At 65.5% G+C, this 57,671-nt stretch carries 41 protein-coding genes and 2 pseudogenes (1 of these 43 running past the window's edge); 22 read left to right on the top strand and 21 right to left on the bottom strand.

Features of this window, described 5'->3' with window-relative positions; all coding sequences use genetic code 11:
* The 3 genes from AB0K82_RS34665 to AB0K82_RS34655 form a co-directional block, all read right to left on the bottom strand.
* Positions 1-512 carry the 5' portion of a hypothetical protein gene (locus tag AB0K82_RS34665; RefSeq protein ID WP_364405179.1) on the bottom strand. Its footprint begins 256 nt before the window's first position, so 512 of the gene's 768 nt are visible here — the first part of the coding sequence; its start codon is at positions 510-512; the stop codon falls past the left edge of the window.
* An 81-nt stretch (positions 513-593) separates the two neighbouring features.
* On the bottom strand, positions 594-1,106 hold the full coding sequence (locus AB0K82_RS34660) for a hypothetical protein (RefSeq protein WP_364405177.1): 513 nt from the start codon (positions 1,104-1,106) through the stop codon (positions 594-596).
* A gap of 450 nt (positions 1,107-1,556) precedes the next feature.
* Positions 1,557-3,203 carry a bacterial transcriptional activator domain-containing protein gene (locus AB0K82_RS34655; RefSeq protein WP_364405176.1) on the bottom strand — a complete coding sequence of 549 codons (1,647 nt, stop codon included), beginning with the start codon at positions 3,201-3,203 and terminating at the stop codon, positions 1,557-1,559.
* A 478-nt stretch (positions 3,204-3,681) separates the two neighbouring features.
* Here AB0K82_RS34655 and AB0K82_RS34650 point away from each other — a divergent pair, with 478 nt between their 5' ends.
* From AB0K82_RS34650 to AB0K82_RS34640, 3 genes are all read left to right on the top strand, one after another.
* Positions 3,682-4,629, top strand: coding sequence for a LuxR C-terminal-related transcriptional regulator (locus AB0K82_RS34650; RefSeq protein WP_364405174.1), 948 nt, complete (start codon positions 3,682-3,684; stop codon positions 4,627-4,629).
* Between the two features lie 40 nt (positions 4,630-4,669).
* Positions 4,670-6,469, top strand: a complete 1,800-nt coding sequence (locus AB0K82_RS34645) for a S9 family peptidase (protein WP_364405172.1) — start codon at positions 4,670-4,672, stop codon at positions 6,467-6,469.
* A gap of 310 nt (positions 6,470-6,779) precedes the next feature.
* The gene (locus AB0K82_RS34640) at positions 6,780-8,549 is read left to right on the top strand and encodes a hypothetical protein (RefSeq protein ID WP_364405170.1); all 1,770 of its coding nucleotides are present in this window, start codon (positions 6,780-6,782) and stop codon (positions 8,547-8,549) included.
* A gap of 272 nt (positions 8,550-8,821) precedes the next feature.
* Here the strand turns inward: AB0K82_RS34640 and AB0K82_RS34635 are convergent, their stop codons facing one another.
* The 3 genes from AB0K82_RS34635 to AB0K82_RS34625 all read right to left on the bottom strand — a co-directional run bounded on the left by AB0K82_RS34635 (position 8,822) and on the right by AB0K82_RS34625 (position 10,565).
* Positions 8,822-9,034, bottom strand: coding sequence for a hypothetical protein (locus AB0K82_RS34635; RefSeq protein ID WP_364405168.1), 213 nt, complete (start codon positions 9,032-9,034; stop codon positions 8,822-8,824).
* 444 nt (positions 9,035-9,478) lie between these two features.
* Entirely contained in the window at positions 9,479-9,700 is a 222-nt protein-coding gene (locus AB0K82_RS34630; RefSeq protein WP_364405166.1) for a DUF397 domain-containing protein, read from the bottom strand.
* 16 nt (positions 9,701-9,716) lie between these two features.
* Positions 9,717-10,565 (bottom strand): helix-turn-helix transcriptional regulator, encoded by an 849-nt coding sequence (locus tag AB0K82_RS34625; protein ID WP_364405164.1) that lies wholly within the window; start codon positions 10,563-10,565, stop codon positions 9,717-9,719.
* Between the two features lie 428 nt (positions 10,566-10,993).
* Between AB0K82_RS34625 and AB0K82_RS34620 the strand changes: the two genes are divergently transcribed.
* The 4 genes from AB0K82_RS34620 to AB0K82_RS34605 all read left to right on the top strand — a co-directional run bounded on the left by AB0K82_RS34620 (position 10,994) and on the right by AB0K82_RS34605 (position 12,749).
* Complete coding sequence (locus AB0K82_RS34620; RefSeq protein ID WP_364405163.1) at positions 10,994-11,371, top strand: ATP-binding protein; 378 nt, start codon at positions 10,994-10,996, stop codon at positions 11,369-11,371.
* Between the two features lie 87 nt (positions 11,372-11,458).
* The gene (locus AB0K82_RS34615) at positions 11,459-11,770 is read left to right on the top strand and encodes a hypothetical protein (RefSeq protein ID WP_364405162.1); all 312 of its coding nucleotides are present in this window, start codon (positions 11,459-11,461) and stop codon (positions 11,768-11,770) included.
* 116 nt (positions 11,771-11,886) lie between these two features.
* Positions 11,887-12,507, top strand: a complete 621-nt coding sequence (locus tag AB0K82_RS34610; RefSeq protein WP_364405160.1) for a hypothetical protein — start codon at positions 11,887-11,889, stop codon at positions 12,505-12,507.
* A complete protein-coding gene (locus tag AB0K82_RS34605; protein ID WP_364405158.1) occupies positions 12,504-12,749 on the top strand; it encodes a helix-turn-helix domain-containing protein in 246 nt (81 codons plus the stop codon). Before AB0K82_RS34610 ends, AB0K82_RS34605 begins: the two co-directional genes overlap by 4 nt.
* A gap of 37 nt (positions 12,750-12,786) precedes the next feature.
* On the opposite strand, the gene AB0K82_RS34600 is transcribed toward AB0K82_RS34605, so the two are convergent.
* The 4 genes from AB0K82_RS34600 to AB0K82_RS34585 all read right to left on the bottom strand — a co-directional run bounded on the left by AB0K82_RS34600 (position 12,787) and on the right by AB0K82_RS34585 (position 18,559).
* Positions 12,787-15,648, bottom strand: coding sequence for an ATP-binding protein (locus AB0K82_RS34600; RefSeq protein WP_364405156.1), 2,862 nt, complete (start codon positions 15,646-15,648; stop codon positions 12,787-12,789).
* 4 nt (positions 15,649-15,652) lie between these two features.
* Entirely contained in the window at positions 15,653-16,504 is an 852-nt protein-coding gene (locus tag AB0K82_RS34595; protein WP_364405155.1) for a PHP domain-containing protein, read from the bottom strand.
* A 79-nt stretch (positions 16,505-16,583) separates the two neighbouring features.
* The gene (locus tag AB0K82_RS34590) at positions 16,584-16,856 is read right to left on the bottom strand and encodes a hypothetical protein (RefSeq protein WP_364405153.1); all 273 of its coding nucleotides are present in this window, start codon (positions 16,854-16,856) and stop codon (positions 16,584-16,586) included.
* On the bottom strand, positions 16,853-18,559 hold the full coding sequence (locus tag AB0K82_RS34585) for a zeta toxin family protein (protein WP_364405151.1): 1,707 nt from the start codon (positions 18,557-18,559) through the stop codon (positions 16,853-16,855). The genes AB0K82_RS34590 and AB0K82_RS34585 overlap by 4 nt, the downstream gene beginning before the upstream one ends.
* A gap of 243 nt (positions 18,560-18,802) precedes the next feature.
* Between AB0K82_RS34585 and AB0K82_RS34580 the strand changes: the two genes are divergently transcribed.
* The 4 genes from AB0K82_RS34580 to AB0K82_RS34565 all read left to right on the top strand — a co-directional run bounded on the left by AB0K82_RS34580 (position 18,803) and on the right by AB0K82_RS34565 (position 23,668).
* Entirely contained in the window at positions 18,803-21,064 is a 2,262-nt protein-coding gene (locus AB0K82_RS34580) for a hypothetical protein (RefSeq protein ID WP_364405149.1), read from the top strand.
* 112 nt (positions 21,065-21,176) lie between these two features.
* Positions 21,177-22,790 (top strand): hypothetical protein, encoded by a 1,614-nt coding sequence (locus AB0K82_RS34575; protein WP_364405147.1) that lies wholly within the window; start codon positions 21,177-21,179, stop codon positions 22,788-22,790.
* A complete protein-coding gene (locus tag AB0K82_RS34570; RefSeq protein WP_364405145.1) occupies positions 22,774-23,211 on the top strand; it encodes a hypothetical protein in 438 nt (145 codons plus the stop codon). Before AB0K82_RS34575 ends, AB0K82_RS34570 begins: the two co-directional genes overlap by 17 nt.
* Before the next feature lie 19 nt (positions 23,212-23,230).
* Entirely contained in the window at positions 23,231-23,668 is a 438-nt protein-coding gene (locus AB0K82_RS34565) for a hypothetical protein (RefSeq protein ID WP_364405143.1), read from the top strand.
* Between the two features lie 169 nt (positions 23,669-23,837).
* Here AB0K82_RS34565 and AB0K82_RS34560 read toward each other — a convergent pair whose 3' ends face one another.
* The 7 genes and pseudogenes from AB0K82_RS34560 to AB0K82_RS34530 form a co-directional block, all read right to left on the bottom strand.
* Entirely contained in the window at positions 23,838-24,719 is an 882-nt protein-coding gene (locus AB0K82_RS34560; protein ID WP_364405194.1) for a M48 family metalloprotease, read from the bottom strand.
* Positions 24,720-24,911: 192 nt separating this feature from the next.
* A pseudogene (locus AB0K82_RS34555) lies at positions 24,912-25,019 on the bottom strand (DUF2510 domain-containing protein); the annotation flags it as partial.
* A 70-nt stretch (positions 25,020-25,089) separates the two neighbouring features.
* Positions 25,090-25,752, bottom strand: a complete 663-nt coding sequence (locus AB0K82_RS34550; protein WP_364405141.1) for a hypothetical protein — start codon at positions 25,750-25,752, stop codon at positions 25,090-25,092.
* 86 nt (positions 25,753-25,838) lie between these two features.
* Positions 25,839-26,468 carry a DUF4282 domain-containing protein gene (locus AB0K82_RS34545; protein WP_364405139.1) on the bottom strand — a complete coding sequence of 210 codons (630 nt, stop codon included), beginning with the start codon at positions 26,466-26,468 and terminating at the stop codon, positions 25,839-25,841.
* Positions 26,469-26,941: 473 nt separating this feature from the next.
* The gene (locus AB0K82_RS34540) at positions 26,942-27,541 is read right to left on the bottom strand and encodes a TIGR04222 domain-containing membrane protein (protein WP_364405137.1); all 600 of its coding nucleotides are present in this window, start codon (positions 27,539-27,541) and stop codon (positions 26,942-26,944) included.
* A 122-nt stretch (positions 27,542-27,663) separates the two neighbouring features.
* Positions 27,664-28,389 (bottom strand): hypothetical protein, encoded by a 726-nt coding sequence (locus AB0K82_RS34535; protein ID WP_364405135.1) that lies wholly within the window; start codon positions 28,387-28,389, stop codon positions 27,664-27,666.
* 52 nt (positions 28,390-28,441) lie between these two features.
* Complete coding sequence (locus tag AB0K82_RS34530; RefSeq protein ID WP_364405133.1) at positions 28,442-29,743, bottom strand: hypothetical protein; 1,302 nt, start codon at positions 29,741-29,743, stop codon at positions 28,442-28,444.
* Positions 29,744-30,200: 457 nt separating this feature from the next.
* On the opposite strand from AB0K82_RS34530, the gene AB0K82_RS34525 reads away from it, so the two are divergent.
* Entirely contained in the window at positions 30,201-30,440 is a 240-nt protein-coding gene (locus AB0K82_RS34525; RefSeq protein WP_364405131.1) for a hypothetical protein, read from the top strand.
* Positions 30,441-30,769: 329 nt separating this feature from the next.
* The gene (locus AB0K82_RS34520; RefSeq protein WP_364405129.1) at positions 30,770-30,937 is read left to right on the top strand and encodes a hypothetical protein; all 168 of its coding nucleotides are present in this window, start codon (positions 30,770-30,772) and stop codon (positions 30,935-30,937) included.
* 63 nt (positions 30,938-31,000) lie between these two features.
* On the opposite strand, the gene AB0K82_RS34515 is transcribed toward AB0K82_RS34520, so the two are convergent.
* Entirely contained in the window at positions 31,001-31,378 is a 378-nt protein-coding gene (locus AB0K82_RS34515) for a hypothetical protein (RefSeq protein ID WP_364405127.1), read from the bottom strand.
* Positions 31,379-31,536: 158 nt separating this feature from the next.
* Positions 31,537-32,631 carry an XRE family transcriptional regulator gene (locus tag AB0K82_RS34510; protein ID WP_364405126.1) on the bottom strand — a complete coding sequence of 365 codons (1,095 nt, stop codon included), beginning with the start codon at positions 32,629-32,631 and terminating at the stop codon, positions 31,537-31,539.
* Between the two features lie 78 nt (positions 32,632-32,709).
* Between AB0K82_RS34510 and drmD the strand changes: the two genes are divergently transcribed.
* From drmD to drmC, 5 genes are read left to right on the top strand one after another with little or no spacing between them, the layout of a single operon-like run.
* Positions 32,710-35,919 carry a DISARM system SNF2-like helicase DrmD gene (gene drmD / locus AB0K82_RS34505; protein ID WP_364405125.1) on the top strand — a complete coding sequence of 1,070 codons (3,210 nt, stop codon included), beginning with the start codon at positions 32,710-32,712 and terminating at the stop codon, positions 35,917-35,919.
* Complete coding sequence (locus AB0K82_RS34500; protein WP_364405123.1) at positions 35,916-39,902, top strand: DNA methyltransferase; 3,987 nt, start codon at positions 35,916-35,918, stop codon at positions 39,900-39,902. Before drmD ends, AB0K82_RS34500 begins: the two co-directional genes overlap by 4 nt.
* Positions 39,899-43,579, top strand: coding sequence for a DISARM system helicase DrmA (drmA, locus tag AB0K82_RS34495; RefSeq protein ID WP_364405121.1), 3,681 nt, complete (start codon positions 39,899-39,901; stop codon positions 43,577-43,579). Before AB0K82_RS34500 ends, drmA begins: the two co-directional genes overlap by 4 nt.
* Positions 43,576-45,618, top strand: coding sequence for a DUF1998 domain-containing protein (locus AB0K82_RS34490; protein ID WP_364405119.1), 2,043 nt, complete (start codon positions 43,576-43,578; stop codon positions 45,616-45,618). Before drmA ends, AB0K82_RS34490 begins: the two co-directional genes overlap by 4 nt.
* A complete protein-coding gene (gene drmC, locus AB0K82_RS34485) occupies positions 45,614-46,339 on the top strand; it encodes a DISARM system phospholipase D-like protein DrmC (RefSeq protein ID WP_364405192.1) in 726 nt (241 codons plus the stop codon). Before AB0K82_RS34490 ends, drmC begins: the two co-directional genes overlap by 5 nt.
* Before the next feature lie 69 nt (positions 46,340-46,408).
* Here the strand turns inward: drmC and AB0K82_RS34480 are convergent, their stop codons facing one another.
* Positions 46,409-46,942, bottom strand: a complete 534-nt coding sequence (locus tag AB0K82_RS34480; protein WP_364405117.1) for a hypothetical protein — start codon at positions 46,940-46,942, stop codon at positions 46,409-46,411.
* 439 nt (positions 46,943-47,381) lie between these two features.
* Positions 47,382-47,498 (bottom strand): annotated as a pseudogene (locus AB0K82_RS34475) (DUF6444 domain-containing protein); the annotation flags it as partial.
* A gap of 436 nt (positions 47,499-47,934) precedes the next feature.
* Between AB0K82_RS34475 and AB0K82_RS34470 the strand changes: the two are divergent.
* The 4 genes from AB0K82_RS34470 to AB0K82_RS34455 are packed head-to-tail and all read left to right on the top strand — an operon-like array spanning position 47,935 to position 56,580.
* Positions 47,935-49,542: a PD-(D/E)XK nuclease family protein gene (locus tag AB0K82_RS34470; RefSeq protein ID WP_364405115.1), complete on the top strand. Its 1,608-nt coding sequence runs from the start codon at positions 47,935-47,937 to the stop codon at positions 49,540-49,542.
* An 11-nt stretch (positions 49,543-49,553) separates the two neighbouring features.
* Entirely contained in the window at positions 49,554-50,705 is a 1,152-nt protein-coding gene (locus tag AB0K82_RS34465) for a hypothetical protein (protein WP_364405113.1), read from the top strand.
* The gene (locus AB0K82_RS34460; RefSeq protein WP_364405111.1) at positions 50,702-54,010 is read left to right on the top strand and encodes a hypothetical protein; all 3,309 of its coding nucleotides are present in this window, start codon (positions 50,702-50,704) and stop codon (positions 54,008-54,010) included. The genes AB0K82_RS34465 and AB0K82_RS34460 overlap by 4 nt, the downstream gene beginning before the upstream one ends.
* Entirely contained in the window at positions 54,007-56,580 is a 2,574-nt protein-coding gene (locus tag AB0K82_RS34455) for an RNaseH domain-containing protein (RefSeq protein ID WP_364405109.1), read from the top strand. The genes AB0K82_RS34460 and AB0K82_RS34455 overlap by 4 nt, the downstream gene beginning before the upstream one ends.
* Positions 56,581-57,671 lie beyond the last annotated feature (1,091 nt).

The raw sequence follows: 57,671 nt of genomic DNA, 5'->3' as shown, positions 1-57,671 counted from the left end.
CAACGGCGCAGGTCCCCGGCTCGCACGTAGGCGAAGGAACCGTCGAACTGATCGTTGGTGCTCGTCTGCTCGTTCCCGTCTCCCTCGAAGGGTGTGGTGAAGCAAGCGGGCGAGTCGTGATCGCCACCGCAGTAGCCGCAGTTGTGGTCCTCGGCGTAGGCCGACAGTTCCTCGGCGAACTCGTCACGCCACGTGAGCTGTTCGGGCGTGTAGTCGTCGAAGTAGTCGGCTTCGACGTCTCCGGGACGGAGCGTGAGGTAGCGGAGCAGGCTACGGGCAGCCTGAAGGAGCGTCTCTGCGACGGGAGGTGGGCCGCTCCCGGAGCAGAGGTCACGACCGTGGAAGATCGTCTGGTTCTTGTGAGACAGACGGTAGCGGTAGCGGATCCGGTGATCGTCGGTACGGCCGTCGGCTCCGATCTCGAGGATGTGATCGGCGTCGATGCGCCACACCAGCACCAAGTGCGGCGGCTGGGAGTTTTCGGGCAGCGTCAAGACATGCGTCGTCGACATGGGATCTCCCCCGTGGGATGAAGGTGATGCGTTCCTGGTGTTGCCTGGTGAGCGCGTGCGGCTGACGTGCCGTCGACGCGGTCAGGAGGATCGGTGGGTGCTACGGCACCGCCAGTCCTGTTCGGCCCAGCGGATCGCGCGGACGGCGCGTGCGGCACGCTCGGCAAAGATCTCTGGCCGAGCCGCTTCGTCCCTGATCGCGTCGAAGGACAAACGGGATCCGATCCGCCCGTCAATCGTGAAGATGAAGTCCTCCTGCTCTGGCTGATAGTGCACGTCCACCGATACGCCATCGCTCGTGAGCGTCTCGAAGTACTCCAGACCCTCCGTGAGCGTTTCTTCGATGTCGATCGCGTATGCGACTCCGTGACGTTCGACGTCGTCCATGCATTCGCAGAACGTCACGTCCGGGAATCGATCTCGCACCTCGCGCAGATCGGAGATGTATCCGGAGCATGCAGCACCACGCTTCGCAGAGACGGAGGGCACGAAATATGCCATCCATTCACAGGTCTGTAGGTGTGCTTCGGGCAGCAGATCGGGCGTGTCCACGATTACGAGCAGTTCTCGCTCGGATCGATTCGCTGCGTCCATTTCCCACCCCTTCCCGATCGCGCTTCTTTGTGCTACTCCTATTCGACCACGAAATCTGACGCTTGGGAGCCCCCCAGGGCGGCGTTTTTCAAGATATTCGCAGGTCAGCGGCCTGATCAATATCCCAAAGGCCACCAGCAAGCGCACAACAAGGGGGCCTCACACGCAAGGCGATATAGGAAAAGCAAGATCTCATTCGGAAGAGAGAATTGCGATTGACGCATGGCGCACGTGACACAAACGGCCGAGCCGACCGACCGTCACGCATCTGTTACGGGCATCAGCCCTCATGTCGGGGCGTACGTCCGGGAGGTACGCATCACGCGTTACCTTGGGAGACGCCCGCTTCACCCCACCGGTTCTAGGTCGGCGCCGCCGTCGATAGGCGATCCGGTAGGCGACTCGGGAACCCCGAGCGACGCGACCGTCCAGCCGGGCCACGAGCCGTGGTCATGTCGCCACGTTGGTGTCTACAGTCAGCGATCGGAAGAGTGCGCGCGTTTCCCGCGAAGGCTCTTCGCCGAGGCGCGCGAGTCGCTCCTCCAACGCTTCATACGCGGACCTGACGCTTTCGATCCGGTGCAGCCGATGGTATATCCGCATCATCTTGCGGTCGGCCTCTTCATGACATGGGGCTACCTTGACGGCTCGCTCAAGGATCGTGATCGCCCGTCCGGGATGTGAATCCTCGATCAGCCGCACAAGCTCCATCGACGCATCGATGACCTTACGCCGAAGGTCCTGCAGGTACGGTTCGGCCCATGAGCCGTCGCCGACATGGGCGAACTCGCCACGATACGTTTCGACAGCCTGCTGGAATTGTTCCAGGCGACACCTGTCGTTGTGAGCGGTACGGCCCAGACGGACCGCCGTCTCGAAGTCCCAAAGATCGGTGTCGACCAGGCTGCGGTCGATCCAGTATCGCCCCATTCTCAATTGCACGAATTTCGCATCTGATCCGCCCGCTGCCTCCCGCAGCGCCTTGCGCAGATAGTAGAGTGCGTCGCTAAAACGCTTGCGCGCACAGGAGAGCGACTCCGATGGCCAGAGATCCTCGATGATGAGGTCTGCGCTGACACCCTCAGGATGACAGGCGAGGTAGGTGGCGATCTCCCAGGAGAACCTACGCTCCAGCAAACCGGGAAGCCTTCGTCCCGCCAGGGCGATCGATGCAGGGCCGAGCATCTGAAGTCGCGGCTTGATGCGCTGAGTGCGTCGGGGCGCCTCGCCGTCGAGCGCAGGGAGAGCCGCCGCAGCCGTATCGGGAGTGCCCGTTGAGGGCGGACCGGCATCGGCTCTGCCGTCCGTCCTCGCTTCTGACGTGAGGTACTCCGCCTCATCCTGCGCGGAGTCACGCGGGGCGGTCGCCAGGCGGGCACCGATCAACATCTGGAGTCCAGGGGACGCGGACGATACTCGGCCGTCATCGTCAACGGCCAGGCTTGCCCCGAGAGACCACCAGCCCGCCACCAGCGCGTGAATCCCGTACTGGACGGCTTCGCCGATCAATGCTTGCAGACGAGTCTGCTGGGCGTCGGCATGGGCCACCAGCCACAGCTGCCGCAGGCTTCTGGCGTCCCCGCCGTTCTCTTGCCTACGGACCCGCTCGGAGAGTTCGGCGTGCACCAATGCGATCGCCTCATCCGACGTGGCCACGACCCTGGCCTCGGCGGGCACCGGCCCGACACCGAACAGTTCCGCCGCGCAGCCGGCGGTGATAATCAGCGCGTCTCGTTTCCGATGGGAAAGGGCTGCGATGGCCGCTCGGAGGACACCGGGACCGGCCACCCCGATGATTCCGCCGACCGCGGAGATATCGACGACGATCGGGCCCGCGCACGCCCAGCCCTTGAGTGGCTCGCCGGGATCCGGGAGGAACTGCAGGCACCGAACCGCCTCGCTGCTCGCACAGACAGCGGCGTCCTGGCCCACGCCCCGGCCGGCACTGATCGGTGGCGCCAGCAGCGATGAGGCCAGCAGTGACCGGCGCGCGTCCGAGCGTCGGCGTCCTATGAGACGCAGCGCCTGACGACGGACGGCACGTAGTCCCTGTGCGTGCGGCGATGGCCCCGTCGTTCCGGCGGTCTTCCGGATCATCTGCACCTCCCCGACATGCCTGGGCCGCGCCCAGACCACCCGAAGAACAGAGAAGCGTGCGCCTGAGCAGCGGGGAAGATGCAGTTCTGTGCAGTGAGGGATTCTGCTCATTCGCGCGCCTGAGGCAGCGCTCGACAGGCCGCCGTGAGAGCACCTGGTCAACGGAACGCCGTAGCGGGAGGACCTGCGATGCTGGCGGGTTGCGCGCCAGGTCGGGCGCTCAGCGAGGCACCGGCACAGTGAGATAACGCACCGCAGTTGTATGATGACGGAAAGTTCTTAGTGAGGTGATTACATCGGAAGCTGAGAACCCCAACGGACAGATCGAATCGACATATCACAGCAGGTCAACAAGCGTGCCCACCACCTGCTCGAAGCGGCGATCTGCGAGCGCTGTACCGATATCCCCCACTTGTCAGAAAGCTGAAGCATGACCTCTTCAGAGACAAGTTCCGTCCGTCGGCTCTTCGCAGGACTCGTGGGCGACGACCTGCTGGCCGCATTCGAGAGGTTGGTTACCGCTGACGGTTGTCCGATGTCGCAGACCGATGAGTTCGTCGGACCTCCTGACCTGGTGAAAGGACTGCTCGACTGCGGGATGGCTCATGTCGGATCGGCCAGCCCCGATCCCCCGAACCTCGTGCCCGCGCCTCTCGACCTCGCGCTCCACGGCCTGCTGCGGAAGAGACAGCAACAACTGATGGAGGACTGCGAACGCCTCATGGACGGTCATCGCCGTCTGTCTTCTATCGAGCGGATACGTCCCAAGGCCGAAAGGATCAGCCACCGGCTCGTGGAGGTCGTCGTCGACAGGACGGAGATCACCAGACTGTCGCATGCCCTGGTCAACTCAGCCCGAGACGACTGGATGAGCCTGGAGAACTCCCACCTCGAAACTCCCCTGGATGAGGCCACCGGCTACAGTCCACCGCCGGCCTTCGAGAACAGCGTCCGCTGCCGCGCGATCTACGAAGCCATCGTCATGGATAACCCGATCGGAGCACGCGCAGTCCAGGAGTCGATACGCCACGGCGAAGAGGCCCGGCTCCTCCCTCACATCGGCATGAAGATGAAGCTGGCCGACGCATCGCTGGCGATGCTGCCTTTGACCCCCACCGGGATGGAAGGCGCGATGGTCATCCGCTCGGCCGTCATCGCCGGTGCGCTGCGCGAGTACTTCGAGATGCTGTGGGAACGGGCGATGCCCGTTGGCACGCAGCCGGAATCACGCACCGGCCTGCCGCCCGTCGAGGAACGGGTCCTTCCGCTGCTCGCCCAAGGGCTCACCGACGAGGCGATCGCGCATCGGCTGGAGGTCAGCCTGCCCACTGTCCAACGCCGCCTCGCCAACCTGAAGAAGCGCCTCTCCGTCGACACCCGCATCGCCATCGTCGTGGCCGCCATGCGCCGCGGCTGGATTCAATGACGCGCCGGCCACGTCGGCGCTGCGACCCTCCGGGACTGTGATGCTCGATCTGCTCTCGTTCGTCCCCAAGGCCCGGCTCCAACCGGGCGTCGCCCTATCGCCAGACGCCACCATGGTGGCCTACTCCTACAACCCCGCTCATCAGTTCGGCCTATGGATCGCCCCTGTCAGCGGAGGTGAACCGCGATGCATGGTGGAGTTCCCCGACCAGGCCGTACGGCAGGCCGGGTGGTCGCCCGATGGCAAGTCCCTGGTGTTCACCGCCGACCGCAACGGAGACGAGCAGTACCAGATCTACCGGATTCCGGTCACAGGCGGGCAGCCGGAGAGGCTCACCACGGCCGACGGTCGCCAGCACACGCTCGCGGCCGAGCCGTACGATCCGACCGGTCGCTATCTGATCTACGCCGCTAACGACCGGGATCCGAGCGTGCAAGACCTCATCATCCGCGATCTTCAGGACGGCACCGAGCGCAGACACATCCCCGCCGAAAAGGCGTTCTATAAGCCCGTCGGCACATCGCCGGACGGCCGCTGGGTGCTGGCCGAAAGCTTCAGCGCGAACATCGATTCGGACTGCTACCTGCTCGACCTCCTCACGCCCGGTGCCGAACCCGTACGGGTGACCGACGGCAGCGCTCACTTCGACCCGGTCTGCTGGGCTCCGGATTCGACTGGCTTCTACCTCCTCACCACCGCCTGGGGGGAGTACGTGGCCGGCGCCAGATACTCGCTGCAGGACGGGACGTTGCGGCCGGTAATCAGCGCCGACTGGGATGTCGAGACCCTCCGCGAGGCCGGCGAGACGATGGTCTGGACGCTGAATGAGAACGGCCGTTCCGTACTCCACCTACGCCGAGGACAGGCGCAGCCAACATCGCTGCCCCTGTCGTCAGGCGTGATCCGCGCACTCGACCTTTCGCGCGATGGAACCGTGGCGGCGATCCAGCTTGAGACCGCAACACGCCCGCCCGAAATCGCCGTTCTCGAGCTGGCGAGCGGGGCTCTGACCTACCTCACCGACACCCGGCCACCCGCCCTGTCCGTAATCGAGCCGATCGAACCGCAGACCGTCGCCTTCTCCGCCCGCGACGGCCGCTCAGTACACGGACTCCTGTACCGCCCGCACGGGACAGGCCCCTTCCCCGCCATCATGTGGATCCACGGCGGTCCTGAAAATCAAGAACGCTTCACCTACGAAAGATCCGGCCTCTACCAGTACCTCCTCAACCACGGGGTCGCCGTTTACGGCCCCAACGTGGCGGGGTCCACCGGATACGGCATGACGTCCCGAACGCAGCTGTACCGGGACTGGGGCGGAATCGACCTCCGAGACTTCGAAGACGCCGCCGCCTACCTGGGCTCACTGCCCTGGATCGACCCTGGCCGTCTCGCCGTGGCCGGTGCCTCCTACGGCGGATTCGCCGCGCTGTCCTGCCTTACCCGACTTCCCCACCTGTGGAGCGCCGGGGTGTCCTTCTGCGGGCCGTCCAACCTCGTTACCCTCGCCACCGCCTGCCCACCGACCTGGCGAACCTTCGTCAACACCGTCCTCGGAGACCCCCACGACGAAACCGACGCTGAACGCCTGCGGCGATGCTCACCCATCACCTACGTCGACCAACTCACCGCCCCGTTGCTGGTCATCCAAGGGGCTCGCGATCCCCGTGTCCCCAAGCAGGAATCCGATCAAATCGTCGCCAGACTCCGCAGCCGCGGAGTCGACGTCCGCTACAACGTCTACGACGACGAAGGACACGGCTTCACCAACCGCGACAACGAGATCACCGCATACGCCGACATCGCCGACTTCCTCGTCACCCACCTCAAACGCCGGTAGCAACCGGGACGTTCCTCAGCCGGGGAATTCTCGTCGACCGATGGGGCCATGCCGGCATGGCGAGCAGCAAACTCCGAGCACGCGACCGCCAAGAGCCAATCCAGTTCCCCCACCACCGTCATCCTGGGCACCCAGTAGGGACTGCCGGCGGACAGATCCGCACTGCAGCGGGTCTCCTCGACGCAGGTGAGCTACCGGTCGCCCGGCGACTGCACTCCGGCCTATCCGCACGCCTGCCTGAGGCGCGGGATGCCGCTCCACCCCTTATTCGCTCGACCGGTCTAGCCGTCTCGGAGGATAGTGATGCGCTATGAGTGACCAGGAGGCCCGAGGGCGCCTCGCCCGTCTCATCGTCGACGCGCTCGAGGTCGGCACCGGCAAGAATGAACAGGATGTAATCGGAGACCTGTTCGACTCGTTCGGGCTCGACTTCGCCACGTTGGATCGCCAGTTCCCCCGACACCGGTTCCCTCAACAGAGAACCACCTTGCTTCGGGAAGCGGCTGCTGAACAGCTGGCCGGTGCCGCGCCCACGACGGCTGTCCTGCTCAATGGGGTGGTGCGCTTGGGCGGCAGGTTTGTCTCGATGGTGGAAGAGATCTACCAACGCCTTGCACGGCACACCGCGACGACCACTGGTACCAGCGAGGCGTTCCGACTGCGCCGATCCGACGTCGATGAGAGCCCGCTCACGATCAGTCCAGCCTTCCTGGAGCAGGTGCGGCGCCTCACCTCGACGTTGACGAGGATCGAGATTGGTCGCATCGACGTTACCGCCGTGCAGTCGTTTCTCAGGTGGGACGTCGGGAGGCTTCACGGGAATTGGCCGCCCCGCGACGCGAGTGGGAATCGACTCGCCGATCACATCTTGGCTCTCGGGTGGATCGCACCTGCGGTGGCCGATCAGGACACCAGTTCGGCGATGTGGGCGGAGGCCACCGATGCCGTCATCACGGCAACGCGTGCCGCAGAACGGGTGATCGGCACCGCCGAGTGGTTGGTACGCAGCTACCTCACATCTCTCGACGCGTTCAGCGACGAGAATGGAGTCATCAGGTCGGCCGACGTATTCACCTACGAATCCTCCCACTGGATCACTAACCAGATGGAACGCCAATTCAAAAACGAGGTCAGCCGCTACCACAATTCTGAAACACTGGCTGTTTTGGCATTCCCAAGCCACGTCAACGGCATCGACGAGCCCACTTTCCTCGGTTTGGACAGGCAGCTTGGACCAGTTCACGTTCCGGGCAGTGACAGCGGTGGCACAGGTATGGGGATGCTCGCCGGGTTCGTAGCGCAGTGGCGCGACGGACACTGGAGTCTCCAGTCCCGCGCCGAGTTGGAGCCGAAGCTGTTCGGTGACCCTCAGCACCTCACTCAATGGCTTGACACCCTCACGTCGCAGTGCAATGACGCCGCCGAGTGGCTGGCGACCGAGGTCCTCCACCCGACGATGCCTCTCGACGTGACGACGCTGCTGGAGTCGGTGGAAGAATTCCTCAACCTCCCGTTGTGGCGACAACGGGACCTGCTCTACGAAATCTGGGTACTGTGCGCGACGCTCGATGCCTGCGAGCACGCCGGTTGGCGGGTGCACTTGGCTGGCACGGCCGACACCGACGGGGTCTGGGAGCTGCCCAACAAGGCAACCGACAAACCGGTTGGCCAACTGCAACGGCAGTCGCCGTCGCCGACGTACCTGGACGTGTGGCGCGAGCCGAATCGGACTCCGGTGACAGGTGACGTGACCCCAGACGTCACCGTGGCCACGCCAGCTCCCTACGCTCGCGAGTTGATCGTCGTCGAGGCAAAGGACCGCCGACGAATGCGGGTACACAAGGCGCTATCGGACGCGGAGCGATACGCGGCAGCGTTGTGTCCCGCAGTAACGTGGGTCGTCAATCACTGCGACTACCGGCGCGACACCGATCCGCTGGAGGAACACGGCACGGTATGGTCGCGGATACGCCTCGCCGCGCAATTCCGCCCAGGGAATGTTCCCGCTGCTTTCACAGACACAATCCGGACTGCCGTCACCCCTCCCGATGACCAGGCATCGGGTGCCGATCAAACCTGATCAGGCGTGTCCTGCCGATTAATTGATCGGTTCTGGTTGATGTGTCGGATGCTGGACGTGGTGAGCGGGCGGGCAAAGCCTGAGCGGTGACAGAGCCGTTGTCGCCGGCCCCGGGTCACAGGTCCGGACGCTGGCAGGCCAGCCATCCGCCACACTCAACCCCGACGCCGCTCCGGCTCCCCAGTCGCCGCCGTCCGCAGCCGACCGTTCAGACCAAGCGCAGTGGGCCGCCCCATCAGGCCTGCAAACGGGCGGCCCCACCCACAGAGCCGTCAACCACCACCGACGACCCACCGCGCACTCGACACACTGCGAAGAAGGACGACCTGCTCGCCGCCGACGCCGCCGCGGTCATCGCCACCGACCAGGTGGACGTCATCGAAGCGATCCGCCACCACACCGGCGGGACCGGCGCCGACATCGTCCTCGACCTTGTCATGGGCCCTGGCCAGCAGGATCTTCTGAAGGCCCGCCTGGCGGAACACTGGTCGCTGCGGGCTTCCTGGACCCTCGGCCGACCGCCTTCCCGAGAAGCACGCCGCTCACGATCTTCAGCTATCGGAGCTTCGAGCACACCGTCGACGCCATCGTGGTGAAGCGCATGGCGGCCTTTCTGAACGCCGGTATACGCCTTGGTGCACTGCGGCCCGCCGTCGACAAGGTGTTCCACCCTCGACGACGTCGTCGACGCACACCGTCACCTCGAGGAAGGGCTCCACACTTGGAGGGAGATCGTCGTCACGGTCTAGGAACGGACCAGAAGGAGCCGCCTATGGCTCTTGGTCGTCGACCCGCAGTAGCGAGAACGCACACGGAGCCGACAGTCCCGCTGCGCTGTCATCGGCATAACAGTGCGCCCGACGGGCGGGATCAGCAGGCTGTCTCTGTCATCCAGTGCTGCGGACGGTTTGCGAAGTGGGGTAAGTCCCTCAGGCACCGAGCGAACCGGTCAGGTCCAACTTGCCCTGCTTAATGTCGTCGATGAAGGCCGCCCAGGCAGACGACGTGAACGCCAGTGTCGGCCCGTTCGGATCCTTGGAGTCGCGTACGAGGCGCAAGCTGTCCAGCATCGCCGCCTCGACACAGCCTTCCCCGGCGTCGCTGTACATGCTCTTGCGGAAGACGGCCTGAGGTGTGTTGCGGTCGGTCACGCGGTCTCCCCTGCAATCACTGTCTCGCCAGCCGCGCGAGCAGCGTCAGCGACTCCTCTGGGCTGAGAGCCGTCGCCTGCATCTGCTCGAACGCCAGGGCGTGGGTATGCACCTGCCCTTCGTCTTCAACGTACAGAGCTCCGGTCACATTCTCGACATAAACGACGTTCGGGAAGTACTGCTCGGGGAACTGCAGGATCGAGAAAGATCCGGCGACACCGGGATGGACACCGGCTGCCGCCGGCATCACTTGGAGCATGACGTTCGGCAGCTCCGCCAGTTCGAGGAGCCGCGCGAACTGCGCTCGCATGACCTCGGCGCTGCCGCAGACCCTGTGGAGGACGGCTTCGTCGATGATCGACCAGAACCGCAGAGGCTCATCCCGATCGGTGAGCGCGGCCTGTCGCGCCATTCGCACGGCCACCCTGCGGTCGACCTCCGCGGGCGGCTTGAAGCGCATCAGCGCGGCCTTGATGACATTGCGGGCGTAGTCCTCCGTCTGGAGGAGACCGTGGATCACGCCCATGCTGTAGCAGCTCAGCGCCTCGGCTTCGGCTTCCAGCCCGATGTAGGTGGCGTAGTCGGTGCTCAGTGGCTCCGTGTCCCACCAGTCGCGTTGACGCGCCGTCCTGGCAAACGTGATCAGGGCGTCGCGCCGGCGGCCCGCGACCCCGTACAGGTCGAGGATTCCCTGAACCTCGGGAGCAGCGATACGTCGCATGACGGTTTCGATCCGTGACAGCTTGGTCTTGCTCCAGCCGAGCTGTTCGGCCGCTTCTTCGAGCGTCAGCCCGCTCGCCTCGCGCAGTCGCCGTAGTTCGGCGGCCAGTCGCCGCTCGCGCACTGTGGGTTGCCGTGTGGACACCCGCGTCAGTCTGCCCACCGGTGCAGGCGGCAGCAACCATGTTGCCCACATGCCTGCGATAGATCTTGAAATTGTTTCTTGAAACAGTTGCGGATACCCTCCCGCGCCCTGCACGATGCGTTCAGAGTCAAAGACGGAGAGTGAGGATGACGACCGGCGCGAGTAGTCGAGAGGGATTTCGATCACTCTGGTCAGCCCGTCGGTTGGAGACGACGTACCACCAGGTACCAGCCACTCCCATCCCCACATAAAAGCTCGGTGGGGCGGAGCCCCCGACCCGCCCCACCGGTCACATCTCTGCGGTACCAGCCAACGCCCATGAGGTCAGGGATGGTTTCGGCCGGGGCCGCAGCCGATATGGGAGGAGTGCCCGAATGTTCGTTTCCCCCATCGATGTCCCCCGTGGTCTCGCAGATGAGTCGGATGCCATGCGCTGGCGTCGAACGTTCCCCGGCCGTGCCGATCAGTCCCGGCCTGCCCGCCACTTCGTCGCATTCCTTCTGGCCGGGTGCTCGCTCACCGACGACGCCGTCTCCGTGACGGGTGAGCTGGTGGCCAACGCCTTGACGCACACCCACTCCGCGAAGCCCGGCGGACTCTTCGTAGTTGAGGTACGGCGCTGGCGCGGGGGTGCGGCTGTGGCCGTGACCGACCAGGGCGGTACGAGCGAGCCGACCGTACGCGAGGCCGACTGGCAGGCCGAGTCCGGACGAGGACTCCACACGATCAACATCCTGACCGGCACGTGGAGCTGGACCGGCGACGCGAACGGCCGAACCGTCACCGCCGTCTTCGACGAGCACTGATCAAGTTGTGCGCCTTTCCGGGCCCTCTCGAAGGCCGACCAACGGCATTCGCCCGGACAGGTAACGCCGCCACCGAAAGGCCAGCAGATGCGCCCCAGCGCCCGATTGCATGCCGAACTCACGGCGATCATCGACCGAGCCTACGAAGCCGCCGACCAAGCCGACGGATCGGTGATCCGCACTCTCCTCGGTGACCTCACGGGGACAGGACTGGACCAGCGCACCGCCGCTTTCCTGGGGCAGGCGCACCGACTGGCTCTCGACACCACTGCTGCGCTGACCAGCGTGCTCGACACCCATCGGTTCGGATCGTGCTGTTCCGAGTGTGGGACCAGCGACCCATGCCGCACCATCCGTGGAATCTCCGAGATCTTCATCCCCATCAGCGGGGCGCCGTGATCGACGCTCGACGGCCTCTCCGTTACTGGACGCGCGGTAACCCCTCGGGAGGCTCGGCTCAGACAACGCCTACCGCCCTTACCTACTCGAGGTCCTCGACGAAGGGAGCGAGTGCGATGAATCGCTCGGCAAGCGACGTACACGCCCGCACCAACGCCCAGGTGATCGGCACGATGGCCGCCGCGATGCGGGCCGACAACGCCGCGATCCAAGCCGCAGTCGACGAGGTCATCCTTCGCGGCCGGCTCGACGCTCACACCGCTGAGTTCCTCCGGCAAGCGCGCACCAGCGTGCTCGGTGTCTGTGCCGCGCTGACCGGCGTGCTCCAGACGCACCGATGCGTGACCGATCCGTACGGCGCCGAGGTCTGCGTGAGCTGCGGAACGGCCGAGGTCTGCTGGACCGTTCAGCACGTCAACGACTCGCTTCTCGCCTACTCCACCTGCCGAGTCTCCGAGATCGATCGCGCGGAGGCGTGGCGTCGGGCCGACGCGTGGATCAACCGCGACACCGCGAATCCCGTACAGGTCGCGGTGGAGGAATTCCCCGACGGCTTCGTCATCTGGCCCGTGTCGGAGTCCAGGCCGACGGGTGAAAAGACGTTGCTCATCGTCGACAAGCGCACTGGACGGCTGACCCGCTGGCCGCCACTGCCCAAAGACGTCTTGGCCGTCCAGTACCGCAACTACCTCCACGGCCGGCCGATCGAACTCGGCCCGTCGGAAGGACGCCGATGACGCCAAGCACCGGAGCAGCCGAGGATGAAGGCCCCGCTGCGCTGTTGAAGACCGCGGAAGTGGCGCGGCTGTTCCGAGTTTCCCGTTCGACGGTCACATCGTGGGCCTACCGAGGTCTGATCCCTTACACGAAGACCCCAACGGGTCACCTTCGTTTCTACCGCGCTTCGATTGAACAGCGCCTGGCGGAGCGAAACGCTTCGGTCGCTGAATCGCCTTCGCCCCGGGAGCAACGTAGGTAGGGGCGCAAGCTGCCGCGATGAGTGTGGATACCCCGGCTCAGGCACTCCCCTCGGCAGCGTAGAAGCGGATCAGGCCGTCGATGTTCGACAGGTCGTTGGCGGCTTCGGTGAGAGGCTGCGCCCAGTCGTCGTCGTTCCGGCGAGCCGCCGTTGCCGTCTCGATCGCTGACGGCGTGGAAGCGCCCCACAGGGTGACGTCCCGGGCGGCCTGGTCGCGCTGGTCCCGGTCCCACCGTCGGGAGACGTGTTCGAGCTGATCGGCGATGGTGTTGCCGGGGATCGGCTGCCCGTACACCTGTTCCCAGGTGGCGCTGTCGGGATGGCGCCCCATACCGGGGTCTCGCCGGTGGGCGGCCTGGAGCTCCTCCAGTACCAGGCACCAGCGGTATGGGGCGGTGAACCACTGTGGTTCTTCGCCCGTGCACACCGGCCCGCCGTCGAGCCGGCCGCGGAGCACCGCAACAAGGTGATCGGCGAGGCGGCCGGCGTCGGTTCGGGCGGCGATGGCTGAGGCGCGGGCGGCGACCGCGGCGTCGACGGCGTGGGAGAGGGCGCAGTCGCGGAGCCGCCCCGGCATCGCTTTCAGCGCATCAAGGATCGACTTGCCGGGTACGGGTGAGCCCCAGCCGGTCAGGTGTGCGGCGGTGGTGAGTTCGGCCCACAGGACGACTGCCGGGTGGTCGGTCAGGACGCGCTGGGCGGTGCGCATGTCCCGTAGCGTGCACGGTGCGGTGCGGCACTCGGTCCCGCAGGTGCCGCTGCGAGAGGTCACGAGCGCCTTCGGTGAGGCGAGCAGAGCCGGACGTGTGCTTTCGGTCGCGGTGCCGTCGGGCATGCGGACTAGGTGGGGGTAGTCCATGCCGTCGCTGAACACGGCCCCCTCACCAGGCCGGAGCGTGACGAGGAACTGCGACTGGGCGTCGGTGATGTTCATGGTCGCGCCGACGGCATCGCGGTCGTCCTTGGCGGGTAGCCGGTGCACGATCTTGACGGCGGTGTTCTTGATGACGTCGGGCACGAGCTTGGAGGGGATCTGTTCGGCGACGATCAGGCCCTCGCCGTACGCGCGGATCTCGGCGAGCAGTCCGGCGAACATCTCCACCGCGTGCGAGGCCGGCCCGGACTCCTCGCTGCGGCGCAGCAGCCGGTGGGCTTCTTCAAAGACGCTCAGGTGTGACAGTCCGGTCGCGACGCCGCCGTTGGCGCGTTGGCGCATCCGCAGGTACTCCACGAGGCGGACCAGCACGGTGCCCATGAGGAAGGCTTTGTCTCGGTCGTCGCCGACGTCCTCGATTTCGAAGACGACGTTGCGTGCCAGCAGCCGTTCGAAGTCGATCGGGTGGCCGCCCTCGAAGAACCGTCCGGTGGTGCCGAGCCGCAGGCTAGACAGGCGGACGCGGATGAACCCGCGGACGTTGTCGGTGATCTCCTTGCCGTACCCGATCTCGGTCACCACCTGCTCGGCGGCGGCCTGCAGGTCGGCCAGGGTCGGGTAGCGCGGCGTGGCGCCAGGCGTGCGTGGCTCGCCGAGTGCCAGGTCCCAGCCGAGCTGTTCGTAGCAGCGAGTCAACGCCGCCGCGAGCACCTGGGGGAACGGCTCGTCGGATTCGAACGCGGCCAGGAACAGGGCCCGTACAAGATCGGCGTGGGTTTGCAGCGGGAACGGCCGCCCGTCGGCGTCCCTGGCCGGTTCGAGGGGGTTGATGCCGGCCGCGATGGCGTCGACGTCACCGGGCCGGATCGCGATCACCTCAGCCTCGGGGAGACGTGCGGCCATCAGCCGGTATTCGGCCTTGGCTGGTTCGACCACCAGCCAAGGCAGCCCGGCCGTGGTCGCGGCCGCCAAGAGCCCGCGTACAGTCTGCGACTTTCCGGCGCCCGTCGCGCCGGACACGAACGTGTGCCGGTTCAGGCTCTCCAGCGGCACCGACAGGGTCCCCACGTCGGCCCGGTTACGGTCGAGCACCCGCCCGAGCGGCACGCCGCCCGCGGCCGTCTCCGGTGTCACGTCGAACTCCGGCCGTACGACGAACCGCACGCCCGGAACCTCCCGTGCCGGCGGGCGAGCCAGCGTCGCGACGAGGCGGGACCCGGCCTCGAACGGCCACGCGGCGTCCTTCTGCGCGGCGTCGGTGCCGGTCTCCGGCTGGGGAACGAGCGCGTACGGCAGGCCGTCCAGATCCGTCGCCGCGCACACCAGTGCCGCCACCCGCGCCGACGCCTGCGGACTAGTCCCGCCGGCCATCAGATGCACCCGCCACAACCCGCTGGTCATGGCCTGGCGCAGCTCGCGGTGGCGGCGTTCCAGCCGTGCCGCCTCCACCGCGTTCTCCGGAGACCGCTCGGCCATCGATTGCGCGGTGTACGCGCGGTCGGCGACGTCGTCGGCCAACCGGCCCGTCTCCGCGCTGTCCACCGGCTCGGCCAGCAGCAGCCATGCGAACGGCTGCGTCCACACCGACAGCAGACAGTCCTCCAGCGACGGCCGCATCGCCTGGTCCAGCCGATCCACCTGGTCATCGGCGAGCAGCCCATCGCTGATCCCACCGATCCGCGTCCAGCACGGCAGATCACCCATCACATCGGCAACCGCACCCGGGCCCAACATCCGCCCGTGACCGCCGACCGGCAGGCTCAACGCCGCCCCACCCGCGCCGTCCTCGGTGAGCAGGCCCTGCCCGCCGACGAACACCTCGACCGGTCCACCGGCACTCGCCCGCCGCCAGCCGACCAGTACCGGCCCGCCGCCGTGGTATGCCGACACCAGCGCCGCCAGCCGCTGGTCCCGCCCCTCATCCCGCCCGGCGGACTCGGCCTCGTCGCTCAGCCGACGCCGGGGAACCTCGGCCAACCGGCAGGCCGGTAGCCCCCGGACCGCACGCCACACCGCTTCGGTCATCACCTCACCGGCCATGGGCGATCGGTTCGCGGCCTGTCGCCGCGGCGACGAGCCGCTCGTACACCCCCGGAGAGGTCCGCTCGCAGCCCAAGCGATGACCGGTGAGCTCACCGTGATCGTCGCTGGATCCCGTGGTGGCCAGATCGAGGTCGGCGGCGACCCCGTGCAGGTGAGCGCGGGAGGATTCGTCATGGTCCGGGTGGTCGACCTCGACGCCGAACAGGCCGACCTCGGCCATCTCCGCGATCCACTCATCGTCGATCACACGCCCCCGTTTGGCCGCCTTCGCGTGGGCGAGCACTGGTACGCCGCCCGCATCGCGGACGAGCCGGACCGCGGCCACCGGGTCCAAGGCATACCGGCTCACGTACGCCCGGCCGCCGGGAGCGAGCCACTCGGAGGTGAACGCCTCCGACGGTTCACTGATCACGCCGGCGGCCACCATGGCGCGGGCGATCTGGGGACGTCCGACGACACCGCCATCGGCCAGCGCCTCGACCTGCTCCCATTCCAGCGGTACGCCGAGCTCGACGAGCCGCTCGATGACCCGGCGCCCTCGGAGTTCGCGCGCCTGACGGATCCGGTCGCACTCGTCGGCCAGCGCTGGAGCGCCGGGGTCGAACAGGTAGGCGAGCAGGTGAATGCTCATGCCGTCCCGCCTGCACGACAGCTCCATACCGGGGACGAGAGTCAGACCGGCCGGCAGGGACGCCGCCGCGGCCGCAATGCCTTCGACGGTGTCGTGATCGGTCAGCGCCAGCACATCCAAACCGGCCGCGCGCGCCCGCCGTACGACCTCATCCGGCGACTCCGTGCCGTCAGATGCATTGCTATGACTGTGGAGGTCAATGCGCATTCAGCAGCAGACCTTTCGCGGATCGATGCCGGCTAGGTGAGCCGGTCTACGTCGAGACATCACGCGGGCTCGCGAACCCTCAGGACCCTTGGCTTTCTGCGGCGGCACGGGCAAGGACCTCGTATTGCTCGTCCGTCAGCTCATGTCGCATGTAGGCCACGTAGACTTCATCGAATGAACCTTCCATGAGCGGCTCCGGATCCTGTTCCTCGACAGCGAAGGTATTCGCACTGCCATCCGGAGTTGATGTCTTCCGGCTAGGCCATTGGCGCTGACGGAAACGATCAGCGACCTGTTCGAGGCTCATTGATCCATTGCGAAGCTCGGCGAGCAGGTCTGTTACCTCACTCATTTATGTTCCCTCTCCTCTGCGTTGTCGCTTGCCTCCAGTAGCACCGGATCGCGGCCGTCCACGGAGTTGTCGTAAAGCTTCCATCGGTCGAATTGCGGTTTGAGCTCCTCGAACACGCGCCGGTTCACGCTCCCCCAGGTCGCGTCGGCGTTGGCTCGGATGACCTCCGGCGGAACGTACCTGCCGCCCAGGCCTTCCCCGTTGCGGTACTCCTCCAGGCCGTGACGATGCCGCTCCTGCGCCCGCTCGACGCTCTTTTCGATCGGGATGTCGACGAAGACACCCTCGATGTCGCTATAGCCGGCGTCGCGCAGCTGCTGAATGCGCTTAACGGTCGAGCCCTTGGAGGACATCGTGATGTCCCAGATGACGTTCTTTCGATCAGCGTATGCCCTTCCTGCAAGGGCTTTCGCCAGCTGCGACGACTCCTCGTGAACGAGGCGGGCTCGCTCCATCGGGGCAAGCCCTTCAATCGGTGGTATCAGGTTACGCCTCCCGAGGGACTCTTTAATGTCATCCGGATTGATCGTGAAGTATTTAGATCGATCGATACCCGCATGATTCTCGAGTGTGGCGGACTTCCCAGCTCCGCCCAGCCCTCCAGCGATGATTGCTTGACCATCATTCGGAACGTCGGCCGCCGTCGAATACAGGTCGTCCACGATCTCTCGATGGACCTTGGCACGGTCGAGGTTCCAGGTCGTGTGTTCGGGATTCAGCGTGTAGCGGTCATCGGTCGACTCACCTCGTTCGACCGCTTCATCGACGCTCGACTGGACATGACGTACGTGCTCGGCGTACGCCCGGTCATCCAGGGGTTCGACACGTCGTCGTACGCCCGCGTCCGTAGCGCGACGTGAAGCCTCGACGCTCGCGGCAGCGCTCGAAACGTCGCTCATTTTCTTTACCGCCTCGGTGACGGCAGACCCGTCCGCGCTGCTTGATCCATCCGTAGCAGGCTTCGCCGTCGTCTGATCGCGAGGCTCGCGGGGCGCAGGAAGATCGTCGACTTTCTCGAAGATCCCCTCGTCGTCGTCCGGCTGGAACGGGGACTCATCGTCATCTACCGCCAGAGTCTCGGTATCCCCGTCGACAGCGAGCTCGTCGATGGCATCGGAGTCCGCCTGCTCGTCCTCGACGGTCGCGTCCACTCTTGGTTCCGGAGAGGCGGCTCCGCCATCGGCTTCTGGCGGCTCGGCGTTTACAGGTGCGTCAGTGCCTGGCGACTCGGTTTCCAGGGGACTGTCCGGAGCTCGACTCCCCGACGCTTCTGTGGTGTCGACCCCCAGCGGGTCCTCCGTCGGCTGTTCGATCGCTGCCCTGCCGGTCGGTTCGACAGCCGGCTCGCCGTCTTGGGAGGAGGACTCCTCGGCTTCTGCTTCCGTAGATGAAGCCGGGTCGTCGGCGGATGCGCCAGTGTTTGGCCCAGCATCCGCGTCCTGCGTCCCCTCAGAAGTGCCCGCGTCTGCAGCGCGCGCGTCGAGCTGCGGCGGCGCTGTGTCGTTGGCGGCGGCAGCGCCGGCTCGGCTCTGTGCACGGCTGGGAGCGTCCGCGCTGCCTGGGCGATCCGGTGGCGTCTGGCGTTCTGGCGCCGCTGGTTCCTCGACGCGTTCCGCGGCCTCCGCATCGCTGGTGCGATCAGCGGCCATCGCCTTGCTCCCGTCCGCAACGGCACCCGTCGACGCATACACGCCGAGTCTCACGTTTGTGAGCGATCACGGGATCAGGAGGTATGACCATGCCTTCCCTTCTCCCGAGAACGTGACTCCGTGCTGCGGCACCGACGAGTGGCCGGGGCTAGGTTATTGAGCATGCCGCCCAATTAAAAGCTCAGCTTCCAAACAGAAGTAGTGACAAGTTCGCTATGGCTCTGCTTGGGTTGTTCCCCGGGGTTGGTCAGGCGTTCTGTCAAGTACGGAGATCATGGAGGCACGGGGGTTCGAGTCATGACTGTCGAGCCGGTCGATCGTCAGTCGCTGCTGGAACGGCGCTCTTTGCTGTTCTCTCCAGATCCACGGCTGGGCTGGGTCTTCCGCGATCGCTGGGCGTTCTACGTCCCGTTCACCGAGCCGCCGCCGCAGCCACAGCAGCTGCCGCAGTACCTACAGCAGCAGGTCGTGGCCACCCGGCAGGTTCTGGACCGGCACCGCCGACGGACCCTTCCGCTGAGCATCATCGGGTTCGTGATCCTGGCGCTGTTCTCCGCATGCTCGGCCAGTGACTACAGCTTGGGCAAGACTTCGATCCCTCTCGCTTCGTTCGTCCTCGCGCTGATCTGCATGGGCCCGGGCGTCGTACTGACCGCGATTGCGGCCACCGCCTGGCGTAACGCCCGCGACTCCTACGAGACGGCCCGACACCGGGCCGAGGAGACCTACGGGGCGGCGCTGCGGGACTGGCAGGCCCGCAAACATCACCACGAAAGCACCGAACAGCAGAAGGCGAACGCCCGCCCTGAATGGGGCGCGGTCCCACGTCCGCTCTCCCGCAGGCGCCTGGACGTGTTCGGCGGCACGCTGTGGAGCTGGGAAGCGCTGCTGACGACCTACGGGTCCTCCGCCCTGTTCACCGGGCCGCTGCTGGTCATCGACCTGTCACGGGAGATGGTCTGCGGCGAACTCGCAACCCTTTCACGGGCGGCGGGAATCGAAGTGGACGCACAGCTGCTACCGGCCCAGCTCGCCACCTCGACACTGCTGTCAGGGCTGGAGCCCCAGGACCTGGTCGACGCGATCGTGGAATCCATGTACGGCGATATGCCGGAAGCCGCACGCGCCGACCGCAGCATGGACGACCGGATCCTGGCCAAGATCTGCGACGCCCTGGGCGAAGACGTCTCCCTCGCCCGGATCGGCGCCGCGCTACGGGCGCTCATGGGCGAACCCGACGACTCCACCGCACTCGACCGTGATGAGCGGCGTCACATCGCGAACGAGCTGTTCAGCGTGGAGTACCGCCGCCAGGCCCACGCCAACCTGTCCCGCATCGAGTCCTACATCCACCCCATCGAACAACTCGGCACCCAGCCTGAACCCCGCACCTCCGGCTACCTGACCTGCATCGCTTTGGACAGCAACGCCCGCAACGTCCGCTCGGAGTTGTTGACCGATCTGATCGTGCAGTGGGTCACCCACCGCATCGCCGCCTCGAACAACCCCCGCCCGTCGGTCATCGTCGCCGGCGCCGACGAACTCGCCCGCCGCCACCTCGAACGCCTCTCCGATGCCTGCGAACGCCGCGGTATCCCGCTGACCTTCCTGTTCCGGCGGCTCCGCGAAACCGGCGGGGAGATGATCGGCGGTGGCGCCGTCGCGTTCATGCGGCTCGGCAACCACGAGGACGCCACACGCGCCGCCGACTTCATCGGCCGCGACTACAAGTTCGTGCTCTCCCAGATCACCAAGAACGTCGGCGGCAACGAATCCCACACCGAGTCCGAGACCGAAGGAACGGGCGACTCCGACAGCATCAGCCTGTCCACCTCGATCGGTACCTCCACCAACTGGGGCACCACCCGATCCTCCGGATCGACCCGATCCGGCGGCGGCTTCTTCGGCGACCGCTCCACCAATACCGGCAACTCACGAACACGCGGCGGCGGCACCAGCGAGACCGACACCCGCGGGGAGACCCGCTCGGTCTCTCGAAACTGGTCCAGCGCCTACTCCTACGCGGTCGGCACCAACTGGAGCGACGCCGACACCACTCAGCGGGTGTACGAGTACGCGGTCGAACCGGTCACCTTGCAGCACCTACCCGACCACGCTCTCCTACTCATCGAGACCCGACACGAAGGCGGCCGGAAACTCACCGCCGTCGAATGCGACCCGGCCATCGTCACCCTCGACCGCGTCGCCACCACTCCCCTCCCCGACCTACCACCCCGGCCGCCGCAACCGCACCAGGCCGTCCAGCCCCCCGCCGGCGTCCCCTACCAAGCGTCCTGGGCCACACCGCCGGCCGTCGAGCCACCACGCCAACCGCTGCCGTACGCGCCAGGGCCGCCCCCCGGCTACGAGACCGGCCCCCGCCTCCCAGCAGATGCGCAGACCGAAGACCAGGCATGGCGACCCGGGCAGATCTTCCCCCACGCCGGACAGTCGCTGAGAAACCTGCCTGGCAAGAACCCGCGGCCTTCAGACCGGCGCCCAACTAGGGACGACGACCGGCCAGGACCGCCGCCGCTGTTCGGCCACGGAAACGAGTGACGGATGAGCAGCGACCCGGGCCGCCTTCCACTGCTTGATGTGGCCGCCGCCCAACGACTGCGCCATACGTACACCGACGCCCTCCGCATCCCCGACGCGTCCAGGACCGCCGATGGGCATTGACCACACCACCGCCGGTTCCGACAACAACTCCGAGACCGTCGAACACAAATCCGCAGCCGACAACCGCCCGCCGCCTCCACCGGACAAACCGGGCAGCGACGGCTACCCCTCACGCGCTGACAGCCGCGCCGGCGCAGCCGCCGCCAACAACACCGACCAGCCCACCACGGCCGACAAGCGTGAGCAGCAGAACAGCGGCAGCACCGACGCATCAGCAGAGTCCCCGAAAGGCGAAAACTCCGAGGCTGCCGAAAAGGACACCCCGGCTGGCACGCAGCCGAACGAGGCGGCCGAATCGCCGACCAAAGACACCGACGCGACGCCATGGGCCGGCAGCGGCACCCGCTCAGAGCGGACGGGCGAAGGATCAGCCCAACAACCCGACGAAGCGACCGAGAGTGCAAACGAAACCGGCCGTACGGAAACGTCGCCGAACTCTCGCGCCACGACCACCGAGACCGCGGCCTCAGCAGACCGCTCATCAGCGGCAGGTGAGGTCGGACAACAGGATGAGAAGAAGGGCACCACCGACCGCCCTGCGGCCGAGAACGACAGCCAGGCGAAACCCGATGCGGACGCCGCCGGATCGCCCGAGGTCTCGCGAACGTCCGCTTCCGACGCTACGACACCGCAGGAGTCGTCATCGGCTTCTGCGGCCGATGGCCTCCCACCCGAGGCATCACCTGGCATGCGCCCGGAGGCTGCGCCTGACGAGTCGCGGAATGAACCTGGCCGCTCCACCGACACAGCCGTACCCACCGTCGATGAGGCCGGGACCAGCACCGGCGAGCGCGTAACGGCGACGAACGAAGGTACGTTGCACAAGCAATCGGAAGCGGCCGAGTCCGCTCCTCAGGCCGACGGTGACGCACCCTTCGCTCCAGACAACCAACGACTTGATCACACCACCTCCAAGACCGATGCTGCTACCGGCGCGCAGAAGGATGAAGGGCCTGTAACCACAGATCAGCCGCACGAACTCGCTGAATCGGTGGGATCGGCGGATGGCTCCGAACCGGCAGGTTCTTCGACAGAGCACGCTCCTGAAATCCGCGCCGCGCAGAGCAGCGAAGGCGACTCCGGGGACGAAGCGGGTACGCCAGATGAGGAGCCCGAGCAAGCAGCAAGTCCTTGGAAATACGACATCAGAGTCCAAGACGTGCCGTTGGAGGCGTACCTCAATCGGCCTGACGGCCGGGATGGAAGCCCAGACGAGCGGGATCCACTTCTAACTGAAGATCCTTTGCAGGGGGAGAAGCCTGAGGAACTACCGACTGGCGAAGAACTGCGCGACATGGACAGCGACAAGCTATCCAGGTTCGATAGGATACGTAAGTCAGCCCTCAAGAACGCGGGAGACATCCTAGATAAATCCAAGGAATACGCCAATTTGGGTCATGACGTGTTGGGTCGCCCTCCAACCGGTAGCCATGCTCAGGTTAGGGGACTACAGCCGGAGGTGGCCAATGCGCCGCATGACGGCGCAAGCGTTGGCGACTTGATCACTGGGGTTATGGTGGCAGGATTGTTGCTTGGCGAGGGCGGGCGCCGCCTGCATCGCGGCCTCCTAAAGAAGGGAAACAGTAGTGGCGGTAACGGATGAACAAGTGGCGACCTTGCGCGCCTATCTGGCAGGAGAATTTGATCAATACGAGCAGCTAAATGCACGGCTCGATCCGGGCGTCGATGGGATGGCGTATGGCGCACTGATTGCCGCAGGGCTCTTTGAGGCGGTCGATCGACGATTCGCGAAAGGGGCCACGCGAGCTCAGGTAGTCGACTACGTCGGAGACGTTCGATCCCGCTCAGAAAGGCTGAGTGAGGAAATCGACCCGCAGGTTGCGGAAAGATTGATAATGCACTCACTGGGCGAGGGCTCAATCGATGACATAGACGATGGTATCGTCGTCCATACGCAGCTACTGCTGCTGATCGCTCTCGTCGGCGATGAGCGGCTGGACGATGCTGGACTCGACAAGTTCATGGCGACAACACGGGCCCTCGGTAATAGGCTCCTAAGCTGAATTAATTGGAAGGCTCGTCGTGGCGGTAACGGAGGTGCAGGTTGCGTCGTTGCGCTCCTTCTTGGCCGGCGATCCCGGCGAAGGTGTGCAGCTGACCAGAAGGCTTGTCGAATCCGGGCACACGGAAGGCTATGGCGAGTTGGTGTACGCCGCCTTCGTAACAGCCGTGCGGCGCCGGTTCTCGCCGACTTGGACGATTCCAAAAATCGTCCGATTTGTAGCTACCGCGCGTGCTAATCTGCTCGGAAACGACGTAGAAGTCGATCCGCAAGCCGCGGAGGCCGTGATTCGGCGGGCGCTCGGCGACAGTGTAGCTACGGTGTCCGAGGATAAGGCGACAGCTCGTGCGCAGATCTTCTTGCTCTTCGAGTTGATCGACGATGAGGAGCTTGACAGTGCCGGGCTTGACACGTTTCTGGCTGAGGCGCGTTCGCTCGCCAACCGACTGATGAGCTGAGCCTTCGAGGAAAACGGCTGCTCCGCGCCGTACGCCCGACGGGTGGCACCAGCCAGTGGGGCCAGGGCAGGGCCGGATCGGTGGTTTGTTTCTGCATGTTGGAGTATGCGACGACGAATGGATCGACTGATCTATATGCCGGCTCGATGATTGTTTAATGCGGACGGCATCATGCCGGGAGGCGTTTGCGGAGACGTTGGGCGCGGCGGACGATGAGGGGCTGGACGGCGAGCAGGCTCGTGATGCGATCGGTGTCGGTGTGACCGGCCTCGATGGCCGCTTCCAGCGTCGCCAGCAGTTGCGGGCCCAGTCCGAGGTCGGCCACGGCGGCGTCGGCCAGGTATTCCATTCGGTCAGTGGAGAAACGCGCCAGGCTGGCGCCGACGATGGCGATGCCCGCGGGGATCACCGATACCAAGAAGATCAGGATCACCGCGAGGGCCAAGAGGAACGACACGAGGAAACCGAACGGTGTATGCCACCGCTTCGCCACCGCCCACATGCGGCGTACCGGCTGCCAGATCCTGGCGAGTAGCCACCACAACGCGCGAACCGGCAAGGTCACGTGGGTGTAGCAGAACACCGGGACGGCGTGCAGCCCATGGTGGTGGCAGAGCTCGTGAACCAGCACCGCCTCCATCCGTTCGGGCGGCAACGTGCCCACGGCGTGGGACGTCATGACGACCGTCCTGCCGGCAACGGCGGGCGCATTCGGCCCGCCCGACTTGACGATCATCAGCCGGTACCGTCCAGCGGTGATACCGAGGCGCTGCAATGCACGGCGTGATGGTTCGGTGAGGCGGCGGTGTTCCTCTGCGGTCGGGTCACGGTAGCCGTACCAGGCCCGCTGGATCGTCGCCTGAGGCCAACCCGTCACTACCGCGCCGACCACCCAGACTCCGAAGGGCGCTACCGCTCCCCAGAGCGGCCAGAGGAGGTGCAGTCCGTAGGCGGTCGGCACGATGATCGCGAGCGCACCGATTGCCGCGGGAACCAACGCGGCGACAGCAATCGTGATCGAGCCCAGCCCCGGCCGTAGTGGCCGTGGCATCGCAGGTTCATCTGACCTGATCAGCACATGGGCGCCGCCTACCGGCGTCACCGTGCGACCGACGGCAGGTACCGAAGCGGGTAGCGCAGGCCGCCGAGCCGGCGAGGTCGATCCTGGCCCATGCTCGACGAGGTGATTGCTGGGCAGCCGTGGGGGCACAGGCCGTACGGGAACCGGCGCCGGGCTCCCGGCGGGCACGGGACGGGTGCTGGTGGTCCAGGTTCGCCCGTCCCAGAAACGCTCGAATGGCCGGCCGCTTGGATCCGGATACCACCCGGCAGGAGGTTGGCCGGTCACCATGAGTCCTCCCCGTTCCCAGGCGGCCTTCCGAGACTTGAAGAGCCATTCTCGCGCGCGGCGTCCATGCGTGTCACGAGTTGGCCGCTGCTGAGCCGCGACGTAGATCGCGCCAGGTACGGAGGCGGGTACGTACGGTCAGCAGGTGCGCGATGGTCGCGCCGAGGACAGCGATCACCCAGACGGCAACGGCCTCGGCAGTGAAGAACGACCAGACGAGGACGACCAGCGGACCGGCGATGGCCAGCGCGGCTATCGCCAGACAGCCCCCGCCGGTGTTGCCCAACCTGCGGTCGACGCTTCCGGCAGCCCGCCGAACGGTTTGGGGAAGCGTCGATCTCGGGAGCCGCGCCCATGGCCCGAAAGAGGGGTAGTCGCCGGCAAGCGTACGGGCGAGCAGTACCTCAGCCACCGCACATATCACCCAGCACGAGCCGCCGACGACCAACAGCCACAGCAGGTACGGCGGCGGGGGATGAGGCTCGCCCGAGTATCCACCGACGGCATTCTTCACCGCCCAATCGATGTAATGCGACCGCGCGATCCCCGCGACCACGCGCCCGAGCACCAGCATCACGATGAGGAACGGCACCGACCAGCCCGCGGCACGAATCACCGCCGTCCGGCGACCGGCGATACGAAGCGCCTCACGCTGTGGCCAAGCCAGCTCCGGGGCCTCACGTCGCCCGCCCTCCTGCTGCTCCGTGATCGGCGCCCACGCCTCGCTCGCGAACATCGGTGGGGGAGCAGCATCGCGGGGGCCGTACGCTCCGCAGCGCGCGCACCGGCCGTCCTGCACCGGCACGCCGCACCTTGAACACGTCACTGTTCGGCCGCCGCTCGCATCTCCTTGACAACCTCACGCACGATGGTCAGGTCCGTGGAGATCTTGTGTTGCACGATCAGGTATTCGACGACCACACGGGCCATGACCAGCTCGGCGAGCCACATGACCGGCACGCCCATGACGATCACCCACCCCAGGAACGGCCAGAACGACCCCGCCGCCAGGGACCACCCGAACAGAAAGAACACGAGGTTGAAACCGGTCACGCAGACGATGGCGAGGGTGTACAGCATCCGGAGAAGCTTGGTGGTCACCAGACTGTCGAAGCTGCGGTCGAACAGTGACCCGAACAGCCCCTTGCCGATCGGCCCCGTCGGCGGTTTCTCGCCCGTGGTGGCGGGCCCCGCCTGATCCGGAGCGACGAGGGATTCCGCAGGTGGGTACAGCGGGCCGTACGCCGACGGCGCGGATGCCGGATCGTTCCCCGGTGCATAAGCGGGGTGGTGTCCCGAAGCGTAGGCGGGGTCGTATCCCGGGCTGTACGGGCCTTGCCCGTATCCCTGAGGAGCCGATTCCGCTCCCTGGTCCGGGGACGGCGGTCCGCCAGGACTGTACGGCGTTCTCGCATCCGGAGGGATCGACCCCTGCCGTGCCGGATCCGTCATCTCCGAAACCCCCTTCGTCCTCATACGGCCATTCTCACTCGATCTGACCGTACGACGTCTTATGCCGGTTCCGTGACGATATGAATGATCTCAAGCACGGCTGCCGAACGGCGTCGCCGTCGCGGGCGATTGCCGCTAAGCGGGGCTTATCGTTGGGGTTGTTGTCAGCGTCGGCCGTGCAGCAGGCGGCGGTTCAAGACGGAGCCGACGGCTACTCCTGACCCCCAAACACACCCCGGCCGCCCACAGCCCTATCCAGGTACCAGGATTTTGGCGGCCCGTGACAGCCCGAACGCCAGCGCGTGCAGCCGTACGTTCGGCTTGCTGCGGAACCACGGCAAGACGAAAAGTGCCTGGTAGAAGCAGGTCAACCGCCGTGAGCCCTTTGGGGTGCGGCGGGCGTGGCGCTCGGTGTCCAGCAGCCGGCCGACGAATCGGACCAGGCCACGGGAGACGTCGCCAACGGAAATGCCCTATAGGCCCCAACCGGAGCCGCCTGGCCCGTAAATATCAAGTCTGGCAGCGGACCGCACATCGGCGTTCTCGTCGTAGGGTCGGTCGTTCCGGTCGGGTAGTCGGGGTAGTTTGAGATCAGGAAGCTGAAAGTGTGGGTTCGGAGTCTCGAAGATTTTACGCACCGCGGCATCAGGAATCCCGGATGGTCCGAGGATCGCAACCTCATTGATCCCCTTCACCGGGCTCGCGCGCAGTTTTCGGCGCAGGTTGTAAGCACGGACGATCCGGCTGATCTGCCAAGGCGAACGAGGCAGAATGCGCTGTTCGCGTAGGGCGGTGCCGATCTCAGCGACAGCATCGCTGTCGGCAGCCGCAGCGGTCAGCGATCCGAGTTGCCTACCCGAATCAGGGATCGCGTGAAGCACGGCTGATTCGACCCTGTCTCGCGGCGTGCGCCGGATGATTCTGACACGGTGCAGTGCGCGTGAGATGGCTATCTGCTCATCGTCTGCGAGCGCGAGCACCGCCACCGTTATCACTCGGGTCGGACCTCCGCAGATGTAGGCGAGATCGTAGACGCCTAGCTGTGGCTGATCAGCCATGACCATCTTCCTCATGGTGGGGACCTGCCGGAATTAGACGGCCAATAGGCTTGCATGGTTTCGTTAGCCCCGGCCCTGAGGAACGGACGGGACGAGCCCGCCCGCCGTGGCAAGCTTTCAGCTCACCGATTAACGCGCTACGCACGCCCCGTACTTCCGTTCCCCAAGTCGAAGAGCACCCCCTCCGCTGCCTCCGCGTTATCCCAGCTCGCTGGGCCACCTGGCTTCACCGACAGGCGTTTTAGAGCCGCTCTGGCTTGTGGCTTCCCGATTGCGCCCAGTAGCTCGATGGCCGAGTCGGCGCCGATGTCCGCGATCACGCAACGCTCGGCCAACTCCACGGCCCAGTCAGCGAAACGGCCTGGGTCCGGGTCGAGGGCAAGCCAGCGAAATACCGAGTCGGTGATGTCGTCGCGCAGCCACGGGATCATGGCCAGCATCGCCACTTCGACATGGTTCACGACGTGCTGCTGAAGCGGATACAGTCTCTCCCGCGCCCGCCACTCGTGCACCAGCTCGTCCACACCGGCCCATGTCACCTGGCTGGTACGGGGCATGCTCCTCCCGACGGCCTGGTGGAACTCCTCCCACGCGTGCCGCAACAGGCCGGGCGACGGTGGCTGGGGTACGTCCGGCGCCACTTGCGGGTCCTCTAGGAGCACCGTCACTACCCGCCGGGCCTCTGCCACTCGCTCAGGAGTGCGCGGCAGTTCCACGATCCGGCTCCACTCACCCGTGTCCCAGGGCGGCGGCAAGGCGCGCAGTGCACGGGGCAGCACGTAGTCGCCCTCCGGATCACGCCATCGCACGACCTGCGGATCCCACGTCTCCTCGGCACTCGGTTCCGTGCCCGGCTCGCTCATCTCTGCTCCCACCAGCGTCTTGTATCTGTCGTCCGTGGTTCGCGTACTCACGTCATTCGATGCCCAGGTACGCCTTCGCGCTGTCTGGGTCCTTCATCTTTGCCCAGTCCATCGTTCCGTGCGCTGTCCGCTCGTCGATGGCACGCTGCATCTTGCCGAGTTGATCGGCGGACAGGCTTTGACCAGCCACCTTCGCATCGAGCCCGTTCCTGGCCATCTCACCCGCCGCCGTCCGGGAGTCCTTGGCAGGCTTCCCGTTCCGGGCGGGCTTGAATTCACTGAAGATCGATGTCCAGCGATCCGTCGTCTCGATCTCCACGGTGGCCTTACGGTCCGGTTCCTTGTCGGCCCACCTCTTGAGCCGCTCGACCTGATTGGCGAAGTCCGCCTTGCGCGTGGCCGAGCCGGCGTTCTTGACCTCATTGACGTTCACGGTGCCGCTCTTGTCCTTGAAGACCACATCGGCGTCCGGGATCTGGTCGAGATCCACCCTCTCCCCGTTCCCCAGGTTGGCCTCCTTGCGGTTCATCTTGGCGCCGACCCCGGCGTCCACCAGGGAGCCGGGGGCCGCGTCGTCGGCGGCGCGCCGAACGGCGTTTACCTCCGCCCGCGCCTCGGCCAGTTTGTTGGCGTCGGAGGCGTTCGCGACCTTGCCCTCCAGCGCCGCGGCGGCATCGCCGTTGACGTTGTCACGGCGCGCGAGGTCGGTAATCTCGTCGAGTGCGTCGGCCACGTCCTTCTTGCCGATCTCGGCCTTGCTGGGATCGGGGTCGTCCTTGGCGCGGTTCACGAGCCCGTCGATCTGGTCATCGGGCACCGAGGACCCGCTCTCCCGCAGCGCGGCCTTCGCGGTTTCGGCCTTCCCTTCCGCGTCAGGAGCTTCCTCAAGGTCCGGCGTCTCGGTTAGGTCAGGGGCATCCTGCGGTTCGGGTTTCCCCGTCTGCTCGGGGGCCTGTGTCGTGTCGGCGGAGTCCACCAGCTCGGAAGCGTCGACCGACTCCACGAGTTCTGTCGGGTCGGGCGCTTCCCTCGAGTCGGAAGAGGTCTCTGCGGTAGCGGCCCGGCCCTCCTTCAACGCGTCAGAGGGCTTCTCCTTAGTCTCGGCACTGCCGGCAGCGAGTTCTTCGAGTTTCTCAGCGGACGGTGCCGCTGCGCCCTGCTTGCCGGCATCGGTCTTATCGGCCTGCTGCCGGGCAGCCTCATTAGCGGCTGCTGCGGCGGCCCGGCTATCGGCCCGTGACATCCCCTTCGGTTCGGTGCCCGGCTGATCGTGAGGAAGACGGCGAGCGGAGGCAGGCTGTTCCTGGCCCTTGTCGACGGCATCATCGGCGCCATGCACCTGGTCAACGGCCATATGCCGTACCTGCTCGCGACCGGATGGAAAAGACGGCTCCCGGCGCGGCCAACCCGCAGAACCGGGCGACCGCCGAGCGTGCGAGAACCCGAGCAGGTCTCACGATGGCGAGGATCGCCTGGGCCGACACGCCACCGGCTGGCTCAACCACACCCGACACCCCCACCGTTCGTACCTGCCACCTGCGCTTTCCACGCGAGCAGTAGGAGCAACCCAACTAGAAAGACGTCCCTTTGTGTCAATCATCTCAAAACTGGAAAAATTGGCTAATCGTTAGCATCAGGTGTGAGTGGGAAAGCTCTCGTACTCATTGCGGGAGGCGTATCGCGGCAGCGTCTCATGGGAGGACACACTTCCCGCCGTGGGATCGCTGTCCGGTTCCACGAAAAGCCCTCACATCGACAGGCGCCCGACCGGCAGCGGTTCTCCCTTCCCCGAGGATTGGCCGGCGCCACGGGTGACCATCTGGGCCGACCTGCGCAGCCTGCACATCCTGCTGGACGGACGCCTGGTCCACACGATCGTCTCCCGGCTCTGCGCCTCCTGCGGGCAGCCGTTCATGTACCACTCCCACATCGAGCACTGGCGGAAACAAGCGGAGAACGGGACACTGGACGCCGCACTCGCGGCCTTGCGAGCGGATGCTCCCGAGACCGGCAGGCTGGCCGCAGAGGCCTTCCAGTCGCTGATGCGATGAGGAGCCAGGCCACAGTGAAACGCGCCCCATGCCCCCTTCCTGCGAACGGGAGGACCCAGGCGAAGGGATGACCGCAGCCGGACTGTCCGACCCACACGCGCTGCAGCTCTGGGGCACAACCGGCCCCGCTCCTTCGCCTGCAAGAGTTCCTGTCGTACCCACTGCCCGCCGAGTCGGCGGTTCAGCCGGAGGGGAAACACGCCCATGCCGTGGCGCTGGGCTGCTGTTCGCTCACCTTGGGCCTGAACCGCTACGCCACGATCTGCACGTCCGAGACGAGATGCATAGTGATCGCCGCATATGAGTCCTGCCGTGACAAAAGCAAGACCATGGGTAGTGACGAGGCCGCCGCCTGCTACCTCACCGCGGGCGCCTTGGAACTCGCCCAGGCCGCCGGAGTGTTCAACGCCGGGGCGCGAGGCTGGCGCACCGCCCAACGCCGCGTCGCGACCGACGCCACGGCCATCCCTTCCCATGAGTGTGCCCGCACCTTGTGATATTCGACTCATCGGACGCGGTTTCGGACACAGCTGTCGCGCCGGATGGCTTGATGATGCGGATCAATACAGCAAGTCCGCCGCCGAGTTGGGCATCCTCAGATATCGGCCCTCGTCGGCCATTTGGCGCATTAGCTTGACACCTTCGTGCACCTCGATCTCGTCGGCGGCTATGGCGATCTTAACGAGGTCGATGGTTTCGCGCGTCGTGATCCCCTGACGTTGCGCATATCTTAATGCTTCTCGGTCGTCTGAGATCCACCACGATCCCGCCAACGAGGCGCGATTCAGGATTACAAAGCAGGTTTGAGCTTCGCCGAGATGCCTCAATGGCTGGTCGTCAGTGCCGCCGAAGACGGCCCGCCGAATTCCGTTGATCCGTCGAATCTCGGTTTCGTCGTTGATCTCGATCACCTCACCCAGCCAACCTTCGGTGATCAAGCTGCTCAGAGTCGGCAGAAACCGGGCTGATCTCGTCGCCTCATATGCCACGGCTTCGGTCCATCTGCCGCGTCCATCGAGTACCGACTGGAGTAGGTCAAGACGATCGACGGCGGCGAAATTGCATAGAACGGTATTGTCGGGGAACAAGAACTCTGTCATGAGGCATCGGGGGTTCCGCGCTCAGACTCAATCGTGCGCCTAAGCTCGTCGACGTCGACTCCGAGCAGGCTAGCATAGGGTCGAAGTGTGGCCGCTCCGGACTCGTAGGCGGCGTAGGTATCTCGGACGAGGAGACCGGGTGCTCGTGGGGTATTCGCTTCGGCGACCTGCTGAGCGAATTCCTCACCGCGGCCGACCATGCTCGCCGCCTTGGCCCCGGTAATCGTCTTGTAACGGTCACATGTCCCCGCATCGATCAACCGGAGGTGGAGCAGTCGATATGCGAGCGTCGACGGGGTCACCATCAGGTCGGACGCCAACCGGGCGAAGGTCTGATCTGTAAGACCGGTCGATCCGACGGCTTCGCGGAGTACTCCCTCCGGCATGAGGAATGCGGACGCGAAGGCATTCGCCCGTTTCTCGCTGGGGTCTCTCGCTTGTGCATCGTCAAAGATGTCCCGGTCGAGGTGGATGCCCTGGTCGTCACCTGCGAGCAGGTGGCCAAGTTCGTGGGCGAGCGTGAAGCGCTGTCGGGCCGGGATGTGAGATGTGGCCAGCACGATCAACTTGACGTCGTCGGCCGAAACCGCCAAGCCGTCGAAGCCGGCGCCGAGCTCAACGACGGCCACATCGACGCCGAAAACCTCCTCCGTCGAGGCCATGTTGCTGATCGAGTGACCCGCTTCGCGGACTCGCGCAAGTGCTTCTGCGGCCAGCCGTCGCCCCTGCTCGGCGTATCTGCCCGTGCCAATACTCGCAGTCATCGGCCGCCACGGCTGCGGATAGCCGAGCAAGGCCATATCGGTGCGCAAGGTGCTGTACCGCTTTGCTATCTCGAGCGCGGCACGCGCATCGCCGCTCGTGGTCCTGGCCGCCATCGCGAGCGGAGGTTGCTCGCCGGTGATCAGCCAATCCACCGTGACCTGGCAGAGGTCCGCGATGCGTGCGAGATCAAGAGAGGAGAAGCGGCGTGCGCCGCTCAGGGACTTGGACAGCTTCGAATCGTCGAGCCCGATGCGCGTCGCGAAGGCGTGGCGAGTCAGGCCCGATGCCTCGATTAGGCCTAGCACTCGATCTCGAACGTGCGACACAGAAGAAGGCTAGCAACTGTCTTGCGATTATCGCAAGACAGGAGCAGGATAGCCGGCAGCGGGCGAGGGGGAGGTTCTATGACGATCGCGGCGGAGTCTGGGCAGGGCGCAGATGCCCGAGTAGCACATTCGGACGTGTTGCCGCCCGTGCCAGAGCCCGGGCAGGTGGTCAACGTTCGAGGCTCGACCTGGGCGGTGGCCGATGTGCGCCGGCAGGGCTTGCCGCGTAGTCCGGCCGACGAGGGTGCGGCGGGGCTGACGCACGTGGTGAGCCTCCAGTCCCTGGAAGAGGACCGTCTCGGTCAGGAACTCGCAGTCGTGTGGGAGCTGGAGGTTGGGCATACGGTCGCGCCGGACCAGGGGCTTCCCGAGAAAATCGACCCGGGCGCTTTCGACGATCCCAACAAACTCGCGGCATTCGTGGACGCGGTGCGCTGGGGTGCGGTCACCTCGGCCGATTCCACCTCTTTCCAAGCGCCGTTCCGCAGCGGGGCCAACGTCGAGGCCTACCAACTGGAGCCGCTGCGCCGTGCCCTTCAGTCGTCTCGGACCAACCTCCTGCTCGCCGACGACGTCGGGTTGGGCAAGACCATCGAAGCAGGTCTAGTCGTCCAGGAGCTACTGCTGCGCCACCGCGCGCGTTCGGTCGTCATCGTCTGCCCGCCCAGCCTCGCGCTGAAGTGGCAGGACGAGATGCGGGAGAAGTTCGGCCTGGACTTCGTCATCGTCAACAGCGACCTCATGGCCCAGGTGCGCCGTAGCCACGGACTGAACGCCAACCCGTTCCGGCTGTTCCCCAGGGTCATCGTCAGCATGTCCTGGTTGCCGACGTTGCGTGCGCAGCGTCTCCTACGCGATGTCTTCGCCGACGTTCGTGACACGGCCACGGCGCGGCGTTGGGCCTTCGACGTCTTGATCGTGGATGAGGCACACCACGTCGCTCCCGCAAGCCCCACCACCGCGCCGGGCCGACGTGGATACGCAGTGGACAGTCAGCGCACGACGGCCACCAAAGCGCTCGCGGACAAGTGCGAGCACCGCCTGTTCCTTAGCGCGACACCGCACAACGGCTATCCCGAATCGTTCACCGCACTGCTGGAGATGATCGACGGCCGGCGGTTCAGCCGTGGCGCGAACCTCGACGAGCGGGCGTTGAAGGACATCGCGGTTCGCCGACTGAAGACGGATCTTCCCGAGAAAGGGTTTCAGCAGCGGCGGCTCAAGTCGATCGTATTCGAGCCGAGTGAGGATGAGCAGCGGCAGTACGCGAAGTTGGATCGTATCCTCACCGACAGCGCCCGGGCCAACGGCAAGAATCGTGCGGGTGGCATCGTCGCGATGCTGCTGAAGAAGCGCTTCCTCTCCAGCCCATGGTCGTTTGCCCGCACGATGGAACTCTACGAGCAGGCGGCAGACAGCGGACGGCAACTGGAGTTCGACGACGAGGCCGAGTATTACTCCGAAGTTCTCGGCAGTGGGCAGTCCGATGATGAGGAAGGAGCTGCGGACCAGCCGGAGTTCACAACCCTGCGGCAGGCCAAGGGCTCGGACCCGCTGGTCACGGCGACCGATCGGGAGATCGCATCGCTGATCGAGTGGGGGCGGCGCTTCGAGCATCGGCCCGACTCCCGGCTGGACGCGTTGCTCAAGTTCCTCGACTCGGTCTGTCGACCGGATGGCGAGACCTGGACCAACGAACGGGTCGTGGTGTTCACCGAGTACGCCGCGACGCTGGAGTGGATCGAGCGCGTGCTTTCTCAACGCGGCTACCGAGACGTCCTGAAGACGATCCAGGGCTCGACGCCTACCGATCAGCGAGAGATGATCAGAGCCGAATTCACCGAGGATCCTGCGAAGCATCAGGTACGAGTGCTTGTAGCCACCGACTCCGCTGGCGAGGGCATCGACCTTCAGGATCATTGCCATCGCCTGGTCAACTTCGACATCCCGTTCAATCCGTCCCGTTTGGAGCAGCGGATCGGGCGCATCGACCGCTACGGTCAGCGCTCCACACCGGAGATCTACCAGTTCATACCGCAGCCGAAATCCACGGTCTATGCGAAAGATGTGAACTTCCTCGTCGAGCACATCGCATGGAAGATCGGCAATGTCTCTCAGGACCTCGGGGGGGCGGTCAACCCGGTCATCGACACCGACGTGCAGAACCACTTCAACCCGGTCGGAGCCGTCCGAAAGACCAAGCCGTCTGCTCCGGATGATGGCAATGCGGTCATTACTCGCGCCCTGGCGGGAGGCCTCGAGCTGAACCGGCGACTCACTGAGCTGTCGCGCACCTATGACGAGCGCAAGGCGGAGATGCACCTGACGCCGGGCAACGCGCGGCGTGTGGTGGACGCCGCGCTAGCGCTCACCGCGCAACCTCCGCTGGTGGAAATCGGTGACGACAAAACCGACGCGCAGGTCTTCGCTGTCCCGGCCCTCGGATCGGCGTGGCAGCCCGCGTTGCGGGGCCTGGACACCCGCCTGGAACCCGGTGTCTCGCGCCCGATCACCTTCGACGACGGGGCCGCTCGGGGCCGGTCCGATCTCGTGCATGTCCACCTCGGACACGCACTGATGCAGCGCTCGGCCCGCGTCCTGCGCAGCGCGTTGTTCAGCGTTGACGCACCTATCAACCGCGTGACGGCGGTAGTGGTCGAGGGACTGCCTCAGTCGTGTGTCGCCGCCGTATCGCGGCTCGTCCTCGTCGGGCGTGGTGGGCTGCGCCTACACGAGGAGGTGTTCCTCACCGGTATCCGCGTGCGCGGGCAGGCGATGGCGGAGGCCAAGGTCGAGCAGGTCCTCGATGAGACGCTCGACGCGGAGGACCTCGTTGTGGCCGACGACACGGTCCGTGCGACGCTCGCGGAGCTGTGGAACACCGACGACTCCCGGTTGCGTACCCGGCTGCTGACCGCGATGGCGCGCAAGGCCGAATCACGCCAGGAAAAGGTCACCGATGCGCTTCAGGTCCGCCGGGACGCCGACATCGCCAGGGCGCACGAGATTTTCGGTGCCTTCCGTGTCAACCTGCGTGAGTCCCGTGACCGGCTAGCGCGGGAGATCCAGGCTCAGGAGGAATCGTTGTTCACCGACGACCAGCAGGCGCAGCGGCGCCGCGACCTGCGGGCGATGGAGGACCGGCTGGCGGGCCTGGACGATGAGGAACAGCGCGAAGTCGCCGCGATCGGTGAGCGGTACACCGACATCAAGCCGCACGTGTCCGCTGCAGCCGTCGTCTTCGCGTTGACGCCGGCCGACGCGGAGGACGGGAGGGTACGCGCATGAACCGCGCGTTCGCACCAACGGCGGCGGACCTGCACCGCGCGTGGCTGGAACTGGTCGACACCGACGGCCCGTTCCTCGCCGTTCCGGCGCTTAAACGCGTCTGGCCGCAGGGTGTGCCACAACCCCACGCCGACGCTGCCGCGGCGCTGAAGGACGCGAAGCCCGCATTCGAAAAGGCGTGGGAGAACTGGGACCGGCGGCGAGACGATACGGCGGCGCTGGAGTACTACCGCGAAGCGCGTGATACCTGGGTGGACGTCGTCTTTCGGGAGGTTCTGGGCTGGGGCGACTCCTACGTCACCACAGATGCCGGGGTCGAAATCCGTTCGCCCGACCACACCATCACCGTACGGGCCAGCGGGGCGCTCGTACACGGGGATACGACCGGTGCGCTCGTCCTCGTTGTCGATCCAGTCGACTCGCTGCGCGATCCGCTCGACGATGGCTGGGCGACCAGCCCCGTCGACCGGATGGAAGAGCTGCTGCGAGCCGGCGGAATCCCGATCGGGGTCGTCACCGATGGGCGCTGGTGGGCGATCGTCAGCGCCCGCGAGCAGACCATGGTCGCCTCCGGCATCGTCGACGCGCAGACGTGGATCGAGGAACCACAGACCCGCAACGCCTTCATCGCGCTGCTTCAGCGCCGCCGTCTCGTCGGCGGTAAACCCGCCGACCGGCTGACCGAGCTCTTCCGTGAATCGGTTGCCGCCGCCGAGGAGATAACCGAGGCACTGGGCACGCAGGTGCGCCGTGCGGTCGAACTCCTGGTCCAGGCACTGTCCGAGGCCGCGCTCGGTACGACACCGGACCCGCTGCCGCCCAACCGAGCGGACGTCTACGAAGCGGCCGTGACGATGCTGATGCGAGTGGTGTTCCTGCTGTTCGCCGAGGAACGCGGCCTGCTACCCCAGAGCCAGCTGTTCTCCATGGGCTATGGAATCAGCGGCGAGCTGGACGCCCTGGATGCCCGGGCCCGTGAGGAGGGGAGCGAAGCCCTCGACGCCACGCATCTGACCTGGCACCGCCTTCTCGCGACCTCCCAGGCGCTCTATCGCGGCGCGTCCTTCGAGGACCTGCGCCTACCGTCATACGGGGGATCGCTGTTCGATCCGGCCCGTTTCGGCTTTCTAACGGCACGCGGCGAACGCGGCACGCTGGCGATCACGGTCAGCGACCGCGTGATGCTCGAGGTCCTTAAGGCCGTGCAGATGGCCCGGCTCAGGGGCCAGCCGGCGCGGCGGATCTCGTTCCGTGACATCGACGTCGAGCAGATCGGCTATATCTACGAGGGGTTGCTCGGCTACTCCTGCGCCGAAGTCGGAGAGATCACGGTCGGCCTCATCGGCAAGCCGGGTGAAGAACCGGAGATCCCGCTCGCCCGGCTCGAAACCCTCGCGGAGACCAAGCGGACCGACGCTGCGCTCGCCGACGCGATCATCGCCTGGGCGAAGGAGAACCAGCCCGCGGCCACCCCGCCGACCAAGGCCGCGCTGGCCAAGGCGATTCGCGAGACCGAAAAGGTGCAGGACACCGAGCATGCCCTGCGCGCGGTGACCACCGACGCGGCCCTGCGCGATCGGCTGCGGCCGTTCATCGGGATCATCCGGCGAGACCTGCGTAACCGCCCGCTCGTCGTCTTGCCGGGCGGCGTGGTCGTCATCGAAACGCCGTCGCGCGCCTCGGCGGGCGCGCACTACACTCCGCGCTCGCTCGCCGAGGAGGTCGTGCAGCACGCCCTGGAACCGCTCGTATTCGACCCGGGGCCCCATCAGGCCGTGGACGGCTGGGAACCGGTGTCATCGGACCGGATCCTCGACCTGAAGGTCGTCGACATCGCCTGCGGATCGGGCGCGTTCCTCGTCGCCGCCGCCCGCTACCTGGCCGCTCGGCTCGTGGAAGCCTGGCATCGCCAGGGTGAGGCCATCGGGACACCACACGAACTGCAGACACACGCGATCCGTATGGTTGTCGCCACCTGCCTGTACGGCGCCGACATCAACGCCATGGCCGTGGAAATGTGCAAGCTGTCGCTGTGGCTGGTCTCGCTCGACCCGAAGCTGCCGTTCTCCTTCGTCGACGACAAGGTCCTGCACGGCAATTCGCTGCTCGGCCTGACCGATGCCCGACAGCTCAAATTCATGCACATAGCCCCGGCGACGACACAACCGAGCCTGTTCGAACTCGACGTGGACGACGTACTCACCCAGGCGGTAAGGCTGCGACGGCAGCTCGCCACCGAAGTCGACGACAGGGATCCACAACGCTCCGCGACGACGAAACGGCGCCAGTGGCGGGATTATCAGAAGCTGACCGAGCAACTCTCCGACGTCGCGGACGGCGTGGTCGCGGCTGGCCTTCGGCTGGGCGGCAAGCCCGGAAAGGCGCTGCGCGAGGCGTATGAGAACCTCCGCATCGCCGTCGAGCGCGCCTACCCGAGATCTGAGGACGAGCCGGACCGCGCCATGCTCGACGCCATCCTCAGCGCCGGCCTCACCCCGACCGTCCCAACGGACTATGAGCGCTGGAAGCCGCTGCACTGGATCCTCGCTGTGCCCGACGTGATGGAACGCGGCGGCTTCGACGCCATCATCGGCAACCCGCCATTCCTGGGTGGCCAGAAGCTCACCGGTTCAATGGGCACCAACGCGCGCGACTGGTTCGTAAATGTATTGGCGGGAGGTACGAAGGGCAGCGCTGACCTCGTCGGGTACTTCTTCCTCCGCGCGATGTCCTTGCTGACCAGCCATGGAAACCTAGGGCTCATCGCGACGAACACGGTCGCACAGGGCGCCACCCGCGAAGTCGGGCTTGACCGGATGGTCGCCGACGGCTTCACCATCGTCCGGGCGATCCAGAGCAAATCGTGGCCTGCCGCGAGCGCCAATCTCGAATACGCGGCGGTCTGGGGAAGTCGCGGAACGATCCCGACAGCCGTGCCGCGAGTGGCCGATGACATTGTCGTGGATCGGATCTCGACGCTCTTGGAGCCTGCCGGTCGCGTTGACGGTGCGCCGATCCGGCTTGCGGAGAATGCTGGGATCGCGTTCCAGGGATGCATCGTCTTGGGTATGGGCTTCGTGCTGGATCCCGAGGAAGCCGCCGCTTGGATTGAGGCCGATCCGAGAAACAAGGATGTCCTATTTCCCTACCTTAACGGTGAAGATCTCAACTCCCGACCGGACACCTCACCATCCCGGTGGGTCATCGACTTCCAAAGCCGATCCGAGGATCAGGCCAAGGAGTACCCAATGCCGTTTGGTCATGTACTCCAAGAGGTGCGTCCAGAACGTGCCCGGAAAGCTAAGGCGGTTCGAGAGGCACCGTGGTGGTTGTTTCTCAGGTCTCGCCCCGCCATGCGGAAGGCGATTGCGAGGCTGGACGAGGTGCTCGTCATCGCACTGGTCAGCAAGACGGTGATGCCGGTACGGGTACCGACAGGCCAAGTGTTCAGCCATATGCTGGGCGTCTTCGCGACGGACTCGTTCGCGGATCAGGCAGTGTTGTCGTCAAGCCTCCACCAGACCTGGGCGATCAAGAACGGGTCCGGGATGCGTAATGACCCCCGCTACACGCCATCCGACGTGTTCGAGACCTTCCCCCGCCCGGAGCCGTCCGAGCGGTTGACTGAGATCGGTCGAACGCTGGATGCCGAGCGGCGAGAGATCATGCTGGGCCGGGATCTCGGGCTGACGAAGCTTTATAACCTGGTCAATGACCCAGATATCGCTGACTCCGCCGATGCTCACGTCGCGCGGATGCGGGAGATCCACGTCGAACTCGACGAGGCGGTCATCGATGCTTATGGGTGGGGCGACGTGCCGCTGGAGCATGGCTTTCACACATATCGGCAGATGCGCCGGTGGACAGTCAGCCCGACAGCTCGGGTGGAGATTCTGGATCGGCTGTTGGAGGAGAACCACCGCCGAGCAGCTGCACAGGGCGACACGCCGCCTCCGCTCGATGTCGACGAGGGGGATGAGTGAGCGCACCACAGGACCAGCGGCCGGAGTACCGGCTGAAGTACGAGCCGGACGGGCGATCGTGGACGGCGCGGGAGAACCTGGTCGACATCCTCGAACGCGAGCTGCTCGGCCCAGCGAACGGCACCGAAGAGGTCCTGGACGGGGTGCCCGACTCGGCTTACCTGATCGGCAAGATCGCGCCCGTGCGACTCACCGACGGCCCGGACGACCCGAGCGACGCGGACTCCGGCGAGGCCGCAACCGATGTCGGTGACGCGATCGACGCCGAGGCGAGCCGGGGGGTTCCGGTAACCGCGGTCGACGAAAGCGGCGCAGGCGCGGACGAGGACACCGCCGAAGATGAACCCCAGAAGCGGGGGCTAATGATCCCCGCTTCGATGGGATTGCGCTGCCAGATCCCCGACGACCTCGACTCGTTCACCCTGACCACCTCGTGGGGTGTGTACGAACCGATCAAGGAGAAGCCTGAGGACACGTCGCGGACCCGGCGCTACAAGCGCATCCCGATCGAGATCACAAAGACGATCAACGTTGCCGCCCTCGACCCGGCGAAGACCACGACGATCCCACTCAAAGACGAGGTGGTCCTGCGAATCGACCGCCATGATGACACCGACCACGCGTGTCGTCTGATCGAGGTGGCGCTGTGCAACGACAAGGAGACACCGCGCAAGATCCCGGTCAACGCGTGGCTGTACCAAACCAAGATCTCCATCAACGCCGACGGCGCGGAGGTTTTCCTACCGGTCACCGACGCGCTGGAGGACACCCGGCCCGAGCGTGACGATGAGCTGCGACGGCTGAAGCTCCAGTATCGCGACCGTCTGGAGTTCGCCATCGGGCGCACCTGCTCGGTCGACTGGAAGGTGGCCGAGGGCGCCCGGCGGGCCAGCGCAGTCTGGACGACGTGGCTGCCGACCTGCCAGACACCGCAGACCACCGCCGAGGAGATTGGCGAAGCGCTGCTCGACATGAAGGCGCTCGAGACGGCGAGCCAGGACGAGCTGCGAGCCGGGCTGGAGACCATCGTCATCGGCTATCAGTCCTGGCTGGACGGCCAGCAACGCCAGGCCGAGGAGCTGCCCGCGCATCTTCGCGAAGAGGGCCTGGACGCGGTCAGCGAAGCACGCAAGGTGCAGCGCCAGCTCGAAGACGGCCTTGAGTATCTGCTCAACGATCACGAGGCGTTGCGCTGTTTCCGGTTCATGAATCAGGTGATGGCTGACCAGCGCATCCAGTCGCAGGTCGCCCAACTCCGTGCCGCGAACCCCCGGATGGGCATCGACCAGGCACGCGCCACCGTGCTCGCCGACGGGCCCAAGGCGCACTCGTGGCGTACGTTCCAGCTCGCCTTCGTCCTGATGCAGCTTCCGCTGCTGACCGACCCCGCCGCCGAGAAACGCTCCGGTGATCTCGCTAAGGCCCAGTTGCTGTTCTTCCCCACCGGTGGCGGCAAGACGGAGGCATACCTCGGCCTCGCCGCGTACACCTTCGCCATCCGGCGGCGACAGGGCATCGTCACGACGGCGGACGGTCCGCTCGACGGCAATTCTGGAATAGCCGTGCTGATGCGGTACACCCTGCGGCTGCTCACCGCGCAGCAGTTCCAGCGCGCGACCGCGCTCGTCTGTGCAGCGGAACTGGCGCGTCTGAAGGACGAGGCCACCTGGGGTACTGAGCCGTTCCGGATCGGACTGTGGGTCGGAACGGACGTGAGCCCGAAGCGGTACGACGAGGCCGCGGCCCAGTTGGGCAAGGCCAACAGGGGCGGAGGATACCGGCTCACCGTTTTGCAGATCCAGCGTTGCCCGTGGTGCGGCAGCAAGATCGGCGCAAGTAACGTGCGTGGTGCGGACGCAGAGCGGCGGGTGTACGTCTACTGCGACGATGACCTGGCCGACTGTCCGTTCGCCGAGGGCGGTGCGGTGACCGAGGGCCTACCCGTGCTGACCGTCGATGAGGAGATCTACCGGCTGACGCCCGCGTTCCTCATCGCCACCGTCGACAAGTTCGCCCGCCTCGCCCGCGAGGGTGAGGCGGCCTCGCTGTTCGGCTACGTGTCGAAACGCTGCGAACGCCATGGCTTCGTGCACCCTGACTATCGGCACTGTGAGATCAAAGACGGCAGCAAACACCCCGCGAAGGACGGCCTTCCCACCGCCGCCGTACGCCCGGCGGTACGACTGCGGCCGCCCGACTTGATCATTCAGGACGAGTTGCACCTCATCACTGGCGCCCTGGGCACGACGGTCGGCTTGTTCGAGGTGGCCATCGACGTGATGACGGCATGGCGCACTGGCGACGGCCATCCGGTACGGCCGCTCCTGGTCGCTTCCACTGCAACCGCGCGCAACGCGCCCGAGCAGGTGCGCGCCCTCTACGGGCGTGACGTCACGATTTTCCCTCCCCAGGTGCTCGACGCCGGTAAGACGTTCTTCTCTAAGGAAGAACCCGTATGCGAAGAGTTCCCGGGCAGACGCTACATCGGGCTCAGCACGACCGGGGTGCGGATCACCACGGCGGAGATCCGAGTGGCTGAGATTCTGATGGCCGCCGGCCAACTGCTGCTCGACCGTTTCGGCGAGGCCGCCGACCCCTACATGACGCTGGTCGGCTACTTCAGCGCGACCCGCGAGCTGGCCGGTATGGCCCGGTACATGGGCGACGACATCCAGACCGCGCTCGCCAAGCGCCGCCCGTGGTCGTTTCTACCGAGCCGGACCGGCACGAACTTTGGAGCTCTCCACGTCGCCGAGCTGACCTCTCGCGTGGCAAGCGCCGACATCACCACGACCCTCGACCAGATGGCGGTAGCCTTCAACCCGGCCTTCGACTCCGCTGCGGGCAAACGCGATCTTCGCGCGCTGCGCGAAGCGAAGAAGCCGGTGCCCAAGCGCGAGACGAGCCCATACGATGCGGTCCTCGCCACCTCGATGCTCCAAGTCGGCGTCGACGTCACCCGGCTCGGGCTGATGCTCGTCGTCGGTCAGCCGAAGAACACCGCCGAGTACATCCAGGCGTCCTCCCGGGTGGGACGTGACCCGAAACGCCCCGGTCTAGTCATCGCCCTCGGCAATTGGGCCCGACCCCGCGATCTTGCACACTTCGAACAGTTCCGGCACTACCACGAGACGTTCTACGCCCAAGTCGAGGCACTGTCGGTCACCCCGTTCTCGGTGACGTCGATGGAGCGGGGCCTCGACGGAGTGCTCGTCAGCGCCGCTCGCGTGCTCCAGGCCGTCCAGGCCCAAGGGCTCTCACCGGAGCAGGGCGCCGGCCGCATCGAGGCGGAGCGAGACTTCGCGGTCGATCTGATCGACGCGTTGGTAAATCGTGTGAAACGCGCCTCGGATGAGGATGCGGCGGAACATGCTCGGCAGCGCCTGTACAACCGGCTGGATCAATGGGTTAAACGGCGCAAGCATCTGGAGGACCTTCGCAAGTCGCTCGTGTACGAGCGGTTCACGGATGAGGCACGGCACGGTCCGCTCATGAACAGCGCGGAGAATGCACAGTCGCTGGCCGAGAGCCGAGACAGCGCGCCGTTCGTCGTGGCCAACTCGATGCGCGAGGTGCAACCGGAGATCAACCTTCTGGTCAGCCCCATCAAGGAGAACCTGGTCTACATCGCACCACCCGGCGCGCCGAAATGGGAACTGCCTGGGGAGACTTCATGAGCACCGAACCGGTCACCGGTGCGCGGTTCGTCTACGACGCCGCCACCGCCGTCGATCCGCTGGGCGATGCGGAGAAGGAAGCCGACAAGGGCACCAAGCACAATCGCGCCAAGGTCGGATCTGGACGCCCCTCGGCCTTGCTCTACACCTACGGTCCTGGGGCGATCATGGACCTGCCCCAGTTCACGATCATGCCTGCGGGGCTCGACGACTGGGACCGAATCTGGAACCGGCGCGACGGGATTCCTCAAATCCGCGCGCCTCGGCTGCGTGAGGTGGTGCGCATGATGCTGCGCTCCCCAAACGTGCAACTCCGCCCCCACCCGTGGCAGCCCAAAAAGTTCAGCCTGTCCAGCGAGGGCAACGACCTCGGGGTTCCCGCCCGGGTATTCCCGCAGTGGCTACGCTGCACTGGGTGCGACATGCTCGGCATGCTCTCGCAGTTCGACTACCGCAACACCCATCCCTACCGTACGGATCTCGCCTGCTTTGAGCACGTCAAGTGCACGGGCCGGTCGGGAGACCGCATGCGTAAGGCGGCCCGCCGTACCGCAGTGCCGGCGCGTTATCTGCTCGCCTGCGTCAATGGACATCTCGACGAATTCCCCTATGAACTCTGGGTCCATCACGGTAAGCCGTGCGCACAGGCCGAGTTTCCGGCACTGAAGATGACAGACCGGACAGCGGGGAAGGGCGCGTCAGCGGTAATCCATTGTGCATCCTGTGGCGCCCGTCGGCCGATGAATGAAGCACAGGGGGAGGCCGGGAAGTCCAAGCTGCCCAAGTGCCGGGGCCGTCACCCGCACCTCGATGCTTTCGAACCGCAGGGATGCAGACTCGACACCCGGCTGATCCTCGTCGGTGCTTCCAACCTGTGGTTCCCTGCGACCCAGTCGATCATCGTGATGCCGGAGTCCCAGCAAGAACGCGACAGTGATCTGGCGGATCAGATCCGCATCGCGCTGGGCACGAAACTGGCCAAGTACCGCGATGATCTCGACACGCTACGAGACGTACTCGACGGCAAAATCGATGTCGATGTCACCACACTGTCCGACGAGGAGTTGAGCCAGGCCGCCGTGGCTGCGTCGGCATCGCCCGCCTCGGTCGAGGAGCAGGAAGAGCGGCTCCGAGCATGGGATCCGGTGGACCTGATCGTCCCCGAATGGCGCTACCTGCTCAAAGATCCGATTCGCGCTAGGCATGAGGACGAGATGAGCGGCCTCACCCTGTCCAAGCGGGAGTGTGATCCGGGCTTGCGACCGGAGATCACCAGGGTCTTGGCCGTCGAGCGGCTGCGCAAGGTCAACGCCCTCGTGGGCTTCACGCGCATTGACGATATGGATCGCGTTGGGGATCTGCCGCAGCGGCTCGCCCCGCTGACCCGAACGTCCCAGCCGGCCTGGACGGTCGCTACTGAGGATCGCGGTGAGGGCATCTTCCTCCAGCTCGACGAATCTAAGGTGGCGTCCTGGGAGGCGCGGGTACTTTCGTCGGAGCTGTGGCGCGCACACCGCGACGCGCACCGCCGGAACTTCAAACGCCGGTTCTCCGAGACTGCCGGCTTCGTCGATCCGGACACCCGGCTCAAGCCCCCGCGCTACTGGCTCATCCACACCTTCGCCCATGTTCTGATCCGGGAATTCGCCATGACCTGCGGCTACTCTGCGGCGAGCCTGAGCGAACGGCTCTACGCATGGCCCGAAGCCGACGGGAGGGCCGCGGCGGCAGGGCTGCTCATCTGCACCACGGCCTCTGACAGCGACGGAACCCTCGGCGGGCTCGTCCAGCTCAGCGAACCCGCACGCCTCGAACAGGTCGTGTCCAGCGCCCTCTACCGGGCAACTCGGTGCTCGTCGGACCCGATTTGCGCGATGCGCACGCCTCAGGACCCGGAAGACTTCTTGCACGGTGCCGCCTGCCACTGCTGCGTCATGGCGTCGGAAACCTCCTGCGAACGGGCCAACCGCTTCCTCGACCGCCGGTTCCTCGTCAAGCTGCCGGGCAACAACGTCGGCTTCTTCGGCGGTACCGATTGACAGCACGGCGGCGCGTGAGCTGGGCGGGCTCCTCACCGGCGCCGAAGCCAAGGAAATCGCCGACAGGCTGGCTGACGGCGACACGCTGACGGCTGCGCTGAGAGCCGTCTCTCCGGGACGCCGACCAGCAATCAGGGCGCTCCTAGAGACCGGAGGCGGCCCGACACCCCAGCTTATCCCCGTGCTTCGCGCCATAGAGGGCGCGCGGTCGACCGTCACTGCCGTCGACCCACTGTGGACGATGCCCGGTCACCTGGCGCAGGCCGGCCCGCTGACTAGCTCCGTGACCCAATTCGTGGACAACGCCCGGCAGTCGGTCACATGCTCGACCTTCAATTTCCAGAAGTCGTCCGAGCTGTGGGCAGCCCTACGGCGCGCCGCACGTCGCCCTGAGATCAACGTTCGCGTCTATGTCGACACGGGCGCGGCGGATCGACGGCCCGTTCCTTGGTCGCCGACCACGTCCGAAGTGGCCGCGCACCTGCAGCCGGGAGTCGTCCTGCGTACGAAGCGGTTCGACGGCTACCTTGTCCGCAATCATGCGAAGTTCCTCGCTATCGACCACCGGTTTCTCTTGGTGACGAGCGCGAATTTTTCATGGAGTGGCGAGAACGCGAACATCGAGTTCGGTATTTTTGTCGACAATCCAAATTTGACTGAGGCTGTCGAACGTCAGATGCTACGAGTAGAGGACTCGCTATATGAACGTGTCCACGCGTAGTGCCCGAACTGTCGCCGCGTTTGTTTGATGTGTGCGCGTCGGAGGTGGTCGTTGTGAGTCGTACGCAAATCACTCAAGGGTGTAACCTAGAGAATGGAGTAGGTGGACGGCTCTGACCGTTGCCCTCTGTTGAAGATCAAGGTCGCAGAGAAGGTCTGATTCGCTGTAATCTTCATCGCCCATCATGGCGCTTACAGGTACCCACTCCCCGCCGTCGCCAGTTGCGTAATCCGCCCAAGAGCATCCCATTGTAACACAGGAATGCACCGTATGATTCCGGCACTCAATCGCTTCGCCGATAAGAAGCAAGTCCTTTTCCCATTTTTTCGCCTCATCTCCCAGTAGGGTCCGAGCATCCTCCAGGAGTCCACCTGTCGTTCGTCCCTCAATGTTGATCGTCTGATCGAGCCGTTTAACAATCTTTCCTAGAATAGTCTCCGTCTCGACGCACTGTGCTATCACCAGGCCACGAAGTCGCTGCATACCTTTCGTGTCAGAGTCGTTTCTATATAGGGCATCCATTTCTTCGGGAAATTCGAGACTCCAAACGCTCTCCCAGGACCGAACTCGTTCTCCGAACATGGGTACGTCAGATTGTGTCATGCAATCATTATCCCCGACGGGATCAGCGATCGCCATCGCTTTGGCCTACGATGCAGCTGAGCTCGCGTCGCCGACCGCTCGATGACAGGGTACGAGGTTTCCGTCGGCTGCCCGGCGTGCCGGTAGTGGCATCTGCTGGCGGTTGGTCGTGCGGGCGATGCCCGCGAGGACGGTGGTGGCGAGGAGCCAGCCCGCGGCGATGAGCAGGTACGAGAGCCACTGGTACGGGCCTTGTGGGTTGGTGACTGGTCATCCCTGAAGGAGAACCGCAGGTGATCGTCATGCTTGTCGATCAACCGGCGAGCCAGCGCGTTGTGGTCCTTTTCCAAGTTGGTGGCCCGAGCCGTGGTCGCACGGGCGCCCCGGCCAGCCCTCTGCCACACCCACGACAGCTGCGGGGAACGTGACGCTCACACCGGTCCAGATCGGCGACCTGACACAGCGTCTGGCCTCGATGCCCAGCCTGTCCGCCCGGCCGCCGACCGCTCTTCCCCCGCAGCGACTTCGGCGCCGGCTTCGCCAGCCCGTCCGACGACGGCGGTTTGGAGGAGTTCCGGCCTTGGATGGCGGCGATTGTTGATCGCCAAGGATGAAGGATGAATCACATTCGGATGACTAGTCATTCGTGACCAGAAAGATCACAAAATCGTGCTCCGTTTGGTGCATTTATCCATCCATCAGCGTTCTGTCTCCATGGCTGCCCAAGGACTGTCGGCCGCAGAGCTTATTGTGTTGCTCATGGGTCATCTCTCTGGATTCTTGCCTCGCGCCTTGCTGTCCTTGAGCGGGGAAGTGGTGGCGGCGTGAGGTTGGCCGCCGGTTTCGGTCTTCACGGAAATCCCGATGTGGTCCGGTTGTCCGCGAGTCTGCTGGACCGAGAAGATGATCAATGTCGAGACTTTGTGGCGCTGAAATCTCGACCGCTGGTGTGGCCACGGCCCCAGACACCACCTCGGTATCCACCGTGGGAGGCATTTCCGTTGGGTGTCGTGATGGCCGCGTTGGACTCTGTGGAATTCGGTGAAGTCGAACTGGAGGAAGCGGTCGCGCGTGCGGTGTCACGTACGCGTTCACCGCTACACGCGGGTGCCGCGGCATGGGTACAGCACGCGTGTCTCTCATATCTGAAAGCTTCCGCCGAGCTGGAGCGTGAGCTGAAGGGCATCGAGCTGCGGCCTGAGCGGAGCCCACGTGTGGTTCAGGGCACTTCTCCGGTGGAGCATCGGATCCTTACCACTTGGGGCCGGTGGTACGTCTCCGCCGATGGCACGGTGCGGGAGTTCCGCCGCGTACGGATCAGTCGCCACAGTGAGGCTGAAGCTCCATCGACGCTCGCGGCGGCGTTCGTGGTTGCAGCGGGTAGGCGCGCCGCCGGCAAGGTATACCGTGATCTGCCGATCGAGCTCTTTCCTGAGGATTCGCCAGCGGAACGCATTCGTGTGGTCGAAGTACTGCTGGGTTCCGACGCGTCCCCGGGCGTGCTGATAGATGCGCCGCCGGACGAGATCGAGCGAGCCTACCGTGAGCGGGCCCGACCGGTGGCGATCGATCTGGTCGCCGGAGGTAGCCAGCTCCCGGGGCGCGACTGCGGTGAATGCAAACTGCGACCCGGGTGTGGAGGGCTTCCTCGGGCCCCCGGACTGCTGGGGGTGAGCGGCCGTGGAACGCACCCGCGTACGTGGTCAGTGACGACCGGCCGACTGTATGAGCTCTGCCCGGCACAGGCGCACTTTCAGGACCTGCGCCTGCTGGGGCGCCGGGACGGTGACAACCCGGCCATCCGGCGCGGCGTCGCGGTTCATGAGTGGCTGCGTGTGGCACATGGCCGGCCATCGGCCAAAGCGTGCTCGCTCGATGATCTTCCCGATCCGGACTCAGGCGATATCGGACTCGCCGACGACCTGATGACAGTGGCGGAGTACCGGTCGGTGAGGCCGTTCCTCTTGGGGCATCTTCAGGTCTGCCCGCTGGATGATCCTGCGCTCGTCACGGGTGTCCGGCCTGAGCCGATGATGGCGGTGCGTGACCCTGATGCGGACGTGGTCGTGGTCGCTGAGCCTGATCTGATCCGTCGTGTCGACGGCCAGGTGGTCTATCGGGAGCAGAAGACCGCTTCCCGGCCGCTGGAGGTGAGCGGTGCCGAAGCCCTGCGCCGCTTCCCTCAGCTGGCATTGGCGGTCTGCCTAGTCGCGGCCGGTGTCTTTGAGAGCACGACGGTGGCAGAGGACACCACGATCGGCGGCTTGGTCGAGCTTGAAGTAATGACACCGGTGAGTGCCGCAGTCCTGACGTTCGATGCGTCGGACCCGGAGGTGTTGGCTACGGCCCGGGAGATCGTGGCGGGTTATGCCCGCGAGTGGCATCGCGATACCGAATTTCGAGCGACGCCCGGCGATTGGTGCGCGGTGTGTCCGGCGGCCCGGTGGTGCCCCGACAAGGCCAGTACCGGAGGCCGCACTCTGGTGGTCGACGGCATGGTGATCGATGTGGAGACCGGCGAGGTACTCGAAGTCCGAGGCACGCCCAGTAACAGAGCGGCGGCGCTGGCTGCCGAGGTCAGCGAACCCGACGCCGGCCACGACGACGCATTCTCCTACTGAAGGCGGTAGCGATGCCTATACCTGCACGCCAGTCAGGCCTTCTCGACAGGCCCGTCACCGCCGCGCTACGAGCCGGTTATGCCTGGAGCACACGCCACGAGCGCCCTGAGGCATGGCGCGAGGTCGCCAGGATGACAGGGGTCATCATGCGGTCCTTCGGACCTGGGCGAGGCCCGGTGACACCGTCCGAATTGCTTCCACTGCTGCATCGGCCGCTCGGCGATTGGCTTCCCGGCGCGGCGGAGGATGAGGTATTGGCCGACATGGTGATTCTCGATGACCGCGACGAGCTCACCGACGCCACCTTCGAGATCGGTTGTGACTACACCGTTGAGCTGCTGGCCGGTCAGGTCGATCCTGGCGAGCGATGGTTGCCGAGTTGGCGGATGCACCGGGCCGAGCAAGTCGAGAACGCCACGTTCGAGACTCTGATCAGCGGCAGCGACCGTGAATACTCCGCCGGTCGCCGTTTTCTGATCGATTATCCCGCCGGGGATCAGAAGCGCCTTCTAGGGCTTCGGAACGATCTCGGGTTGCCGCCTTTGGCGGAGTTCACTGCCATCCCTCATGAGCGGCAGTTCCGCGGCTGGTGGTGGCCGTGCCCGGAGTGCCGCTGGCCGATGCGGGTCCGGGCCGGACGAGTGAACTGCTGTTTCCCGCACCATCGAGCCTCTTACATCCTCCTGGACTCCGGGAAAGGCACTCCTCGGCTGCAGCCCATGGACGGCGCGCGCCGTGCGGGGCTCGCGCAGGCAGTGGAAGGAGCCGTCTGCGTCGACGAATCGATCTGGCGCTACATCGTGGTCCCCGGCGTCGTCGAAGTTCGCCTCTACGACCGCATCGTCGGCCTCCAGGGCGTCACGGCCAGCTTGTACCCGGGAAAAGATCTGTATGACATTCAGGCCGAGCCCGCCGACACCCCTGCGGGGCAACCGCCCAAATGGGACTTCACCATCGACCTGAAGGATCACTCCTCAGCGCGCACGCTCGCGGACAAGATCATCACCAATCCTGTTGCAGCCCGCTATGTGGTGTTGCCGAACTACCGCAAGAGTCAGCTGAAGGAACTGGGGCGTCTGCTCCCTTCCATCACGATGATGACCGAGGACCGTGTGTACAACCGGATCAAGCAAACTCTCGCCCGTCACCGGGACGCTCAATGACCGGCGCTGCCGGGCCGAAGGAGTCGGTTCGACCGCTGGTGATCTCCTGCGCGCTCGCGCTTTCCGAAGCGTTCTTCCCAAACGAACGCGATCGAGTTTCCGCGCAGCACGCTCAGCTTCTGGTGACGGGTCGGATCGATGCATGGCCCGAGTACTGGCACCTCGAGGAAGAGGACCGGCACCGGATCGCCGACCTGCTCCGCCATCGACCTGATGAGCTGGCCGCCCAGGAGCTATTTCACAAGGCGCTGCGTCGGCTGCTCGATGAGCAGGACCTTGACGGCTATCGGATCTCCGAAGCGGGAGAGGTCAGATCCGTCCACGGACTCCCCGCTCGGGAACATGCCGACCGCCTTCTGCTCAGGCTGGCAAAACTGAGGCGGCGCCGTTCACGGCGGCTCACGCCCGCGTACCAGGGTCGCTATCAGACCATCCTGCGCGCTCTGCGCCAGGGCGATCTGCCCGCTTCCACACGTACCGTCTACAACCTCACCAACGTTCCGGAGTTGCAGGTTCCGGCAGCGGAGGTCCGGGATGCCCCACGCCTGGATGTGGTGAGCTTCGACGCCGATGAGCTGCGCAAGATGGCTGACCGGATCGACGCCGCCCGCGGCGAAGGCCACCGGGGAGAGCGCATCGACGACCTGTTTCGTGAGCTCGTCGATGCGGACGGCAACGCAGCACCTGGCGGCCTGCGGATCCACGCCGGCGGGCCAACGAAGGTCTTCCAGGCGCCGACAGGCCGCGGAAAGACGGTGCTCCTGGAGGTCAAGGGCACACTTGCGGCGGCGAAGGGCGTCCCCACCGCACTGGTTGTCCCGACCCGAGCGGCCGCGTTGCGGCTGGCCTACCAGATCGAAAGGAACCTCACCCTGCTCGGGATCGACGCGACGTGCACACCTTTGCTGTCGCCAAGAAAGTTGATGGAGGACGCGGAGAAAGCCGCGACCGCCGAACCCGACGGCTTCGGCGCATGGGCCTACAACAGACTGTCGTACGGATGCGCGCTGTCGGCCGCCGCTGAGACCAATGACAGCGTCGACGCTTGGAAGCCAGGCGAGGAGCCGTGCCAGGACCTGCGCAAGATCCGGCGTGACGGACGCCAGGACTCACGGCGCGCCTGCCCCTGGCGTTCCAGCTGCGGGAAGTTCCGACTGAGCCGCGACGCCGTCGAGGCCGACGTCATCGTCACCGCCCACCAGACCTTCTTCTCCGGGAGCATGCACCTGCCGTTGACGACGCCTGCGGCAACCACCGACCGCGTCAGCGTGGAGGAGTTCCTGCTACGCCACTGCCAGCTGATCGTGATCGACGAGCTCGACGAGTTCCAGGAGACCGTGATCGGCCGCAGCGCCAACCATCTCGTCTTGGCCGACGGCCGTCGCGATACCAAGCTAATCGCCTTGGACGCCGAGTTCCGCGCCGCGTTCGGTCACGTCCCTCCCGAAATCGACGCGGAGGTCCGCGCGATCCTGTCGGACTTGAGACTCCTTGCCGAGGGATACACCGCGAACCTCGCCGGAGGATTTCTCCCGCCTGTGCGTTCCAGCAAGCGGCATAACCGCACCGACCACTGGATCGTGCCCCGCGGCAACGATGCTTGGATCACCGCTCGGCTGCTCGGCCTACGCCCCGAAGACCGCGACGTCACCCCAGATGAAGTCGAGGCCCTCCAGCAGCTTTACCCAGTTCCTTCGGCCCGCCCGGTGCCGCCCCTCCGCCTCCACGGCATCACCGCCGACCAACAGGAAGGGACTCACGGACAAGACGCCCGCGCGACGCCGAATGCGAAGCAGGAAGAGGCAGAAAACGAAGCTCGCTCACAGATCGGCTCCGTGTTGGCCTCCGTCGCCAATGGATGCCGGGACGTTGTCTTCCCTGCCCACAAACTACGGCTAAGCACGCTCCTGAAACCCGTCGTTCCAGACGATGCACTGCGTGGTGCCGTGGTAGATCGGATGCTGCGCCGCGCACACCTGGAGCCCCTGCGAGCACGGCTCTCGGAGCTGCATTTCCACATCTCTCACCTGCGAGCCGTCGGCGCGGGCTCCGCAGACGAGATCGCCGACGCCCTCGGCGGCTTCACTCAGTGGTCAGCGATGCCAGCCAGCCCGCTGGGACGGCTGTTCTTCGCCTTCCAGGAGCGGCTGGACCCCGACGCCCCAGAGACGGCAAAACTGGCGGTCGCGGCCTTCGGTGGTGACCCGCACGGCTACACCCTCTACCTCGGCGAGCTGACCGCCCGCGGACACGCGCGGATTCCACGCGCCGTGATCGGTCTTTCGGCCACCAGCTACTTTCCTGGAGCCCCCCACCATCACGTACACGTCAAACCCACCTGGGTCGTGCCCGACACCGACCCCACCGGGGTGAAGGTGTACGGCGACGTCGTGCGCACCGCCGACCACGACCCCGTCCGTGTCTCCGGAGTCTCCGGCGCTCGCAGAGAAACCGAGATCCGGAAAATCGGGCAGTTGCTGTACCGGAAGCTGGAGCTGGAACTAGGCCGGCTGCGGGCGCAACGCGAGCGTGACGGTGGCCTGGGGCGCGACCGGATCCTGGTAGCAACCACCTCCTACGTCAGCGTCCTCGACCTGGCTGAAGGCATGATGCGAGCCGGCGCATCGCCTCACAGCCTGTGCGTGGTCACCCGACCAGGCAGCGAGCCGGAGATCAAAGACACACGGTGGCACGTCCTCACCTCCGACCGGGTCGAGCAGTTCCCCGATACAGGAGCTGACATCCTCATCGCGCCACTCGCAATCATCGAGCGTGGCGTCAACATCCTCATCGGTGACTCCTCAGCTCTCGGAGCGATCTACCTGGTCATCCGGCCCGTTCCCGTGCTCGATGATCCGAACGAACTGCTGGCCCACATCAACCATCGCCTCTGGGCCGAATCCCGCACCAACACCACTGCAGGCAGCCGGCCGCTCGAGACCTTGGCCCAGCGCATGAAGAACGCCGGGCGCTATTTCGACGAAATCGTCTGCTCGGCCCAGTACTTCCGATCCCTTCCCGACTGGGTCCAGCGCGGCATCGTGGCGGAAATCATCATCGGGCTCATCCAACTGGTCGGCCGGGCCCGCCGAGGCGGCACCCCTGGCGAGGTCCACCTGGTCGACTACGCCTTCTTCGACGACCGCGGCAAATCCAGCTTGCCGCGTCTGATCAACGAGCTTCGCGACGAGTGGCGCAAGACCGGCGAGCTGGACCGCCTTCTCGCGCTCTATGGCCCGACTCTGCGGGCATTTTTCGACTTCGCCCAGCGCCACCACCCCGGCCATTCTGGAGACCACCCGTGATCCTCACCACCGGATTCCGCATCCCCCGTTCCCTGCTGGGCGAGCTCCACGTCTACGTCCTGCCCCACAAATTCCGCCAAGAGCTGGACGTCATCGGCCGGATATGGCGCCGGGACCAAGAGCACGCCCGAGCCCCCCACGCCTCGCTCGCTGTCGCCCTCAGAGCCGTCACAGGACAACCGGTCCGTATCCTGCCTCGGACCCGTTGGAAGGACGGCGAGGTCTTCCTGATCACCACCCGCCCGATCGCCCCAGATCTGCTCGCCACCGCTGTCCGCTTCTGGGAAAGACTCGCCCGGCGTGAAGAGGGCAAGGAACGCGACACCAATGCGCTCGCCCCCATGCTCGCCCAGATCACCTCGCACGCCCGACCAATCGCAGAAGCGATCGACACACCTCAAAGGGGCCGACTCGAAGCCGAGAACTGGGTGTATGAAGTCCTCGGATGGATCACCGCCGAACGCCTCATCAGCCAACCGGTGCCGTTCGACCAGGCACTGGTTCCGTTCCGCATCGACACCGATGGCACCGCCATTGCCTGGGACACCCCGATCGCCCGGCCCGGCCGCAATGGGACCGCCCGAGCCCTGATGAAGGTCACACCACGGATCAAGACACTGCCCGGAGTCAGCGATCTGGTGTGCATCCTCGATGTCAGCCTCACACGGCTCGAAGACAACCTGTACGGCGTCCGGTCCGTCTGGATCGACCACGGCCGCAACAACGGCGGGAACGCGCTACTACGCCTCCCTGTAATACGCAAACGCGACCGCAACACCGACAACGGCTGGAAAACAGTCTTCCGCGACTACAGCGCCCCCATCGTCACCGCATGCGGACTGAGCCCCCTGCCCTGGAGCCAAGACGCACTCGCCCAACGCCCCGACCACGTACGAGCCGGGCGAGCCGTCAACGACCGACACCCCATCGGTGTCGGAGTCGGCCCACGCACCTTCCTGCGCTTGATCGAACACGCACAGAACACGCTCGGCATAGAGCCCGTGACGTACCACCCGACCACAATCCGCGTCCGCGGAGACCGCGACATCGATGGCAGCCGCCTCACCCCACAAGCACTCGATGCGGCGATCGCCACCAACGGCTACCAGCAACTGCGCATCGTCCACCTGTCAGCCCGCCCCGAGTCCCGCGAACGTATCCGAACCGAACTCACCCACTACCAGCGCCCCGGTGACCCCGAGATCACGCCCGCACTCGGCACCGCTCACACAATCAGCGAGCGGGCTGAACTGGTCGTTTACGACACCGCCGACCTGCTCCGCCACGGCAATCCAGACCGTTCCCAACTCATCGAACAAGCCCCGGCCCTCAAGGGCGCTCACGACACCCTCGTACTGGCCTTGGTCGACACCGAATACGGCGCCGGCATGATGATCAACGACGACGCCAAACCCGCACTGCGCCGCGCCATCGGCGAACTCGGTGCCGCCTCCCAGTTCCTCGCAATCCCGCCACACGTCGAAGACGACGCCACTCTCATCGACGCCCCAAGCGCACAGCCTCTCAGCAACGATGACGGCCCCAAACGCGACTACCCTGCCGAAGCCGCCGTCAAGGACCTGCTAATGCGCTGTGGCGGACTCACCGACGGCCGGCTCGCCACCGCGGTCACCCTCAACCCTCACCCACTTGATCGCGAGGTATGGCTCGTCGGAATCCACGTCCGCCGCCAGAACACCTCAAAGAACAACGGCACCAAAACCAACACCCGCCCCCGCCTGGTCAGCGTCCTGGTGGCCATACAAGCCCATCCCGACCCGAGCATCCCGTCGACCGTACGGCTCTACCGCCCCGACACCGGATGGACTCGCCACCCAGAGGCACTGGCAGCCTTCTACGCCGGATCCATCGGTCCCGAAATCTCGCCCCAACAAGAACAGCAGGCCTACGCCGACCTGCGCGACATGACCGACACTGCCCTTGACGAGCTACGAAAACTAGCCGACCACCCCATCATCGTCATGGCGGACGCCGACGCCACCCGGCGCATCTGGCACGGCCTCACCGACAACCACCTTCGCACCGGCAGACTCCCCGGCGACGGCCTACCCAACGCCCTGGACATCGCCGTCGTCAGGATCAACTCCAACGACGAAGACATCCCACGCCCCGCCCACCGCACGGACGGCCAGCAATCGAAGAAGGACCCCGCACAGCCGGCGACGCCCGGCAACCGCGTCTACGAGCTCACCGGCGACGACAGAACCCGAAGCTGCCTTCTCGGCAAGACCTCCCGCACCTACGCCGCCGACCAGACCGGCCGGATCGGGGCCAGCTACACACGCTTCACGCTTCCTGAAGAACAAGCAGCAAAGCAGGGCAAGCCCTGGCACTCCTTCACCGGAACAGAGTTCGTCGTAGCTCGCATCGGCCTCCTTACCGAGGACACCCTGCTCGCACTCGCCGCACGTCTCTGCGCCCAACCGATCTCCTGGGACGGCCGAACCCGATGGCCCGTGCCACTTCACATCGCACGCATTGCTGACGAAGACCACCCCTACTACCGGACAGACGAAACAAGCGACGCCCCGGCCGAAGAGCGCGGGTAGAGGTTTCGGTCATCTGGCCCTGTGCGCGATCGCTGCCCGCTGGCCGAGGTTGCTTGCTCGGTGCTTGCGCGTACGCCGCGGTACGCCCCGACAGCATCCGGCACGGCATTGGGCTTATCCGCTAAGGGAGGGATGGCGAACGCGGATCAAACGGCACGTAGTTGGCGCCGAGCGACCCGGCACGACAGCATTGTTCTTGCCGCCAGCCACCCGATCTCTACAGGGCTGTGGACCTTTGATCCGCAGATTCGAAACCGCAGGGAGTTGGCCTAGGGTGATTCGGGCATTTCGAAAGAAAGCCCCAGGACACGCCTGTTGTCCGAGGTAGGTCTGCGCCCAGTGTACCAAGCCGTGATTTTCGACCGCTGATCAAGGCTCTTGTCCTGGACAGATCGTAGGCAGTTCGTCGGCATACGCCTGATTCGCGCGTTCGCCGATCTGCCTACACGTGCTGGGAGCTCCATCGCTCCGGCTTTGACATCATCAAGGGCCGATTTTCCTGCGTCTCGAAACTCTGTTTGAGGCGCATCCGTGCCTCGATGATCAGTCTGCCGGATGAAGGTGCCGGTTGTGGCGTCGTAGATGTGGTGTGTATCCCGTCAGGAGTTCAAACCTGCGCAGACGTTCCCGGCGGCGTCACCCGCCAACTTCTCCGAGCGCCACCCCAGCGACCACTTCTGGATTTGACTTGCCTCTCGGTACTTAGCGGTGTCATCTAGTTACATGCAGCGATGGGCCAAGTTGAATGATCGTCAGTTAACGGTTATGCGGAGGATCAGCGAGGGGCACAAGCCCGTCAGCGCCAAGACGCCAGAGCTGGCGAACACCGTGTATGCGTTGCGCGGTCGCGGCCTGGTGGCGACGCCGCGCAAGGACGGCGTCTGGCACGCCGAAATTACCGACGCTGGCCGGTTCTACTTGCAACATGGCCATCACCCAGACCGGCCCGCACCAGGCGAAGCCGGTCGGACCGCCATAGTCAGTCGGCAGACGCCTCGGGGGTTCCCCCCGAAGTGTGGACACCGGTTGTTATGCGGCGAGTGCCACCTTATGTGACCTCTGTTCGTAGCTGATCGGGCTGATCTGGCCGA

The sequence above is a fragment of the Actinoallomurus sp. NPDC052274 genome (assembly GCF_040679475.1).
In the GTDB taxonomy this organism is placed as follows: Bacteria; Actinomycetota; Actinomycetes; order Streptosporangiales; family Streptosporangiaceae; genus Actinoallomurus; species Actinoallomurus liliacearum.
The sequence above is the reverse complement of the archived record's forward strand: the minus strand, read 5'-3'. Positions and strand labels throughout refer to the sequence as shown.

What these genes read in the sequence shown, in the direction of transcription:
- AB0K82_RS34660 (WP_364405177.1), bottom strand. Translation starts at nt 1,106, where the DNA reads ATGGACGCAGCGAATCGATCCGAGCGAGAACTGCTCGTAATCGTGGAC.
- AB0K82_RS34655 (WP_364405176.1), bottom strand. Translation starts at nt 3,203, where the DNA reads ATGATCCGGAAGACCGCCGGAACGACGGGGCCATCGCCGCACGCACAG.
- AB0K82_RS34645 (WP_364405172.1), top strand. Translation starts at nt 4,670, where the DNA reads ATGCTCGATCTGCTCTCGTTCGTCCCCAAGGCCCGGCTCCAACCGGGC.
- AB0K82_RS34640 (WP_364405170.1), top strand. Translation starts at nt 6,780, where the DNA reads ATGAGTGACCAGGAGGCCCGAGGGCGCCTCGCCCGTCTCATCGTCGAC.
- AB0K82_RS34620 (WP_364405163.1), top strand. Translation starts at nt 10,994, where the DNA reads ATGCGCTGGCGTCGAACGTTCCCCGGCCGTGCCGATCAGTCCCGGCCT.
- AB0K82_RS34615 (WP_364405162.1), top strand. Translation starts at nt 11,459, where the DNA reads ATGCGCCCCAGCGCCCGATTGCATGCCGAACTCACGGCGATCATCGAC.
- AB0K82_RS34610 (WP_364405160.1), top strand. Translation starts at nt 11,887, where the DNA reads ATGAATCGCTCGGCAAGCGACGTACACGCCCGCACCAACGCCCAGGTG.
- AB0K82_RS34605 (WP_364405158.1), top strand. Translation starts at nt 12,504, where the DNA reads ATGACGCCAAGCACCGGAGCAGCCGAGGATGAAGGCCCCGCTGCGCTG.
- AB0K82_RS34600 (WP_364405156.1), bottom strand. Translation starts at nt 15,648, where the DNA reads ATGACCGAAGCGGTGTGGCGTGCGGTCCGGGGGCTACCGGCCTGCCGG.
- AB0K82_RS34595 (WP_364405155.1), bottom strand. Translation starts at nt 16,504, where the DNA reads ATGCGCATTGACCTCCACAGTCATAGCAATGCATCTGACGGCACGGAG.
- AB0K82_RS34590 (WP_364405153.1), bottom strand. Translation starts at nt 16,856, where the DNA reads ATGAGTGAGGTAACAGACCTGCTCGCCGAGCTTCGCAATGGATCAATG.
- AB0K82_RS34580 (WP_364405149.1), top strand. Translation starts at nt 18,803, where the DNA reads ATGACTGTCGAGCCGGTCGATCGTCAGTCGCTGCTGGAACGGCGCTCT.
- AB0K82_RS34575 (WP_364405147.1), top strand. Translation starts at nt 21,177, where the DNA reads ATGGGCATTGACCACACCACCGCCGGTTCCGACAACAACTCCGAGACC.
- AB0K82_RS34560 (WP_364405194.1), bottom strand. Translation starts at nt 24,719, where the DNA reads ATGCCACGGCCACTACGGCCGGGGCTGGGCTCGATCACGATTGCTGTC.
- AB0K82_RS34550 (WP_364405141.1), bottom strand. Translation starts at nt 25,752, where the DNA reads ATGTTCGCGAGCGAGGCGTGGGCGCCGATCACGGAGCAGCAGGAGGGC.
- AB0K82_RS34545 (WP_364405139.1), bottom strand. Translation starts at nt 26,468, where the DNA reads ATGACGGATCCGGCACGGCAGGGGTCGATCCCTCCGGATGCGAGAACG.
- AB0K82_RS34540 (WP_364405137.1), bottom strand. Translation starts at nt 27,541, where the DNA reads ATGAGGAAGATGGTCATGGCTGATCAGCCACAGCTAGGCGTCTACGAT.
- AB0K82_RS34535 (WP_364405135.1), bottom strand. Translation starts at nt 28,389, where the DNA reads ATGAGCGAGCCGGGCACGGAACCGAGTGCCGAGGAGACGTGGGATCCG.
- AB0K82_RS34530 (WP_364405133.1), bottom strand. Translation starts at nt 29,743, where the DNA reads ATGGCCGTTGACCAGGTGCATGGCGCCGATGATGCCGTCGACAAGGGC.
- AB0K82_RS34520 (WP_364405129.1), top strand. Translation starts at nt 30,770, where the DNA reads ATGGGTAGTGACGAGGCCGCCGCCTGCTACCTCACCGCGGGCGCCTTG.
- drmD (WP_364405125.1), top strand. Translation starts at nt 32,710, where the DNA reads ATGACGATCGCGGCGGAGTCTGGGCAGGGCGCAGATGCCCGAGTAGCA.
- AB0K82_RS34500 (WP_364405123.1), top strand. Translation starts at nt 35,916, where the DNA reads ATGAACCGCGCGTTCGCACCAACGGCGGCGGACCTGCACCGCGCGTGG.
- AB0K82_RS34490 (WP_364405119.1), top strand. Translation starts at nt 43,576, where the DNA reads ATGAGCACCGAACCGGTCACCGGTGCGCGGTTCGTCTACGACGCCGCC.
- AB0K82_RS34480 (WP_364405117.1), bottom strand. Translation starts at nt 46,942, where the DNA reads ATGACACAATCTGACGTACCCATGTTCGGAGAACGAGTTCGGTCCTGG.
- AB0K82_RS34470 (WP_364405115.1), top strand. Translation starts at nt 47,935, where the DNA reads ATGGCCGCGTTGGACTCTGTGGAATTCGGTGAAGTCGAACTGGAGGAA.
- AB0K82_RS34465 (WP_364405113.1), top strand. Translation starts at nt 49,554, where the DNA reads ATGCCTATACCTGCACGCCAGTCAGGCCTTCTCGACAGGCCCGTCACC.
- AB0K82_RS34460 (WP_364405111.1), top strand. Translation starts at nt 50,702, where the DNA reads ATGACCGGCGCTGCCGGGCCGAAGGAGTCGGTTCGACCGCTGGTGATC.